This window comes from Paenibacillus jiangxiensis, assembly GCF_046098255.1.
GTDB lineage: Bacteria > Bacillota > Bacilli > Paenibacillales > Paenibacillaceae > Paenibacillus > Paenibacillus jiagnxiensis.
This window is the reverse complement of sequence record NZ_JBJURI010000044.1, coordinates 1-43,266: the sequence shown is the minus strand read 5'-3', so window position 1 is coordinate 43,266 and position 43,266 is coordinate 1. Positions and strand designations below refer to the sequence as shown.

The window sequence follows — 43,266 nt, the reverse complement described above, 5'->3', positions numbered from 1 at the left end:
AACATCGTAGCGTGATGGACCGAATACCGTAGGGAGGGTTTGCCCCGAACGGGATGCGTGCCGCATCGAACGCTTGTAGAGATCCAGTCAGACCTTTCCTACAGAAAGGCAGCGATCGTCGAAACAAGAAGCCCCCCGCCTCTTCAGGCGGTGGGAACATTCACCAAATGTAGACAATATCCCACAACAGCAGCCTCCTAAAAAAACAATGAATGCATAATGCCATAACTTCATGATAATCCTCCTTTGTTGAACGCAAAAAAACCACACAAATGACCAGTAAGGCCTTTGTGTGGCGAAAAATAGAGACCAGTCTCCAGAAAAGTCCACATCATCCAAATAGGTTTTAGATATTCCGTTTCGGTAACAAGTATAGAAGCACACTTTGATCGTTGTCAATCACGATTTCACAATGCGTGAAGTGGAGGAAAATCAAAAAAGAACCTGGACAACTTTACCAGGTTCTTTGTATTTGCACATGAACAAATGCGATGATATAATCAGATCACGACTGCGCACGATCGAACAGACATAAAAGTCGTATCTTACACTTTAATGTTACCACGCCGGCAAACTCATGTCAAATGTTTTTTTCTCATTTTAATGGTTAGGAGAGATGTTGAATGAGTTCTTTGGTTCTCGGTTTTCAGGAAATGGAAAAAACACAGCTTATGCTTGTTGGCGGAAAAGGGTTAAATTTAGGGGAATTATCAAAAATTCAAGGAATACAAGTACCAGAAGGATTTTGTGTTACAACCGTGGGATATCAAAAAGCCATCGCACAAAACAAAACGTTTCATGCTTTGCTGGATCAACTAACCATGCTGAAAGTAGAGGACCGAGATCAAATTGGTGAAATCAGCAGGCAGATTCGACAAATCCTTATGGAAGCAGAAATTCCTTCCGATGTGGTGAAAGCAGTTACTCAGTATCTCTCCCGGTTTGGCGATAAACACGCTTATGCAGTGCGTTCCAGTGCGACTGCTGAAGATTTACCGCATGCCTCTTTTGCCGGTCAACAAGACACCTATTTAAATATCATTGGCGTCGATGCCATCTTGCAGCATATCCGCAAATGTTGGGCCTCCCTGTTTACGGATCGCGCGGTCATCTACCGCATGCAAAATGGATTTGACCACAGTCAAGTTCATTTATCCGTTATCGTGCAAAGGATGGTTTTCCCACAGGCTTCAGGGATTTTATTTACCGCTGATCCGATGACTTCCAACCGGAAGATGCTGTCCATCGATGCCGGTTTTGGGCTTGGAGAAGCACTGGTCTCCGGCTTGGTATCTGCCGATGGTTATAAAGTACGGGAAGGGGAAATCGTCGAGAAGAGGATTGCAGCCAAAAAATTGGCGATCTATGGACGAAAAGAAGGCGGAACAGAGACTCAGCAGATCGCTCCTGAGCAGCAAAACACTCAAACCATTACGGATGAGCAAATTTTACAGCTGGCACACATCGGCAGACAGATCGAAGCTTATTTCGGCCAGCCGCAAGATATCGAATGGTGTTTGGCTGATGATACCTTTTATATTGTCCAGAGCCGGCCCATCACGACTTTATACCCGATCCCTGAAGAGAATGATCAAGAAAATCACGTCTATTTATCTGTTGGTCATCAACAAATGATGACAGACCCCATGAAACCGTTGGGATTGTCTGTTTGGCTGTTAACGACTCCTGTACCCATGCGTACAGCCGGTGGAAGGTTGTTTGTTGATGTTGCACCTAGGTTGGCTACACCAGTCGGCCGGGAAACTTTATTAAATACCGTGGGATCCGATCCGCTCTTCAAAGACGCACTTATGACCATAATCGAGCGGGATTTCATCAAATTGTTACCAAATGATGAAAAAGAACCAGCTAAAAGCAATAAAGCTATGCCGTCTGCAGGTGCTCGAACACAAATCGAAAACGATCCTGCCATCGTTTCTAATTTGATTAAGAGAAGCCAAACATCGATCGAAGAGTTAAAACAAAATATCCAAACAAAATCCGGATCAGATTTATTCGATTTTATCCTGGAAGATATTCAGCAGCAATTAAAGAAGATCTTATTTGACCCACAAAGTACGGCTGTGTTTATGGCCGCTATGGATGCTTCAGCATGGATCAATGAAAACATGAACAAGTGGTTGGGTGAAAAAAACGCAGCAGATACGCTTTCTCAATCTGTACCCAACAATATTACATCGGAAATGGGTCTGGCGCTATTGGATGTCGCGGATGTGATTCGTCCTTATCCGGAAGTCGTTGCATATTTGCAGCAGGTAAAAGATGATTACTTTATGGATGAGTTGCTTAAGCTTGAGGGCGGGCAGGAAGCCCATGATGCGATCAATGATTATCTCAGCAAATACGGAATGCGATGTGCCGGAGAAATCGATATTACGAGAACTCGTTGGAGTGAAAAACCAATTACACTTGTCCCGTTGATTCTGGGGAATGTCAAAAACTTTGCGCCTAATGCCAGCCAGCGGAAATTTGAGCAAGGGCGGCAGGAAGCTTTGGCCAAAGAACAAGAGCTATTGGAGCGATTAAAGCAACTACCGGATGGTGAACAAAAGGCTAAAGAAACAAAACGAATGATCGACCTGGTCCGGAATTTCATAGGCTATCGGGAATATCCAAAATACGGAATGGTTAACCGCTATTTTATTTATAAGCAAGCTTTGCTGAAAGACGCACAACAGCTCGTACAAGCGGGCGTTATTCATGAAAAAGAAGATATATACTATCTCTCTTTTGAAGAACTTCACAAAGTCGTACGCACCAATAAACTGGATTACCAGATCATCAGCAATCGAAAAGACGAGTACAAATTATACGAAAAACTAACTCCACCACGTGTGCTCACGTCTGATGGTGAGATCATAACAGGTGAATACAAACGAGAAAATCTCCCCGCCGAAGCGATTGCAGGTCTGCCTGTTTCTTCCGGAGTGATAGAGGGACGAGCACGTGTCATCTTAAAAATGGAAGATGCTGACCTGGAAGATGGAGATATATTGGTCACAGCTTTTACGGACCCTAGCTGGACACCCTTGTTTGTATCCATCAAAGGCCTGGTCACCGAAGTTGGCGGACTGATGACCCATGGAGCAGTGATCGCTCGGGAATATGGCTTACCGGCCGTTGTCGGAGTGGAGAATGCTACCAAACTGATCAAAGACGGGCAACGAATTCGCGTGCATGGGACAGAAGGGTACATTGAAATATTGTAATTGGAACAACAGATTTCTTTTGAGTAATACTTAACTTATAATGGGATAAAAGGTTAGTTCCGCCGAGCTTGATCATAGTACATGGGGTACAGGAATATTGGATTGTCGATCCAGGAAACCGGACAGTTCATGTATATTCTCTGCAGAATGGCAGCTACCAAATACGTAATCTGTATACGGAGCAAGAGATAATCCACTCTATCGTTTTTAAAGATCTGCAAGTACCCATGAATAGACTGTTTAGTCTGGAATAGTTGAAACAATAAACCGATAAGATTGCGACTCGACGATGCTTCAGGACCGGTCGCCTCCTGTTTGACATATCGAATAGGAGATGTATAGCACCTGGGGCTAAAATTTAGAAGTAAAGGGGCTGTCCCAAAAGTGTTCGCATGACATGGGGACAACCCCTCTATTTCCCTGCTTAAACTTTTTTCAGGCTGCTGCCCATCGTAATCGAGCGGTCCTGGAAATTGTCGACGGAAGAACTTTTCTCGTAGAAGTGCGGCACGTTTTGCTGAATGCCTTTGCGTGTATAGAACGGATCATCGGCTGTAAGCGGGAATTGTACCTTATTCTCGGTGCTGGCAGATTTGTAGATTCCGAGGATCAGCTCCAGCGTTGCCCGACCGCTCTGCCCGTCGATGAGCAGGGGGGCTCCATTCTCGATGGCGGAAAACACATTATCAATCTGACCGGCATGCCCTTCATAGGCAACCTCCGGCAGGTTGTCGTAATAGGCTTGAATCTCCGCGGAGAGCGTTGGATTCGGAGTCGGAAATCCGTTATCCATAGAACTGGAAGCGACCAGCTCCCATGGAGCGGAAATCCGGGCCTCTTTTCCTTGGAAAATAAGCTGCTGCTTTTCACCGTGATGGACAACGGAGCTCGTAATTTGGCCAAGGCTGCCGTCGGCGAATTTCAGAATCGCAATCGACAAATCCTCTACTTCCGCATTATCGTGTGAAGTATTGCTCATGAATGCCTGAAGTTCGGTTGGCCTGCCCATCATCCACAGCAGCGCGTCGATATGATGGACGGCATGGTTCAGTGTGCAGCCGCCGCCTTCCTTTTCCCAGGTTCCACGCCACCACAGATCATAGTAGCAATGGCCGCGCCACCAGAAGGAATCCACCTGCGAGTGCACGACAGGGCCTATCAGCCCGCTATCGAGTACAGACTTCAGCTTCATCATGGGTGTACGGAAGCGGTTCTGGGCGACTACCGACAGAAGCTTGCCGCTTTCGTCCGCCGCTTGAATCATTGCATCACATTCTTCCAGAGAAGAGGCCATTGGTTTTTCAACCAGAACATGCTTGCCTGCCCTCAGAAAGTTGACAGTAACTTCAGCATGAGTGTAAGGGGGAGTGCAAACCGAGACCAGATCGATATCCTGGCCGAGCAGTTCATTGTAATCGCTGTAAGCTTTTGCTTCGTTAAGCTGATACTGAGCAATACGGCTCTCGGCCTTGTCCTTATAAATATCCGAGACAGCAACGATTGTGCATCTCTCCGGAAACGCCAGATAAGCTTCGATATGGGTTCTGCTGATTGCTCCGGCTCCAATAATGGCTATTTTCAACAATGTATCATCATCTCCTATTCCATTCGGATTGCAAGGTTTTGGGCTAATACACTCAGCTCGGCAACTTTGAAGGCATGCTCCTGTGTCATCGCATTCTCCGTACGGTGGATACAGTCAAGGATCAACTGTCCAAAGAACGGAAATCCAACCTGGCCTCTTACGGAAAAATGAAATTCTCCCTCGTGATTGGCCATGTACACCTGATCCCCCTCCGTATTGAGGGCAAGATCGACATTTTTGCGGACTTCGATATATCCATCCGTTCCAAGAATAAGTACCCGGCCGTCTCCCCAAGCGCTTAGTCCGTCCGGTGTCAGCCAGTCTACGCGGAAATAGGCAGCAGCACCATTATCGCCCGTCAGCGTAACATCCCCGAAATCCTCTAACTCCGGATATTCTTTATTATGGTAGTTGGCAATACGGGACCGTTCCACGGTCGCATCCTTGGCCCCTGCAAAAGCTAAAAACTGGTCAATTTGATGACTTCCGATATCGCAGAGAATACCGCCGTATTTCTCCCGTTTAAAGAACCATTCCGGTCTAGTTTTCGCATTGAGGCGGTGAGGACCCCAGCCCATGACTTGAACGACCCGGCCGATCGCCCCTTGCCCGATGAGTTGGCCTGCGAATATTGCTCCTTCGCAATGGAGTCTTTCTCCGTAATAAACCATATACTTGCGTCCTGTTTCCGCGGCAACCCGCTTGGCATCTTCAAGCTGCTCCATGGTCGTCAGCGGCGCTTTATCAACAAAATAATCTTTACCTGCCCGCATCACCCGCAGACCAAGCGCGCAACGTTCAGAAGTAATGTTTGCCGAAGCAACCAGCTGAATATGGGGATCCACGAAAATCTCCTCTTCAGAATTGGCTGCTTTTACATGAGGGTAACGCTGAAGAAACCGGGCGACCTTCTCCGGATCGGGATCGTACACATAGACAAGCTCCCCGCCTGCTTCGATAAGTCCATTGCACATGCCATAGACATGCCCGTGATCCAGCCCGATTGCTGCAAATTGAAACTCCCCGGGTGCCACAACCGGATTTGGTTTGCCTTGCGGCGCATAATTCATGCCATCTGATTGATTCAAGCGAATGACATCTCCTTTAGTGGAATTGTTACTAGAATATATGGAAAAAGAGAATTTTTATCGCTCTATTTTGCGGTAAAATGTTTATATCTTGCGATTATCTTGAAAGGGCGGGAGAACGGATGGTTCAGTCTAATTGGTTTCAATACGAGTATCGCAGAACATCAACGGACTATTTCCGCGAGGTGTTTCATGCCCATTCTCAAATGGAGCTTACTTATGTGCATGAGGGCAGAGGGCTGCTTATTATCGACGGAAAATCGTATTCGATCGAGCCAAGTACGCTGCTTGTATTCCCGCCATTCCGGATGCACCGGATTCAGATTCAGGTGACGGAGGAGGAGCCTTTTATACGGAGTGTGCTGGCATTTGAGCCGGCTGTGCTGCATGGCTATTTGCACGAATTCCCGAGCCTGAAGAGCTTCTTCCAGCGATTAACGCTGCAGCAGGCGAATGTTCATCCGGTGATCGCCATGGCGGAGACCGAGCCGTTTGTAACACTGCTTAAGCAATTCAGTTCAAAGATGGGCGGCATAAGAGAGGTGGAATTCGAGGAAAATGTGGGCGTCTTTCTGCTCAGTCTTGTGCATCAGCTTAAGCAAAGTCCTGACGGTGAATCGGCTTTTTTGAAAAAACACCATCATCATGTAGAAGATATCATCGGGTGGATTGAGAAACATTATATGGAGCCTTTCCGGTTGGAGGATCTGGCGGGCGAGCTTCATTTGTCGTCTTACCATGTGGCTCATTTGTTCAAGGAATCGACAGGCACGACCATTGTTGCTTATACCCGGGCGACCCGAATCCGGCATGCCTGCTCATTGCTGCGCAAGTCAACCTTGCCTTTATCGGAAATCGGCTACCGGGTAGGGATTCCGAATCCGTCGTATTTCAGTAAAATTTTCAGCGAGATTATGGGTGTAACCCCCTTAACATATAGGAGGCATCTGATCAAATAACAAGGAACAGGGGAAAAAGTTTGCTGCTGCTCCGTATGCAGGCACAGTTGGGTTATTTCACTGTTCGTTGTTCGTTTTAGGCTCGGGTTTTAGGCAATATTTTACCGTTAGTGTAACTGCCATAAGTCCCGCATAGGTAAAGAATTGACGCTGGCCAATTAAGATTGACACGGTTACTAAGACTATCTTTCGAAGCCCCTGCTGCAAGCAGGGGCTTCGAAAGATAAAGGGCAAAATCTGCTTATTTCTCGGCACCATCCGTGATATTGACTAATACGTCGTTAACGTGAGCCGTGTCGTGATGCTCGTGGTAGACAGCGATTTTATCGCCCCGGAGCTCAAAGAGAAAATGATAATGGTTCTGATAGTGACGCCCACTCTTCAGCTTCATCGTTGAGTAGGCCTCCACTGCCACACGGTCCTCTTGGATGGTCCAACCGGTAGGGACAATCTGAAGTGGACCGTCAGTAATGTCGTCCAGCGGGGCCAGCATCGATCGGAATACATCCTTGGTGATGAACCCGGGGTGTGGAAGTCCGCTCATCCACCACTCGACATCATCGGTAAGCATATCGAGAAGTGCGTTCAACGGTTCTGTGTTCTGAGGGTCACCCCATCGACCTTGCCCATAAAGGCTGAGGAAGTGTTCAATAATCTTCTTCTTGCCTGTGTCGTCCATTTTCGAATTCACGCTCCTTTGTAGAGTTCGAGTTCCCGGCAAGATCACATCCTCCGATAAACTGAGGTTGAATTGTTGTCTGCAGACAGGTACATTATAAATCAGAGTTTTATGTGCAGTAAAATTGATATATCAGAATTAAACGTTCATTAATAATGAACTATTATAGAGTGTTTCAATGTCATTAATTTAAATAAAAAGGTGTGAAACCGTGGAGCTTCGTCATCTCATAACCCTAAAAACGATTGTTGAAAAAGGAGGATTTAAAAAAGCTGCTGAGCATCTAGGTTACGCCCAGTCCTCCGTCACTGCACATATCAAGGAGTTGGAATCCGAGATCGGAAAACCTGTTTTTGATCGTTTGGGTAAAAAAGTCATGCTAACCCATTACGGGGAACAGTTTCTTCCGTATGCTTTAAAAATCATTGAATTATACGATCAAGCTTTATCGACAGACAACGAACCTGCAGGTGATCTTACGCTGGGTGTATCGGAATCACTTATGATTCATCGCGTCCCATCTCTTCTTGTCGAGTATAAAAAATTATATCGGAATGTGAATTTATCTCTCAAAACAATTGATTTCCAAGACATGTTGGCTTGTCTTCAAACAGGAGAAATCGATATTGCATTGGTATTGGAAAGTGATGGATGGAAAATGCCCGAACTCCACAGTGAACAGCTGATAAGAGAAAAAATGGTGACGATCAGCCCGCCTCTTGAAAAGAATCTTGAACTAGGGGCTGTACTTTATCCCGAACGCAGTTGCGGTTATAAGGCAGTTTTTAATGACTATATCCATCACAAGAAAATAAAAGTTAAAGAAAGTCTGGAGTTTCAGAGCATCGAAGCGATTAAACAATGTGTCAGAAGCGGTTTAGGAATATCCATGGTCCCTTATTTTTCGGTACAAGAGGAATTGGAAAGCCATAAATTAGTCGGGGAAGAGGTCGAATCTGATCTTGCTGCAGTTTCAACGTACTTTGCTTACCACAAAGATAAATGGCTTTCACCAGCCATGAAAAGCATGATCTCATTAATAAAAAAGCATGCTAAGGAGTGGATATGAACGGCCCATCGTGCGTTTACCGCGCGATAATCAGGGTCAGGTCAATGGTCATTCCACTAAGGCCGACCGCCCAGCCATGAATAAATCCGTTTTTCAATCCTCTTTTAAACCTTCCGAGACTTCATCTGGCAATACTCAGACCTTGATATCCTCACCCAGCAAGAGCAGCCAATTTGTGATTTCTGAATACTGAGCCGGGCGCATTAAGCAATCAACGCTGCGTTGTCGGTGTTTGGCTTGGATCGTGCGGATATCGATCACTAACGAGCATAAAAATTATTCTTGCAATTTTGAACCGAAAGGTACATAATAGCCTCATACTTAATTATGAACCGAAAGGTTCAAAAGTAAATGAGAGGAGTTTTACATTTGAATACGACAAGCACAATGAATAAACCCTTGGCCGGCAAAAAGGCATTGGTCACCGGAGGAGCTCGCGGTATTGGCGCAGCAATCGTGAAAAGGCTCGCAGAAGACGGTGCGTCGGTTGCTTTTACTTATGTCAGCGCACAAAGCAAGGCAGATGAACTGGTACAAGAAATTAAAAGCGCAGGTGGTCAGGCTTTGGCGATTCGCGCGGACAGCGCCGATGCCGGGGCAGTGAAAGGTGCCGTCGAAGAGGCAATCCAAGCATTTGGCGGTATCGATATTCTGGTAAATAATGCAGGCATTGCAAGCTTGACGCCTTACGACCAGTTTGATCTTGAAGAATTCGATCGAATGGTTGCTGTTAATATGAAGGCAGTATTCGTTGCCGTTCAAGCTGCCGGCCCACAAATGAAACCAGGCGGTCGCGTCATCAATATTGGCAGTGTTGCCGCTGAATTTAATCCATTCACTGGAAACAGCCTGTATGTCTCGACAAAAGCTGCGGTAGCCGGATTGACACGGGCGCTGGCGCGCGATCTGGCGCCTCAAGGCGTTACAGTCAATAACATTCAACCGGGATTGATCGATACGGATATGAATCCTGCGAATGGCCCCTCTGCTTCAGTCGTAAACATGGTTCCGCTGGGAAGATACGGCAGAGCATCCGAAATTGCAAGTTTGGTGGCTTACATCGCCTCACCTGAAGCCAGCTATATTACCGGGGCAACCCTGAATGTCGACGGAGGCGGGAGCGTTTAACCACTAGCGGTTTCCGAAAGTAGGCCGGGTGAACGAGGAATGGGTGATGCAAACATAATGATCCAAACTGCCAGGAGGTCGGATTGCCACCGATCTTACCGGGCAGTTTGGATCTTTTTCATATTTTCCGAAATCATTGCAAATTCCGAGCTGTGTAGTAAAATATCACTTATCTGATTTATGAAAGGTGAGATGGTTATGGCAGCCGGACGTCCGCGGGAATTTGACATCAAACAAGCGCTTGAGCGTGCCGTGGAGATTTTTCGGCAAAAAGGGTATGAAGGAGCTTCGTTGTCCGACCTGACCGAAGCCATGAAGATCAACCGTTCAAGCTTTTATGCGACCTTCGGCAGCAAAGAAAACCTGTTTCACATGGCGCTTGATTTTTATATAAACGAAGAACCGATTCTAGCTACAGCAGCTGCGCTGAACGAACCGACAGCTCGATTAGTCATCGAGAAGCTTCTTCGTGCAACGGCGGATTCGGTGCTCGATCCCAATTATTCTCCAGGCTGTTTAACAATCAAAGGAGCCCTTACGGACAGCAAGGAATCCGATCCGATCAAACAATTATTGACCGATCTACGCATTCAAACCGAAAAAGCGCTAAGTACCCGGTTGGAGCAAGCCAAGAAGGACGGGGATTTGCCCAAGCACGCCGATCCTGTCGCCCTGGCCCGGTATGTCGCGACTCTCGTGTACGGTATGACGGTCCAGGCCGTGAACGGGGCCAGCCGTGAAGATCTCGAAGAAATGATCACTATCGCTCTGTTGGCATTGTCAGCATATGAATGAATTGTCGGAGGACAAGAACTTGCAATTGAAGTTGTACAAGCTGTCGGCGTGATCAGGCATCTTCTCTAACATTTTGATCTGCTATGGATTGATGCCTGGCCGGCACTGCTTATGGGCAGTATGAGTGTAATCTCTTCTGTACACCTTCCAAGACTTCACCTGGCAATTCTCTGACTTTGACATCCCCGCCCAGGAAAAGCAGCCAATTTGTGATTTCGGTTAATTCTTCTGAATGATGAACATTGATAAAAGTCTTTAGAATGGCTGTCGTTTGGTAAGGATTCGTATAGGAAAGTGAAATTTTTAAAGGATGATATTTTTTGAACTGGGCAATCGCCTTTGGACCAAGTTCAAGGACAAGGTTGGTGACTTCTTCCTGCTTGGTTAGTTTTTCTAAAATTTTTTTCTTGCTTACTCTTTTTTTCGTAGGGTATGGTTCTACATCGGTCAGATTGTCGACAGGAATAATCCGCCTCTTTTCTTCCTCTAAGTCAAAACCTTCAATTAACCATAAGCTTTTTTCCCGATAAAGATGCAGGAGAACAATGGGATAAGACTTTATTTCCTTCTCCTCCTGAATGGAAATCAATAAATAGCTGTCCAAAAGAAGGATTTCGATGAGTTTTTCCAACATAGGATGGGGCAGGTCTGACAGATCAAGCAGATCGGGATTATGTGGGTTGGTCCCTTCAAAGAGCAATATTTGATTTAAAAGAACAAGGTCATCCTGCTGGCTTTCCGAGATGAGGCCCAGTAATTTTTCGGCTAAAGACTGGCGGCTCTTCAGATAAGGAAGCTGTTGATTTCTTGTGGCCATAAAGGCAATAAACAGAGCTTTAATTTCATTATCGGTAAAGCGAACCGTGGGCAGGACAGAGTTGTTCATGACAAAATACCCCCCATCCCTGCCAACTTCAGCGACTAGTGGTAACCCCATGGCTTCAATTTCTCGAATATCCCTAAGAGCAGTCGAACGTGAAATGTTAAATTCTTGCATGATTTCAGAAATGGTAAAGTGGGCGCGGTTGTTGACATAACGCATGATGGTATTAATCCGTTCAACTTTTTTCATCTGGCCCCCCTAAACAGGTTCATTTTTTGACATGATTTATGATTATTATAAACTCATCAAGTGAAAAGACAAATCATTTGATTAATCTTAAAAAAAGGACGGTTTTGAATATGGCAAATTATACTCTTGAGGAAAAAGACAGCTTTACCGTTTTAGGCATTGGAATTGAGCTGAAGAGCGATTACACAGACTATGCCGGCATTAACAAGGAAAAGGCAGACTTTTGGCAGGCAGTGAAACAAGATGGAAGGCTTGACACTTTAAAGGACATAGCCGCAAATGACTACATTTTTGCCGTGAACGAAGCGGTGAATAACAAGATGATGCATTATGCTGGTGTCATGACGGAGGCAACGCTGCCAGAAGCAACCAGGGTTATCCAATTTCCTAAAGGGGAATACCTGGTTGTTAAAGGGGAAGGGAAGACGGCTGAAGAGTTGAGTAATACGCTTACCGGCATTGCCTTTGGTCAAGCCTTGGCGGAAGCAAAGGATTATGCCTATGTTGGCGGGCCAAATACAACGGTTGAGATGGGACAGCGAAACGGCTTAGTTTTTGGCGAAATGTGGATTCCTGTTGTTAGGAAGTAACGCTCGCAAAACTTTAAGCGAATGCTTCCGGAGCGAGTTTTGCTCGAAGCTCGATCTAAGAAGCAACGCTTGCAAAACTTTTAGGAGGAATGAAATGTCCTATATCGTTGATTTTAAAAATGTGTCTACGGTTGGCTTGGAGTCTTCACCAGTAGCAGAAGCGCTGGCTGGTTTACGAGCTAATGAAGCCCGTTACTTTATGAACAAATATAAGCATGAATTTACGGTTGTACAAGCTAGTGAAAGCCAGGAGACCCTTGATTATGTGAACCGAATTTTGAAAGAACAACGTGATCTTGAGTTTGCGGCCAAACCTTTAGAAACGTCGAGGTTTCAAGTGGAAAATATCCAATTTGCCTACGTCTTTTATGAGGATGGTCTGGGGCTCAATGTCATGTATACGGTTGATGACCCTAAGAAGCGGGCTGTTGGTTTCAAGCTTTCTGAGGGGATGGAGGTACCAAAGGAGTTAGAAGGGAAGTTTAAGTTTGCCAGGCAGAAGTCTAAATTGGCTGGAACGATTCGGGGTTCGTTTTTTGTAATTAAAGGAGAATATTAAAGAAGTAAAAATTGAAATGGACCGGAGCAGGGAGTGATCCTTGCCCGGTCCCTCCCTTTACAATATTCCGATCGAGGTGTACATAGACAGGCCTGAATTTATTCGTTATCCAGAAAGTTGTTGAGAAAGAGCAAACATGTAGTTTCTAAGTAAAATAGCTGCAAAACTTAACATCAATGATAGGATTCCCACCAATATGACATATTGTATACCCATTCCTGATATAAATAACCCGCCTACAGCTGCACCTAATGTTGTTCCTACGTTACAGGAGGATATAAATAATCCATTGGCAAAATCAGGCGCTTCGGGAGCTGAAGACGCAATCAGATATTGATTAATATTTGCCATTAAACCTCCAGCCAGTATTCCCCAAATGAAAGTTATAACTTCCATGGACACGGCAAATTGTCCTGTAAAGAATAAAATGATGTAAACAGCAGCCAATAACAAAGGAAAAGATACTACAGATTTGGTGGCATTATGAGTAAGAAGCCTTCCTGCGATCATGTTTCCAATCATATTGGCTCCACCAAAGATGAATAACGTTACACTGATGGTATTCGGAGACATATTCGTTACTGCTTTCAGATATTCGGCAAGATAGCTATAAACCCCAAATACAGCTGAATTTAATAAAATGACAGTCACAATGGAAATCCATAAAATTGGTTTTTTTAATACGGAAAATTGTGTGCCGTAAGAAAGCCTTTCCGCAACAGGCATAGATGGTACAAATAATAAAGTAGCAATGAATACAATGGCATTTACAATACCAAAGAATGCCATCGCCATTTCATACGAAAAGGCACTATCAATAAAGCTCGCGATCGGTACGCCTGCTACCATGCCAGCAGATACTCCTATAAAAACTTTGGACACAGCTTTTGGAGCTTCTTCTTTACTTACTGAGGAAGCAGCTGTTGTAAATGCCAAAGAACAATAAATGGGATGAAAAAAGGCCGGAATGATACGGGCAATTAAAAGAATGGCAAAGTTAGATGTAAATAGGGATACAATGTTGCCCAGAACGAAAACTCCTAGTACAAGCAACATAACCTTCTTGCGATCTATTCCTGAAAACAATAAAGGCATGATTGGGCCAGATATGGCGATACCTAAAGCAAAAACGCTCACCAGCAGCCCAGCTTGAGTTACACTGACATTAAAGCGGTCAGCAAGGGATGGCAATAAACCAATAACCCCCATTTCAGTATTTAGAATGCCGAAAACTCCGATGGTCAATATGAATATCAATAAATTAGTTCGTTGAGCCAAAAAAAACAACTCCTATCTCCAATAAAATGCTGTTAAATACCATCCTTTCAAGCTAAATAAAACTACGATTGATGCATTCTCGACATCTGTCTATAATTTAAAGTACAAAAATAATGAAAACAAGGCATTCAAATCGTTAATTTAATCAATTTTATTGTTTAAACAACAAATCAATAAAAATTGTCGACTATCTTTTGAAAGGTATGAGGGTAATAACATGACAAAAGTGGATAGAAGAGTAGTTAGAACTCAGGAAGCAATTAAAAAAGCATTTCTTGAATTGATGTCAGAAAAAAACTTCGATAACATTACCATTCAGGATATTTCCGACAGGGCAAATATTAACCGTGCAACGGTTTATCTTCATTACTTGGATAAATTCGATTTGTTGGATAAGATTATGGAAGAACATATCAATAACATGAGTGATCTTTGTGAGTCAGAAGCCGATATGGATTGGATCGAATCGACTGTGCACTGTATGGAATATCTGGAAAATAACTATTTGTTTTTTTCGACGATGTTGGCGAGTGAAGGTGCTACGTATTTTCGGAGCCGGTTTGTTCAACATAATATCGAAGAGTTCAAAAAAGACGTGGATGTAACCAATGGCAAAAATTTAGGTCAAAGTGAAGATATCGTTGTCGAATTTGTTGTAAATGCTTACGTTGGTGTTGTGGAATGGTGGTTAAAAAATAAAATGCCTTATCCACCGCGGGAAATGGCAGAAAAAGTGGGGGACTTATTAGAGAGGATTTTATAGAATAAAATTAATTGCTCCGTACTGCCTCTCTTTCTAAATGGGTGGTCGTTTAAGAAACAGGTTCTTATCCCGAGCTGAGGACAAGAACCTGTTTTGTATAAAGCTATCCGGCATTTAGAGAATTTTTGGTCTCGTCCAAGAAAGCGGATAATGCCGGTGTAATCAGGGTATCTTTTCGTTTAACAAACATGGTAGTTACTGACGAATACTTGTCCGGTAATGAGTGGCAGGTTACTTTTCCCCGAAATTCATAATCAGCAATAATGGAATAGGGCAGTAAAGTAATGCCCAATCCTGCGCTGACACAAGCAATGATCGTTTCAAGCGTTCCAAATTCCATTAATTTCACAGGCAACAATCCTTCTTCTTGCAGGAATGTGCTAAGCTTGGCGCGATATGAGCATCCTTTAGGGAAAACCAGCATCGTATGATTTTGTATATCATGGCTCGATTGTATTAAAGGATGCTTTGGTGAAGTTACAAGAACAAGCGTCTCTTCGATAATTTTGTCTTTTGTTAGATCAGGGTGTTCAATCGGGCCGGAAACAAAAGCCCCTTGCAATTCATAATGAAGGACTCCCTGAAGCAGCTTTTCAGTGGGACCTGTAGTTAAAGAAAAATCTACATTCGGATATTTTAAATGATATTGTGTCAAAACAGAAGGGAGCCGAACGGCTGCTGTGGTTTCCATGGAACCGATAGCCAGAGGACCGGAAGGGCTGGAACTGCTTCCTACTGCAGCCCTAGCTTCGTTAATCGTATTTAAAATCTTTTCAGCATATGTGACTAGAACTTGTCCGGAAGGAGTAAGCGTAATCCCTTTCTTGTGACGATAAAATAAAGCTGTCTGGAAATCCGCCTCTAACTGTTGAATTTTGTGTGTAACATTGGATTGAGCATAATTTAGTTTTTTTGCTGTTTTGGAAATACTCCCCTCGTGAGCGGCTTGAATAAAAATCTCCAACAAGTGAATATCCAAGGTGACCCTCCCTTTAGAAAACAATCTATCTGAACTATCTGAAATCATGATATATAACATCTGATTTACGAATTATACATGATAGATAAACTGGATGTAAACTTATATAGAATGGAATCTGAATTGATGAGGAGGACACTCAATGTCTATTCAATTAAACACTAAGTTCTGTGAAAGCTTCAATATCCGTTATCCAATCGTTCTCGCGGGGATGGCGGGTATTACAAATATGGTACCACTAGTCACTGCTGTTTCTAATGCAGGTGGGTTGGGTACCCTAGGTGCTGCTTATATGAGCCCCGAAGAACTAAGAGAGGCCGTACGCGAGATCAAAAAACGGACTCATGCACCGTTTGCCGTAAATATTTTTGCTCATGTTGGACCTGATCAATACATAAATTTTGATGCTGTAAACAAAGAGATGGATACTATTCGAGAGTCGCTGGGCGTGAAACACCGTGCTAAAGATGAAATACGTACACCTAATTATTTTGAAGAACAGTTTGGAATTTTATTGGAAGAAAAAGTTCCGATTATCAGCACAACGTTTGGATTACTTTCTGAGCATCATATGCGGAAGGCCAAAGCGTTAGGTATTAAAATTATTGGGAATGCAACAACTGTAGAGGAAGCTATTCAAGCGGAGAAACGCGGATGTGATGTAATAGTTGCACAAGGCAGTGAAGCAGGGGGACATAGAGGAACTTTTGATGTATCATCTCAGCCCGCTGGGGCAAACATCGGCACCATGGCACTCGTCCCGCAAATAGTAGATCATGTCCATATTCCGGTTCTTGCTGCCGGCGGAATTATGGATGGCAGAGGGGTTGTGGCTTCACTTGCTTTAGGGGCACAAGGTGTACAAATGGGAACACGGTTTTTGACATCAGCGGAGTCTGGTGCACATGAGGTATATAAACGTGCATTACTTGATAGCACTGAGGAAAGCACTGTCATTACAAATGCATTTTCCGGACGGCCGGCACGGGGAATAAAGAATGACTTTATAAAACAATGGGAAGCATCCAATATCAAACCTCTGCCTTTCCCTACCCAAAATACATTAACGCGAGAGATCAGAAATGCTTCTGCCCGCCAAAACAATCCGGAATACATGGCTCTTTGGGCAGGGCAAGGAACTAGAATGCTAACATCCAACCAATCTGCAGAGGCTATCATAAATCAGATTGTAGAAGAGGTCCGCAGGATCTGTAGCAGCTTTTGATGTTAAACGGGACCTCTTAGGAGTATTTATCCACCATTGCAAGTAAATAATTTCGAAATTCTTCAACATATGATTTGGGCTCTACGATTTCTAAGTTTGTACCGAAACTTGCTAAAAATCGAAATCCGATACTGTTTTGCGGAACATGGATTGTTGCCAGGAAAAGTTCAGAACTATAGTTTTCAATACTCTTTCGACCATACCTTTCAATGAAATGATCTTTTATGCTGGGCGAAATCAACGCTCTTACAGCCACTAGTTCCGGTTGGTAACTTGCTTCATGTGCTTGTTCTAACGAATAATCTCTAGGGTTAAATGTTTTTTCATCCATATGAAGTTGATCGATCCTGGATAACTTAAACGTTCTATATCTCATACGATGCAAACAGAATCCTTTCAAATACCAACTCGTTTCACTAAAATGAAGCTGGTATGGCTCGACCATTCTATTCGTTCTCATGCCATTTTTATCAATATAATCAAATGAAATGAATCTTCTCGCTAATATGGCTTCTTGACACTTCTTCAAGGTTTGACGAATTTCAGATCGGCCCTCCCAATCATAAAATGACAGTTGGATTGAACCTTTCGGAGACAATGGACTAACCATTGCCTCTATTTTTTTTATCGTCACTTCAACTTCTTCGCTAATTAGAATTTGTTCCAATCCGCTCAGTGCAGTTAATATATTCTCCAAGTCCGAGCTGCTTAAAAGGCGTTTATCAAACTTGTATTCATCCATAATACCGTAACCACCATAAACTCCATTGACAGAATAGATGGGGATGTTGGATAAACTCAGTGTTTCCATGTCACGAAGTATGGTTCTTTTGGAAACGTTAAATAATTGTGCGAATTCTGTTGTTGAAACGACATCCTTTTTCAGCAAGATCATGATGATAGATATTAATCTCTCAACCTTTTCCATATTTGCCCCTCTTTTTCTCTACTTCATGAATAAACAGTGACATACAGCTGTCACCTTTTATGAATTATACTACATGTATAACAATCAAGGAGGTATTGCTTTATGTCAGCTATTATATATTTAAACTTTGATGGAATTGCAGAACAAGCGATTGAATTTTATGCGGAGGCTTTAAGAGCGACTGAAGTAAAAAAAGTTAAATTCAAAGATTTCCCGCAAGATCCAAACTACCCGTTGCCTGAAAATGAGTTAAATATGATCATGGAGTCTTCAATCGAATTCGCGGGCGGGAAAATCATGATGTCGGATCTTCTACCTTCGATGAAGAGTGTAACGGGCGAGCTGGTTAAAGGCAACAATATACTGATCAGTATCGTTAATGATGATCAACAGACACTGGAAAATTACTTTTCCAATTTATCTGTAGGTGGTTATGTTATCATGCCGTTATCCAATACGCCTTGGTCTTCGTGCTTTGGAATGCTGGTTGATAAGTTCGGGGTCACTTGGAAATTTAATAGTGACGCAGATAAGTTCCTTAATCATGTGATTTCAAACAAACAGTAACTTATTCTAAAAAATGGTCTTGCAGCTGCAGACCATTTTTTAATGTCGATTTCATCTTAAAAGGTATATAGGGAGGCACTATTATGAAAAACATTCACTCTTCGTTTATCTTTTTTCTGGCTTTAGGTATATTTGGCATCATTACAACAGAAATGGGCATGATCGGTGTGCTTCCCCAAGTCACTCAAAAATTTCACATAACACCTTCACAGGCAGGGTACCTTGTAAGTGCATTTGCTTTAATTGTTGCCATTTCAGGCCCATTCCTGACATTACTCGCTTCCGGCGTTAATCGCAAAGTTATTTTACTAGCCGCTATCCTTATGTTTGCCATCTCTAATATTGTGTATGCCTATACTACCAAGTTTGAAGTTATGGTGGCTTTCCGGATTATTCCAGCTTTTTTTCACCCTATCTTTTTCTCGATTGCGCTTGCGACCACGGCCAGCCTTGTTTCTCCCGAAAGGAGCGGCAAAGCGATCACTCAAGTTATGACCGGGGTAACAGCCGGATTCGCTTTTGGTGTGCCGATAACATCATATCTGGCCACAAAAATTTCACTGGGGGCAGCTTTCCTGTTTGGAGCTGTTGTGAGCGTGATTGCCTTTATAGGCATACTTGTCTGGCTTCCTTCTATGCCTGTTAAGAAAAGAATGACTTTCGGCAAGCAGCTCGGCATATTGCGCAAATCTCAATTGTGGTTAACGATCTTGATCGTGGTGATGATCTTTACTGCAATGAGTTCAGTTTATAGCTATTTTGCCGAATATCTTGGAGAAGTCACCCGTATGAACGGTACTTGGATTAGTATCATGTTGATGGTCTTTGGTGTCACCATGATTGCAGGGAACTTTTTGTTCGGGTTCTTTGTGAACAAAAGCATGACAAAAACAGTCATCCTGTTTCTACTCGTATATGCGGTAGTTTACTTATTCGCTTATTATTTTGGCTCTTATTTTTGGCCGATGGCGGTTATCGTATTTGTTTGGGGAGCTGTGCATTCCGGGGGACTTATTTTAAGTCAAGCCTTGTTGATGACAGATGCGAAAGAAGCTCCCGAATTCGGGAACAGTTTGTTTGTTTCCTTTTCTAATGTTGGCATTACGATAGGAACATTGATCGGTGGCTGGTTTATTTCTCAATGGGGTACGCATCAGCTCATCTGGAGCGGTATTATACTTTTGCTGCTTGCTTTCTTACTGATGATGATTCGTGAGGTTGCAAAAATAAATTAAGAAAACAGTTGACACCCTTACTACTCGGTAATACAATGTACTTGTAATAAGTATTACTTAATAGCTTGATTTCCCGAAAGTTATTAAGTAAAAATTTCCCTTGGTACTATGTTGTACTGAATATAAGTCAGACTAAATAGGGGAGGGACGAAATAAAGGAGGCTCCGAACATGGAAAATTTAACTGAAATGCTGAAGGGTTCGCTGGAAGGCTGTGTGCTGGAAATCATCAGCCGTCATGAAACCTATGGCTACGAGATTACCCGACGACTGAATGAGCTTGGTTTTACCGAAGTCGTGGAGGGGACGGTCTACACCATCCTCGTGCGGTTAGAAAAGAAAAAACTGGTGAACATCGAAAAGAAACCGTCAGATATGGGGCCACCCCGCAAGTTTTATTCACTTAATGAGGCTGGCCGCCGGGAACTTGAGTTGTTTTGGGAAAAATGGGATTTTGTATCATCGAAAATCAACGTTTTGAAGTCAACCTAGCTTCACAAGATATTCCTCAACACCTAAAAAAGGAGGAAAATAATATGATGGAAATGTTCAAAAAAATGATCAGTGATAAAAAAGAGTATAAGATGATGATGGCACGGGTTGAAGCCCTGCCTGAGGATTACCAGTATGTATTTAAGAAAATCCAAAACTACATGTGGAATTTCGCAACAGGCAGCGGAATGGATATGCTCCACATACAGTATGAATTAATCGAGTTGTTCGAAGCCGGTGCGGCGGAAGGCAGACAAGTGCTGGAAATCACTGGGGAAGACGTGGCGTCCTTCGCCGACGAACTAGTCGCAAACGCTAAAACCTATGTCGCCAAGTATCGTGAAGATTTGAATCAAAGTATCATGAAGCGATTGGGAAAAAAATAAATTCACAAGATAGTACCGACTGTTCAAAAGGTAACACCGACTGATTAGCTGGCTACAAATGTAAATTGCCGCCTTGCTATTCAGTTATATTTTTACCCCGGTACTAAGTAATACGTATTATCAGTCATACTAAATAGTAGATTAAAGGCACTTTTTATAAGGAGGAAAAAATGATGAGCAATACAGCGATTTCTGTAAAAGGGTTGAAAAAATCCTTTAAAGACAAGGAAGTCTTAAAGGGGGTGGATTTTAAGGTACAGCGTGGCGAAATTTTCGCACTCCTGGGCTCAAATGGAGCAGGCAAGACGACGACGGTCAACATCCTCTCGACGCTGATGAAGCCCGATGGCGGAGAAGTGAGTATTTGCGGCTTTGACGTCCAGCGTCAACCGGAGCATGTTCGCCAGAGCATCAGTCTGACAGGGCAGTTCGCAGCTTTAGACGGCATGCTCACCGGACGGGAAAACCTGATGATGATCGCCAAGTTGCGGGGAGTTTCCAATCCTGCTCAAGTTGCCGACAATCTGCTTGCAAGGTTCAGTCTGACCGATGCGGCCAACCGGCGGACAGACAAGTATTCCGGCGGGATGAAGCGCCGGATTGACATCGCCATGAGCCTGATCGGGGCGCCAGCAGTCATTTTTCTCGACGAACCGACAACAGGGCTTGACCCCGAAGCACGGATTGAAGTCTGGGATACTGTCAAGGAGCTTGCCGGCGGCGGCACGACTATCTTGCTGACGACCCAGTACCTGGAGGAAGCCGAACAACTGGCGGACCGTATCGCCATCCTGCATAGCGGAAGAATCATCACGACCGGTACCCTTACCGAACTTAAAGAGATGTTCCCGCCAGCGAAAGTGGAGTACATTGAGAAGCAGCCGACATTGGAGGAAATTTTCCTCGCGATCATCGGCAAAAAGGAGGACATGTAAATGAAAAGCAAGACAGGGGTATTACTAGGGCGTTTAATGCGCAACATCATGCGCAGCCCGGATACGATCATCACCGTGGCAATTACGCCGATTATGATGATGCTGTTATTTGTCTACGTATTTGGCGGCGCCATAGAGACTGGCACGGACAATTACGTCAATTATTTATTGCCGGGAATCTTGCTGATGGCCATCGCATCCGGTGTCGCTTACACTTCCGTGCGGCTGTTTACGGATGTAAAGAGCGGGCTGATGTCGCGTTTCATTACCATGCCCATCAAGCGCTCGTCGGTATTGTGGGCTCACGTGTTGACCTCGCTTGTTTCCAATGCGCTTACTGTTGTGGTAGTTATCCTCGTCGCGCTCTTGATGGGCTTCCGTTCCAGCGCTAATATCCTGGATTGGGTCGCGGTAGCCGGGATACTCGGGCTGTTTACGCTGGCGCTGACATGGCTGGCAGTCATTCCCGGATTGACAGCGGGGTCTATGGAAGGGGCGACAGCCTACTCGTACCCGCTGATTTTCCTGCCGTTTATCAGTTCGGCCTTTGTTCCCACGGAAACCATGCCTAAGATTGTCCGTGCGTTCGCTGAGAACCAGCCTGTGACTTCAATCGTAAATGCGATTCGTGCCTTCTTGTACGGAGGATCTGTTGGCAGCGATATCTGGATTGCGCTTATCTGGTGTATCGGGATCATGATCATCGCTTACTTTTTCGCCAGTAAAGCTTTTAAACGCCAGTTAGGGTAAGCACACCCCATTGAGATTTTGCATATCCAACAGCTTCAAAGGAAGATCAACATTCCTAATGTGCATGGAGGACAGTTAAAATGTATCCCTGGAGAGTGGGCCTACCCCACTCCTTTCTTTTTGGGCAGGGATTATAATCCATCTCGACAGTGAAAAGTTTTAATGGAAGGGGGCTTGATCGTCAGAAAATGGGGTTGCTTTTTTTCGCAAAAATGTTAGCGCTTTCTTCGAACCGCAAGCAAGGATACAATTGGGCGAACGGAGTTGCACTGCCTTATTATCGGCGGGCAGATGAAAAATCTTGAGGAGGTATTTTATGCATACCATTACAAGAAAAGCAGTTAGTCTGTTGGTAGTGCTTACCGTTATGATCACAGGATTTTTACCCCGAACTGCTGATGCGACCGAGATTGAGAGCTATTCAATTCCTTCAGTGGATATGACGGATACCGCTGATCCGGCAGCTTTGGCACAGACTGCCGCTGCTCCGGCCACGATTCAAAATTACCCGATGCCATCGATCTATACCGCATCCAGTGTATTTTCATTGAAAGCGGATAACAAAGCGATTCCTGTCATCAGCTATCTGGCTGACTATGATTACGCTCAATTTTCTTTTTCCGGCACGGTCAATATCGAGGTTACCGCCAATGAACCGATTACCTCTTTTTCCATCAGTCCACAGGCCAAAAACATCAAGGGTACGGTTAATGGGAACAAGCTGACGTTTTCGCTTTCTTCCTCAACCTATGTGATCGTGAAAATCAATGACTGGAAGAAGAAGATGGTCATCGCCGCAGATCCCCTGGAGACAGATATTCCCCCATCCTCAGGTGCCGGGATCTATAATGTGACAGCGTCGCCATACAACGCAGATAAGACGGGGACATCGATGGCATCAGACGCGATTCAGCAGGCGATCGATGACGCCCATCAAGCTGGCGGCGGGGTTGTATTTGTTCCGGCCGGTGTCTATAAAAGCGGAAACCTGACGTTAAAAAGCAATGTGACCTTTTACCTGGCCGGCGGCGCTGTCATTGTCGGCACAGGCAAGGGGGAAGACTATGTGATTGATTTCCGCAAGGATTCACGAAACGCGGATGGAACATATTTTATTCGTACTGCCGTAGACTCCAGCAATATCACCATACGGGGAAGGGGAACCATTGATGGAAAAGGCATAGCGATGCGAGAGCGAAAGATGCCGGCACCGCATAAAAATGAAGGGTTCCTGAATAACCTGCTCGTTCCGATCGCAACTACAAATTTTACGTTTGATGGGTTAATATTGCGGGATGCCGGTTTCTGGTCGTTTATGGTGGTTCGTTCCGATCATGTGACCATAAAAAACCTCAAGGGATTCCAGGATTTATACAAAATCGAGAATGACGTTATCGATATCAATGAAAGTCAGGACGTGCTTGTTCAACATGCCATTGGCATATCGGATGATGACACTTTTTCCACCAAAACCTGGCTGCAGACGGGTATGTCCAAAGGGTGGCCGGGAGCGCTTGAACACTTGGAAAATGTCGTCTTTGATGACGCTTTTGCCTGGACCAGATGTGCGGCTTTCAAGATTGGTATGGGAGTAGCCCAGCCGCAGATTGGCGTAACCATCCGGAATTCGTATGTGTATCAAAGCGCACGGGCATTGCTGGTTGATCATGGTTACCAATATAATACGCTTCCGGAGGAAGGTTACGCCCAAGATATTACTTTTGAAAATATCGATATCGAGCGCGTCGGCATCAATCAATTCGGGAACTACTGGCTTGGGGTTTCTACCAGTACTTCCGGTGATGTAAGCAATGTTATCGTCAAGAACATCAATGTTCGCGAGACGGGATCTCAGAAATCCAGGCTGTCCGGGAATGCCACCAAAGGCGGAAAGATTAATGGTGTCACGTTCACAGATGTTTATGTTGGAGGCAAGCTCGCCACAAGCTTGAGCGACTTGAATGCTACCGCCAATAATAATGTGACTGGTATCATCTTTGCCAATTCCAAGCCGACGCTGTTCAGCGACAATTTCGAAGACGGAAATACGGCAGGATGGACGTCTGTTACCGGCGGCTGGACCGTACCAACAGACGGCACGAATAAAGTGCTGTCCAGCGGGAACCAAACAACCACATCCCTGATTACCGCCGATGCCGGTGGCTTATGGACGGATTACACGTATGAAGCCAGAATGAAAATGCCCATCACCGATGCAAATGCAGGCATGGTCTTCAGGGTGCAGGATGCAAAGAATTATTATATGTATCGAATCAATTCATCGAATAAAAAGCTGGAGTTGTACAAATCCGTGAATGGACAACTGAAGTCTGTAACCAGTACTCCGTTCACAGCCAAGGAGAAGCAGTGGTATACGCTTAAGGCGGTTATACAAGGGAACACGATTACCTGTTATGTGGATGGAGAATTAAAAATGGAATGGACCAATCCTGTAACAGAATTGACAGCAGGAGGGATCGGATTCCGGACCACCTCGGCAGGTGTCCATTTCGACGATGCTTTGGTTCTGGCTCCTGCCCCGATTTAGTAAGTACAGCATTCCGTACCGGTCAAAAAAGAGTCGATCTACAGGTCGGTCAGCGTAAATGGGATCATACGAAGGAGCTGCCCCTAAAGCCATAAAATGGCTGCTTGGGACAGCTTCGTTTTTTTACATTGTCGATCAGGGGGCTGCAGTGACATAATCGAAGGATAGAGATTTCTAACGGAAGGCGTGAGAAGCTTGGACTACCTTCGCAGGCAATCGTTCCGTAACAAACTCAAAGTCGCATTCCTGGCCGTCATCCTGATCTCCGTGCTGATGACCGGAGGGCTGTCTTATTATATTTCGGCTGCCACCCTGGAAAAGAACGCGCTGAAGCTCACGCAGGACACGGTGGTCAGGTCCGCGCAGATCGTGGATGAGAAACTGAACAAGCTGATGCTGATTATGATGACGTTCATGATCAGCCAGCCTTTTTACGACATGCTGAAGGATGCCGCCTCCGGGGACACCAGCGGGTATTACACACATCTGAACGATCTTGACAACGTTTTCTCACAGGCGCGAATCGCCGAGCCGCTGATACAGTCCATCTACGTTACTACGCCGATTGGCGAGTTCTATCCTTCCTCCATGAACCGCAACAGGCTCACCGCGTTCAAGGATACCTTTCTGTATGACCGCATCGAACAGGAGAAAAAGAACCTCTGGGTGGAGGGCCATGAGGATATGCTCTTCTCCGGCAGGGACCGCGTCATCTCGCTGATTCTGGAGCCGATCTTTGACATTCCGGTCAGCGATGTCTATATTGTCGTGAATATCCGCGAGGACGGCTTCCGCAAACTGGTGCAGGGAGACACCGGGTCAGGAGCGTCTAGCTTTTTGCTGAACGCTGAAGGCGAGACGGTCTACCCTATGAAGGAGCCGCTGGTCCGGCAGGCGGTGGACTCAGGAAATCTGAGGCATATGATGAACCGCCCGGAAGGCAGCCAATCCTTTGAACTGGACGGCAAAGCGTATTTGCTCAATTATGCCCGGCTTGGCATTGCGGATTGGACGATGACCACCATCCAGTCTCAGGCCGGCGTGCTGAAGGACATGGTATATGTGAAATGGCTGATCGCCGGGGTTGCTCTGGCGGCTTTCGCCGTAACAACGCTGATTTCCGGCGCGTTTACGCGCTATCTGCTGAAGCCGCTGCAAGGGCTGCTGAATGTGATGAAGCGGGTGGAGAACAATGATTTGTCCGCCCGTTTTGAGAGCGGCAGCGGAGATGAGCTGGCACAGGTGGGCTTCCGGTTCAACCGGATGCTGGAGCAGATTGTGGTGTTGATTGAAGAAGTCACGGAGGCGCAGGCGCATAAGCGGTCTGCGGAGATCAAGGCGCTGTCGGGGCAGATGGATCCGCATTTTCTGTACAACACCCTGAACACCATCTACTGGAAGCTGAATTTGCAGCAGGTCGAGCCTTCGCAAAAAATGGTCATGTCGCTCTCCCGGCTGTTCCAGCTCGGGCTGAACAACGGCCAGGAAATTACGACATTGTCGAAAGAACTGGAGCATGTGCGCCAGTATCTGGAGCTGCAGTCAAGCTGCTATGAAGGGTTGTTCTCCTATGAGATTCATGTCCGCGAGCCGGATCTATCCGCGCTGTCGATTCCGCGCATCATTTTGCAGCCGCTGGTGGAGAACAGCATTCTGCACGGTTTTCGCAACCTGGTGGACGGCGGCCGGATCGAGATTGAAATAACCGGAGACGGGGAACGTTGGACGCTTGCCGTACGCGATAACGGCAGCGGTATGGACGAAGACCAGGTGTGCACACTCTTTTGGCGGGAATCGGAGAAGGGCTATGCCGTGTCCAATCTGATCCGGCGGCTTCAGCTCTATTACGGGGTCAGTGCGGGATTTCATGTAGACAGTACGCCGGAGCGCGGAACAGAAATACGGATTTCCTTACCCAAGAAGGGGGAACATTCGGATGAGCAATCATGAGGCGGTCAGTGTCTGCATTATCGATGATATCAAAAGCGTGGTGGACGGGCTGACCGCGATGAACTGGGAAGAACAGGGGATTCGGGTCGCGGGGGTATCAAACAATGGGGAAGAGGGGCTTAAGCTGATCCACGGGTTGCGGCCGGATCTGGTCATTACCGATATACGGATGCCGAGGATGGACGGGCTGAGCTTGCTGCGCGCGGTTCTGGAAGAGAACCGCAGCTGCAAGGTCATTTTGATCAGCGGTTATGCCGACTTCGAATATGCGCAGCAGGCGGTGCAGCTGGGAGCGTTTGATTTTGTAGTGAAGCCCTTTTCAGAGGAAGATATCATGTCAACGGTGCTGCGGGCCAAGGCTGAGATCATGGAAGAGAGATCCAAGCGCTTAAGTCTGAGAGAAATGGAGAATAAGCTCCGCGAGAGCATGCCGGTGCTGCGGCAGGAATACTTTGCGCTGCTTGTGAGCCACCGCACTTCATGGGAAGAGGCTTCGAGGCGGTGGGATTTTCTGAATATTGAGCTGGAGCCTCAGGGCTTCGTGGTGATGCTGATCGAAATTGACCGTTTCCAGGAGCAGGTTGCCGAGCTGTCCATCCGGGAAATGGAGCTGATCCGTTTCTCACTGCTGAATATCATGCAGGAGACACTGACCGACTATGCGCGCAGCGTCGTTTTCCGCGCCCGTCATGACCGGTACCTGGCCGTACTGAACGATACAGGTGTTACCAGTCCATTCAGTCCGATCGAAATTGCCGAGCAGTGCTGCCGGAATATTAAGCGGTATACCAAGTTTACGGTTTCGGTCGGGGTCGGCGACAGAGTGGAGGAAATCAGCGAGCTGCCGGATTCCTACCGTCAGGCTCAGCGGGCCCTCTCCCATCACCTGTTCACCGAAGGCAATGCGGCCATTAAGTATAACGATATTCACCAGAGCGGAAGCCAGGAGCCGCTGGTGCTGGAGTACAAGGATGAGTTGCTGCTGGCCCTTCGTTCCGGAAATGCCGGCCGGACGGGCGCCATTCTGTCCGCGATTTCAGAAACGCTGCAGAGCCTGATCTCCCGGCAAAATCCGGATTACCTCCTCAGTCTGTACGATGAGCTGGCCGCTTCAGCCATTCGCACCTTTTACGAGATGGTTCCATATCCGGACATTCAGCCGCTGATCCAGCGATTCAGGGCGGTGCAAGGGACAGCGAGGCTGTCGCTGGCGTCCCTGCAGCGTCAGCTGCTTGCCTTGTGCACGGAGGGAGCCGGACTGGTGCGCCGGAACAGCTTATCCGAAGGGCAGAGGGTGATTTATGAAGCCATGGACTATATCAAGGGCCGCTTGTCCGAGGATATCACCGTCGGTGAATGCGCCGCCCATGTTCATCTCAGCGCCAGCTACTTTTCCAGCCTGTTCAAGAAGGTGACCGGGATGACGGTCACCCAGTATACGACCTCGGAACGCATCCAGAAAGCGAAGCTGCTGTTGGTGGAGGGGGCACAGGTACAAGAGGTGGCTTCGGCTGTAGGCTATGAGGAGCGCCGATATTTCAGCGAGATGTTCAAGAAGATCACCGGCCAGACGCCATCGGAGTTCAGAGCGGGCTATCACCCGGACCGACCGGAGGTGTGAGGCGCGTGCAGTGCAGACCATAGAATTCTGTCCCTGGAGAGTGAATTTGCCTCACTCCTTTTCCGAGGGCGAGGACCTATAATAAAAGGCGAGCTCACAATACAAATGCTAATCAAAGGGGTAGAACGAATGCGAAAAAAATGGTTAGGTCTCAGCCTGAGTCTCATGCTGGCCGCCGGAATCGCAGGCTGCGGCGGGAACGGCAACAACAACGCTAATGGCGGTGCGGCGAATGGAGCGCCCGGCGGCGGCACAGCGGCTCCTGCAGCCGAAACGGGCACACCCGTACAGTTGAAATATTGGACTGACGACCGTCACGACCAAGAGTATATCAAGGAATTGATCAACAAGTTTAATGAGACGAACGGCGACAATATTCAGGTGGAATTGACGGTGATGTCCGAGAACTACACGCAAAGCGTCGACATTGCCTTTTCCAGCAACCAGGCGCCGGATGTGCTGCGTTTAAAAAGCGCCAATACATCCGAGTTCGTCAAAAAAGGGTATCTGGCGCCGATTGACGCTTATCTTACCGATGACATGAAAACGAAATTCGGCAGCCTGTTGATCGACAATGTCAACCGTTTTGACGGCAAGGTATACTCTCTGGCTAACACCGGCCTCACCATGCGTCTGGTCTACAACAAGGATCTCTTTGCCAAAGCGGGCATCGAGAATCCTCCGGGATCGCTGCAGGAAATGGTGGACGATGCCAGGAAAATCACCGAAGTCGGCAAGTCCGAAGGCATCTACGGCTTCGCGCTGAACTTCAAAAATCCCAAGCAGGCATTTGACCGTTCCATCCGGGAGATTCTCTCCTTGAGCGGCTATCAAGGACTTGGCTTTGATCCGAAAACAGGCCAATTCGATTTCGCGCCTTACTCGCAGGTCATCGAATATTTCAAGCAGATGTATAAAGACGGAAGCATTCTGCCCGGCGCGGAAACACTGGATATTGACCCGCTTCGCGCCCAATTCGCGGCAGGCAAAATCGGCATGTATCTTTCCTTCTCGACGGAGCCGGGCGTGTACAAGGATCAATTCCCGACGGAAATCAACTGGGCGGGCGCCCTGGCCCCAACGCTGAACGGACAGATCAAGGGAACTTCCGAAATCGTGTCCGCCGGAACCTGGCTGGGCATCAGCGCCAAATCGGCCCATCAGGACGCAGCCTGGAAATTCGTGCAGTATATGTACGGCGACGAGGTTTTGAAGACCTATCATGAAAAAGGCTTTGGGATTGCCATTGTGCCAAGCATTGTGGAACAGGCCAAAAACCCGGAGATGAGCGGGATGGAAGGCTTCCTGGTCGGGGAACACGACTCGCTCTGGCCCGCTGCGCCAAGCGTTACTCCGGAAGGTCCCACCTATGCGGATGCTTTCTTCAAATATATCCTCGACGGGGGAGATTTGAAAGCGATTACAGATGATTTGAACACAAGATACAACGCCGCATTGTCCAAAGCGGTGGAGAAAGGCGAGGTCACTATAACGCCGAACCCTGCCTTTGATCCAACCAAGCCGCAGGGAGAATAACAGGCGAGGATGGGGCTGCCGCGCACTTTTTGGCGGATGCCCTTTTCTTTCCCCGAAGGAGGAACGAATCGTGAGCTTTAAATGGAAACGGCTGGGAGAGAATGCTCTGTTTCTGGCCCCGAGCATCATTTTAACGACGGCCCTGGGCATCTATCCCCTGCTCTGGATGCTGCGCTATATGTTCTATGATTATGCCGGGTACGGCGATGCGCTGTTCATTGGCCTGGACAATTTCCGCCGGTTGATGCGCGACGGGCTGTTCTGGGAATCGGTCGGCAATACCTTTATCTTTGCCGGAGGCAAGCTGCTGCTGACGCTGCCGTTGTCCCTGCTGCTGGCGGTCATCCTGAACGGCAAGCTGCGGGGCGGAAATTTGCTGCGGGGCATTTATTTTATGCCGACGGTTATCAGTACCGCAGTCATATCCGTTGTTTTCTATAATATCTTCAATTCCTATAACGGGATGGTTAACACCGTTCTGATGAAGCTGCACCTGGTTTCGCAGCCGATCGACTGGCTCGGACCTAAGCATGCGATGCTCACAGTCATTCTTGTGGCGGTATGGGGGGCGGTCGGCAATTATATGCTGCTGTTCCTGGCCGGGCTGCAAAGTATTCCGCAGGATTTGTACGAGAGCGCGGCCATTGACGGCGCGAACGCCGGAAGACGGTTCTGGAGCATTACGCTTCCGATGCTGGCCCCGGTTGCTCAGATGGTCATCATGCTGGCGATTATCGCTTCCCTGAAAGGCTATGAGAGCATTATGGTCATCACGGAAGGCGGACCGATCGGCAAAACCGAGGTCATGTATCTCTATCTGTACAAACTGCTGTTCCCGGTATCTACGGGTTCGCCCGTAACGCAGCAGCTTGGATACGGCAGTGCCGTAGGCTTCGCAAGCGCTGTTATCGTCGGAGCGATCACCGGCTTGTACTTCTTATTAAGCCGTAAAATGAACAAAGTGTATTAGTATTAGCATTAGCGTACAGGAGGAGCAGCAAATGAACGAACAGGCGTTATCCCCACAGCCGGACGGTCGCGGGAAAATCACAGCCCGCCCGATTTCCGGCCATGCAGGCAGATTTGTCGCCCGCACGGTCATGTGGCTGTTTTTATTAGCAACGGCGATGCTGACTTTGTTTCCCCTGCTTATGACATTATCCGGTTCTCTCAAGACCGGCGCTGAAATGATGACCGGCGGCAGCCTGCTGCCGGCCAAGCTGCAGTTCGCCAATTATGCGGAAGCCTGGAAACAGGCAAATTTCGCCCGCTATACCTGGAACAGTGCTTTTGTCAGTATTATGGTTACAGCAGGCACCCTGCTGGTAGCTTCCATGGCAGCTTATGTGGTGGACCGCCGTGATTTTCCCGGCAAATCCCTGTATGTAACGGTGCAGGCATCGATGATGTTTATATCCGTCGGCGCCATTGTGCTGCGCCCGCAGTTTGATCTGATGGTGGCCCTGCACCTGAATACCACGCTCTGGGGAGTCATCCTCATTCTGATCAGCGCCCATTCCAGCACGTTTTTTATGCTGCAGGGTTTCTTCAAAGCTATTCCCCGCGAGCTTGATGAAGCGGCAATGGTGGATGGCTCCGGGTTCATCCGCACCTTCTTCCTGATTATCCTGCCGCTCTTGACACCGGGGCTGGGCGTGGCCGGGCTGTTCGCCTTCCGCCATGCCTGGAACGAATACATTCTGCCGCTGGTGTTCACGATGACGAATCCACAGTTGCAGACGCTCACCGTCGGGCTGGCGAATCTCCGCTACGGCTCTTCCGCGGCCATGCAGATTCATCTGATGATGGCGGGAGCATGTCTGTCGATCCTGCCGATGCTGCTCGCTTATATTCTGGCAAACAAGACGTTTATCCAGGTTACGGCGGGTTCGGTCAAAGGCTAAATTCAAATTCTTATACAAAGGAGCATGATGCAGATGAGTGATTTTACAGTAGGACCTTTGGTTTCCAGCCCGGTGATTGCCCGGCATTCAGCGAATCCGATTCTGTCGCCGGGCGATGTGCCCTACGGTCCGGCGATGGTCTTTAATGCCGGAGTTACCAAATTTAAAGGCAAATATGTGATGGTTTTCCGCAATGACTACGGCGATGAACATAAAGGGATTGTTGCCCCTCATCATACTACCAATCTTGGATTGGCCTTCAGCGATGACGGCATAAAGTGGGATGTGCAGCCGGAACCGTGCTGGTCCTGGCATGATGAAGAGGTCATCCGTGTGTATGATCCGCGTCTAACGGTAATCGGCGAACAATGCTATATGTGCTTTGCGGTCGATACCAGGCATGGGCTGCGCGGCGGCATCGCCGTAACCGAGGATTTCAGCTCCTTCGAGGTGCTGAGCCTATCGCTGCCGGACAACCGCAACATGGTATTGTTCCCGGAGCGGATCGGGGGCAAGTATGTCCGGCTGGAGCGTCCAATGCCTGTATATAGCCGGGGCGGCAGGGACCGCTTTGACATGTGGATGAGCGACTCGCCTGACCTGAAATACTGGGGCAACTCCAAGCTGCTGCTGGCGGTTGAAGATGTAGCCTATGCCAATGACAAGGTAGGCCCGGGCGCTCCGCCTGTCAAAACGGACAAAGGCTGGCTGACCCTGTTCCATGCCGTGGACATCGACCGCAGCCGGGGCAAGAACGGCTGGGAGGACAGTTGGAAGAAACGCTATACCGCAGGCATTATGCTGCTGGATCTTGCCGATCCCAGCCGGATCATCGGCAGGGCGGAGGCGCCGCTGCTTGCGCCGGAAGCCGCTTATGAGACCGATGGGGGCTTCCGCAATCATGTTATTTTTCCGGGGGGCATGATTCTGGAAGATTCCGGGGAAGTCAAAATCTACTATGGCGCCGCCGATACCGTAGAATGCCTGGCTACTGCGCATGTGGATGATCTGCTGCGTCTTTGTCTTGAAGGTACGGTCAAATAAGCTGAATAGGATAGTTTAAACCTAACTTATACAGAATTGGAGGAGATTTCTATGAATTATGGACATATTACGTTGCCTTCCGCCAGCATTCCGGTTGCCCGCGAGGTAGATGTGCTGGTCATCGGCGGAGGAGCTTCCGGAATCGCTGCGGCCATTGCCGCTGCGAAAGGGGGAGCGCAAACGATGCTGGTGGAGCAGCGAGGCTTCCTTGGCGGCATGGGCACGGTTTCGCTCGTTCCGGCATTCTGTCCCTTTACGGATAAGCGGAAGCCGATTATCCGCGGTCTCGGCCTTCATCTGATGGAGCGGATGAAACAGGCATGCGATCCTGAGTACCGCGAGGAATATCGAGAGCTGCTGGATTGGGTGCCGATCGATCCCGAGGTGCTGAAACGGGTCTATGACGATGCCATTTTGGAAAGCGGCGTTACGCCGCTTTATCACACCTTTGTTTACGATGTTGTACTGTCTGAGGACCGCAGGACGGTTGAAGGTGTCGTTGTCGTCAACAAAACGGGACGTTCTTTCATCCCCTGCCGGTATATTATAGATTGCTCTGGAGATGGGGATATTGCCGCTCTGGCGGGAGTTCCTTTTCAGAAGGGCGGGGAAGCGGGTGAACTTCAGCCCGGCAGCATGTGCTATCTGCTTGCGAATGTGGACCGTCCGAAGTTCAACCGGTTTCTGGAGGAGAGCGGGGACACAGGCCAGCTGCACAAGACGGTGGAACAGGCGATCGCCGACGGTGCGCTGCCGGAGGGCCGCAAGTCGATCTCCGGCCTTGCTTGGATCAGCGACTATCTGGTGGGCGTCAACTTCGGCCATGTATTCGGCGTTGACGGCACCCTTGCCGAGGATTTGACGCGGGGGGCGATTGAAGGACGCCGCATGGCGAAACGCCAGCTGCAGTTCTTCCGCCGCTATGTGCCGGGCTTTGAGCGCGCCCATATGGTGGCGAGCGGTGAGCAGCTCGGCATCCGGGAAACTCGTCGTATCGAAGGGGACTATATCCTGACGGTCGATGATTTCCTTGCTGCGCGCTCCTTCCCCGATGACATTGCCCGCAACGCATACTACATCGATATTCATCTCGCCAACAGCAAAAGCGAAATGACCTTCAACCACTTGCCTCCGGGAGTTTCACACGGCGTACCGTACCGGATCCTGCTGCCGGTCGGCATCGACAACCTTTGGGTTGCCGGGCGCTGCGTATCCTCGGATCGAGCGGTGCAAGGCTCCCTGCGGGTGATGCCGAACTGCTTCTCCATGGGCCAGGCCGCAGGGACGGCGGCTGCATTGGCGCTGCGTGATGGTGCCGGCTCGCGCGGCATTTCCGTAACCGAGCTTCAGCAGCGGTTGCTGGAGCAGGATGTATGGCTGGGAGAGGATTTCATACCGGCTGAGAAGCAGAAGGAAGGGAATGCGCCGTGAAGCAGCTGCCCTTAACGGATGAGTGGTTTCACGGCGCCGTGTCGTTGGAACGCCGGGAGGAAGGAATCAAGCCGTGGCGCATTCCTTACATGGATTACGAACTGTATCCGCCTGCGGGAATCGAGGGCAAAGCCGAGATTTGTGCCGGTGTTCGCCTGCGGCTGCGCACGGACTCCAAAGAGGCGGCAGTATCTTTCGCACCGCTTGCGGATGCCGCCGCCATGGATTGCGTGGCAGGAGGAGAATTACGCCAGACGCTCAGCCTGCCCGCCGGAGCGACAGAAGCCTTGTTCAGCGAACTTCAAGGAGGAATCAAGGATCTGGAGATTTGGCTCCCGCAAAATATTGGAATGACCGTCACCAGCCTGCGGATTGACGCCCAAGCTGTCGGAGTCCCGCTGCCGGACACCCGGCCCCGCTGGATTACTTACGGCAGCTCCATTACCCAGTGCGTCGCGGCTTCCAGCCCCTCGCGCACCTGGCCCGCCATTGCCGCCGAAGCCTGCGGTTTCAGCTTGACCAATCTCGGGTTCTCCGGCAACTGCCATATGGAGCCGATGATCGGGCGGCTGATTCGCGACTTGCCGGCCGATTTCATCTCCATATGCGCGGGCGTGAACATCTATGGCGCAGGCACCTTAAGCCCGCGCATGTTCAAGCCGCTGCTGATTGGACTGCTGGAGACGATACGCGACAAGCACAGGGAGACTCCGCTGCTTGTCATTTCCCCGATTTATGGCACCGTCCGCGAAACGGCGGCCAATTTGCTGGGCTTCACTCTGCCCATGATGCGTGAAGCTATCCGCGAGACTGTGGAGCTGCTCAGGGAGCGGGGCGATCGCCAGTTATACTACCAGGATGGCTTGAACTGGCTCGGCCCGGAGGATGAAACCTTTCTAACGGACGGCCTGCACCCTGGAGCCGAGGGGTATGAGTTGTTAGGCCGGCGTTTCCGCGACCTTCATGAATTTGCGTTCCGGGCTGTATACAGATTTGCGGAGTGATGAAGATTGGTTCGTTATGCAGTTTAGCCTTTGATGACTCAGCCTAGTACACGATGGCGTTAATATTTGAACAAATGGTGTAGACGAACACTCACAATTCCGTTATGTTGGTAGATATGAACAAAATGGGATAAATCGGGGTTATTAAATGCATTGATAGCGACACTTATTGGCATAGTTATCTCAGCTTCTCTGATCAGATCGGCCAGACCTTTACAAATTCAGAATACTTCACTTCAAGATGGGAGAGAACTCGATATATAATATGAAAACTGAAAAACAAAAAATGATAGCTGGCGAACTATATATGGCTTGGGACCCAGAACTGACACGTGAGCGGGCTTATGCCAGAAAGATGACTCGCTTATACAATCAAACTACCGAAATGGATGATGAATTGCGAGTTAAAATGCTTAAAGAGCTGCTCGGATCGACTGGAAATAACCTCGGTATGGAACCCAATATTCGGTTTGATTATGGCTACAATATTCATGTTGGTGATAACTTCTATACGAATTTTGATTGTACCATTCTTGATGTGTGTGAGGTACGAATAGGCTCTAACTGTCTGTTCGGACCCGGTGTTCACGTATATACAGCAACTCACCCAGTGGATCCATATGAAAGAAATAAGGGACTAGAATACGGCAAGCCGGTGACGATTGGCAACAATGTATGGGTCGCCGGACGAGCTGTTATTAACCCAGGTGTAACTGTTGGAAATAATGTCGTTATCGCATCAGGAGCAGTGGTGACTAAGGATGTTCCTGACAACATGATTGTTGGTGGTAATCCAGCGAAAGTGATTAAAGAAGTTAACGTATAAATTTGTTTTGCCTTTAAATCTAGTGGAACAAGAACATTGAGCACAAGGAGCATTCCTGTTAGACGCACAGATATGATTTAACGTTTAAACCGTTCCGTAGTCGATTTCCATAAACTGTACAACTTCCTTCTCCCAACGGTCGGACACAAAACCAACATGCTGAGGATGTATGTTGTAGGCTTCGTAATCTTCTTTAGAATTAAAGACCATGGAGAAACCAAAATCATAGTTATTTTTAGGGCTGATTTCACGAAATACCTGAAAATTATTCACCGTTGGGATATTACTAAGCGCTGCTTTTCCATCACTTAAAAACTTTGCTTCTTCTGCGGAGCCTTTCTCGTGTTTGAGTGAAAATACTACAGAATGAATAATTTGCTTTCTTTCCATCTTTATCGCCTCCTTTAGTCAATCAATCTAGTCTATTTTACTATACGAAACGAACCAAATACCACCATGATATTACCCTAAAATGTTCTTCCGAATGGCTTTTACCTTTTTATCTGTAAAGACTCCGGATTCCACTAAGTCTAGTATGGAAAGTACACCGCCTCGAGAGCCCCAACTTCCATCTTCTATTACTTGAAAACTTACCCACCAGTTTGGGGAGGGTTCCTGAACTTCAAGAATGCTAATAAGACTATTGTATACATTTGTAATCACGATGTTACGGATCTCCTTTGGCCAGTCTCCATCCATTACGATAATGTTGACCGTGATAACATCGCGTTCAGGCTGTTCAGATAATAACTTTCCTCCAATCGCCATGTAATCTTTAGGACGGCTTATAATCTTTTACTGCATAATTCCAGACATGATTAGATTCCAAACAACGTCAAATTCCTGTTGAATGGACGGCAAGAGCCACTCTCGACTGTGAAAAGGGTGATGAAATCGAATTGTTGACATATAGATTCCACGTGCAACTTCTTCTGCGATTCCTTCTTGTTTCTTCGATTGGCACTTTGGATGCCACGGACAATATTGTGATTGAGCGTTTTTGGCGCAGTCTAAAATATAACGAGATCTATCTCAACGACTATGACAGTCCGAGAGAAACCGGCAGGGCGTGAGTAGATACATCCAACTGCATAACTATGAACTGCCTCACCAGTCCCTGCAACTCACACGCCAGCTACGGTGTATAACCAGGAGGTTCAACTGATATCCAGAAGCGAATAACGGAGGGAGCTTCGTTCCCCTCCCGCGCCTTCGCTTGGGCTTTGCCCTCTATCTGTAAAGCCCACCGTTGCTACCTTGTTATCTTGTTCACACCTAAACTATATCTAAATTCCTGTCTTGACATTGTGTAGCACTATACTCCGTAACATTTTTCTTGATCTTCTCTTTGCGTAATAAAAGTGCCTTTGCCCGGGATATACACCAAATATCCTTCAGAGGTGAGTGAATCAAGAGTGGCGCGGACCGTGACCCGGCTGACATTGTTGGTTTCGCTTAATTCCAGTTCCGTAGGGAGTTTGTGGTATTATCCATAGAATTATTCACGAAAGCGACTCAGCTTTTTGACAGAATCATGAGAATTGGTTGAGAAATGAGCACATAAACGATGCGATGTGGTAATCTATAGTAGTGAAATTACTTAGAGGGAGTATTACCGTCATGAAAATGCAAAGTAATATGAATACTATTGAACGAATTCCGACCTCCGTAACGAAGGTGCTCTTCGAAACGATAAAGATTGGCATCATTAAGTCGAATCTCATTTCGATGATTGCCGGGCTTAGCATGGCGTTGTTCGTTCATCACTTATCATTCTTCGATAAAATCGGCAACGTTGCGCTGGCTTTTATCGGGACTGCCTTGGTGATTGGAGCCGCCGGCGTATTTAATAATTTATATGACCGCGATATCGACGGCATTATGGAACGGACGAAAAATAGGCCAACTGTGTCCGGAATTGTTGACGTCAGAAGCGGGCTGATTATTGGAACCTGGATCGCGGTTGGCGGTCTTGTCGCGCTGTATATTGCTTCTCCGCTTTCGGCTTTTTGCGGCTTTCTGGGGTTGTTTCTTTATGTCGTGCCTTATACCATGTGGACGAAACGCAAAACCATCTATAATACGGAGGTTGGAAGCCTGTCAGGTGCAATGCCTCCGCTGATCGGTTGGGCCGCGATCTCACCTGACATTTTGCATCCCGGTGCCATTGCATTGTTCCTGTTAATGGTGATTTGGCAGATGCCGCATTTTTATGCGATCGGGATTCGACGAATGGAGGAATACCGGGCAGCTAACGTACCGATGCTGCCAGTCGTCAAGGGTATTCGGAGAACGTACGTGCAGATGAACGTATATCTAGTTGCGTTGTTCCTATGCGGTTTCTTGTTCTGGTCCTTTAATCCGTACATCGCTGTGGCGAATGCGCTCCTAAGCTTGGGCTGGTTGATTCTGAGCATTTACGGATATCGTAGGAAGCAGGAAGACAAGTGGGCCCGCTCAATGTTCATTTTCTCGTTGAACCACATCACGGTACTGCTGCTGATGATTGTTGGCTACTCCTTAGGTGCTCCCTTGTTATAATTGAATGTCATAATCAAACTATAGGATGGCGTTAATGTCCATATGAGCCGAATGAAAGGCCAAGTTTCTAAGCCGCTGACTAACCTCAGGCGGCTTTTTAATTTGAAGGAAACGGGGGACAAATACTTTCAATCGCTTGCTTGTTGGGGTGTAACTCAGGAGCCCGTGTTGTTCGTACCGTACCGATATTTCATAACCTGGTATAATAAAATGGACCTTGTTCTCAAGGAGGTAAAACATGGATTACACTTCACCGATTGAAGCGGCGTCAAAGGTGAAATGGTGGCCTAAAGATAGCATTGCGGCAGGTCGTCGTCATACCGTTGTTCTTAAATCAGACGGGGCGGTGACGGCTGTGGGTGATAGTAAATATGGTCAATGTGATGTAAGCGGCTGGCGTGATATGGCGGCGGTTGCGGCTGGCAATGTTCATATGGCAACGAACACGGGTAATGCACATACAGTCGGACTTACATCTGACGGCACGGTGGTTGCTGTAGGTTGGAATAATCATGGACAATGCGATGTCAACGACTGGCGTGATATTGTAGCGGTATCGGCGGGTTGGCGACGTACCATCGGGCTTAAATCGGATGGCACGGTGGTCGCTGCGGGTCGAAATAATGAAGGACAGTGCAATGTAAGCGGCTGGCGTGATATAGTGGCGGTAGCAGCGGGTGACTGGCATACCATTGGCCTTAAATCTGATGGCACGGTGGCAGCTGTGGGTAATAATCGGTATGGCCAATGCAATGTAAGCAGTTGGCGCGACATAGTGGCCGTAGCGGCGGGTTACCTTCATACCGTCGGGCTTATATCGGACGGCACGGTGACGGCTGTGGGGTGGAATAAGCATGACCAATGCGATGTAAGCGGCTGGGGCGGTATTGTGGCGATAGCGGCGGGTAGTTATCATACCATCGGCCTTAAATCTGACGGTACTGTGGTGGCTGTGGGGTGGAATGAGCATGGTCAATGCAATGTAAGTGACTGGTGCGATATTGTAGCTGTTGCGGCGGGCTGCGCACATACCATCGGCCTTAAATCGGACGGCACAGTGGTGGCTGTGGGTGATAATGAATATGGTCAATGCGATGTAAGCGGCTGTCGCGGTATTCAACTGCCCGGCAATTAGTTTGTGGTATCCGTCCAACACAGTTACGAAGGCCAATAAAAGAGGATCAATCCTTGTTAAACGAAGGGGGCAAATACTAAAGGGTTATGAATAAAAATGTATGCACTATTTTTTAAAATGGGTAATAACATATCGTTGGAACATAAGAAAGTGGTGGATCGTTGGTATACTGAGCAGATAGTATATCCAGACCCGTAGGGTCAAGGTCGAAAGGAGCGATCATATTGAAGAATTTGCATCCCTATTGGATAAGCATTTCGATTATCGTCTTGGTTTTCATGATTTCCGCTTGTGCAGGAGAAACAAAACCTTCCGCTAATCCAGAAACAGCAGCCCCAGAAGCTGAATCGGTTTCGCCTCCTTCATCCGGGCAGGAACCATCCGCAGAAGCAACTCGCCCAGAGACCGAGCGTTTTGAGCTGATGACGGCTGAGGGAAATCAGTCACTGGAGGCGGTCCTGCATCAGGGTGAAGGGTTCTCCTTGTATGTCTTTGAGAAATTTGCATTTGATGCAGCTGCGGGCCGCTTATCATTAAGCAGCAATTCGGATTATTATGTGGACATTGAACCGCTGCCTGCTGATTATGATTTGACTCAGCTTGAAACTGCGGGCAAGGAAGAGTTGAGTCAAGTCGGAGAGGTGTCCGATTATAGCGGCGAGTTGGTTGAACATCCGCTTGGTTCCGCGGAACTCTACCTTCAAGCATCTGGAGAGGAAAGCATAAGCGATTATATCGTGTGGACATCAGAAGCAGGGGCCGCTTTTCTGTTCCGCCTTCATAACCCGAAAGGGGAGGATGCTTCCGATTTCGCCGGACCCGTTCTTGTTTCCTTATCTACCGTACAAAGCGATACGACTAAAACAACTGATTCTTAGTTGTTTTTTTATTTTTAATGAAAACAAAATGATGGTTACGCATTGAATTCTGAACTTGCTTTAAGTTCACGTCTAAGAGCCTATCGGATCCTATAGTTTTCTTGCTTTAATTACAAAAGTTACAGGAAGCATCTTTGCTTTTTTTGCAAAATCGCTGTTATCGTCCCGCGATTGCATAATTTCATCATCAGATTGCTCAATCATTTGCTCAATGACAAATCCCGCTTTTGCCAACGCATTCACATAGGTTGATAGTTTGCGGTCCGATAATGTTAGCGTACTCTCATCAAGAGATACCGAATACCAGGATTCATCGAAATAACATTTTTTAAAAACAAGCATATTATTTTCTGCAACAACACATTTGTGTATGGGGTGAGACCAACTGAAAATAAATACGCCGTCTTTTTTAAGGTAAGAAGCGATTCGGCAAAAAGTGCCCTCAAGGTCGGTCGTCCAGCCTATGGCATAAATCGAATAAACAAAGTCGAAATAATCCATGGGTATGCCACATTCTTCTTCCATGGGGGAGCAGATAAATTTTGCTGACAGGCCGCATGCCGTCAGATGTCGCTTTGCCTTTTCGATTTGTTTTTCTGATAGATCCACAGCCCATAGTTCAGATGCTTTGCGTTCCCCCTGATATTGCAAGGAATGACCGGTTCCACAGCCGATCTCCAGCATCTTTTTACCTGAGACATCGCCAAAAAGCTGGCATTTTTCTTCTGAGACAAATGCTCCATAGAAAGGAAGCGCGGTTGCTCCCAAGATGTCATTTCCTTTTGTGTCCCAAAAGATGCTGTTCGTTTTATGAATAGAGTTCTTATCCATGTCGACCGAGATGGCGCTGCCAACCTCGCCAGCTCCTATAATGTTTGTCCTATAAACAGATTTCTTGTCCATGCCGACGCCCTCCCCAAAAATAAATAATATGAGCCAAAAGGTATATCCCGACTTGTGCGTTATCCCAATAACATATCGAACACGAACACTCTGCGCTATTAACCCCCAAATAATATACCATTTTTATGATTAACTCCATCTAATAACGCTTAGGACACATCATCTCCATAACCTCCGTATTCTTTTCCAAAAACCTCCATCATATCTAACACAGGAATTAATCTTTCTCCTTTTTCTGTAAGGGAATACTCTACTTTTGGAGGAACTACTGGATACACTTCACGTTGGATGATACCATCGTTCTCTAATTCTCTAAGCTGCTTAGAGAGGGAGCCTTGTGATAGGTCTCCTAGAAACGTTTTGATGTCGGAATAACGACGTGTGCTCCCTTTTAAATACCAAAGAATGAAATATTTCCAACGTCCTGATAAAATATTTTGTGTAAATGCTATTGCGTACATATCTCCTTTTTCTTCTATAAACTCTCTTTGAAATCCATCTTTACAAACCTTCATCTTTATTCGCTCCCGTCCTAATGTACAAAAACATGTACTATGTTCATTTATATTGCCCTCTTTGCAAATGAACATAATGACTTTATGATTGTGTCAACAAAGCGGTCCATTACAAGTTAGTTTATTTAAGAGGCGGTGACTAATGCATAATGTTCTCAATATTCCGCCCATATATTTAGCAGGCTAAATAAAATTATAACATAGAAAGGAGGTTTTGATTAGTGAACACAGGAAATTCGAGACTACAACGAACGATGGGGTTACAAATGAATTCATATTGGACCTGGCATGATCCCGCACTATCTAAGCATGTTTGAAGGCGTATCTAATTAGCCAATTACAGTCGGTCCCATTTGCGGAAAGCAGATCTTTATCCTATGAAAAAAGAGTTTCTAGAGATTGTTGAGGGCCTCTGGGATTCGTACGAAGACGATGCGTTCATACGTGATAAGAAAAGTGGGGTATTTTATGACCCGAGTAAGATGCATCCAATAAATTATACGAGGAATTACTTTTCAGTGGAGGGACCACTAAATGTTAGTCGATCTCGACAAGGCAGACCAGTTATCTTTCAAGCCGGTACATCCTTGGAATTTATGGAGATAGCTGCACAGCATGCTGAAGTCATCATGGCGCTTGGAGATCATTTTGAATATCTTAAGGGATTCACTGCTGAACTCAAAAGAAAAGCGAAAAATCAAGGGCGCTCACCAAGTGACCTGCTGATTATGCCCTCTCATAGCCCTATAGTTGGTGAAACCGAAAAAGAAGTCATAGAAAAGCTAAGGGGAATCGAATCATTGATGCCCAGAAGTTATCGATTGCCCAAACCTCAATTGATGGGATCTGCAGAGAATATAGCAGAAAAAATAGAACAATGGTACAAAGCAGGCGTCATGGATATCTTGCTGATCAGACAGGATTATCCAGCAGGTTTAGAGGATTTTATTAAGTTGGTTGTACCCATATTGCAAGATAAAGGCATATTCCGCAAGGAATACGAGAACAACACACTTCGGGGGAATTTAGGGCTGCCTTACCCTGAAAATAAGCATAAGAAAGGAGAGGATTCATTTTGAATAATACCCTTGAATTACTTCATAATCATACGTCCGTTCGTTCTTATACAAATCAACCCT

At 47.0% G+C, this 43,266-nt stretch carries 42 protein-coding genes and 1 pseudogene; 30 read left to right on the top strand and 13 right to left on the bottom strand.

Features of this window, described 5'->3' with window-relative positions:
• The first annotated feature begins 623 nt into the window (after nt 1–623).
• Nucleotides 624–3,230, top strand: a complete 2,607-nt coding sequence (gene ppsA, locus ACI1P2_RS28955; RefSeq protein WP_355323776.1) for a phosphoenolpyruvate synthase — start codon at nt 624–626, stop codon at nt 3,228–3,230.
• 68 nt (nt 3,231–3,298) lie between these two features.
• Nucleotides 3,299–3,484, top strand: coding sequence for a Uma2 family endonuclease (locus tag ACI1P2_RS28950; RefSeq protein ID WP_355323773.1), 186 nt, complete (start codon nt 3,299–3,301; stop codon nt 3,482–3,484).
• A 170-nt stretch (nt 3,485–3,654) separates the two neighbouring features.
• Here the strand turns inward: ACI1P2_RS28950 and ACI1P2_RS28945 are convergent, their stop codons facing one another.
• Both ACI1P2_RS28945 and ACI1P2_RS28940 read right to left on the bottom strand, forming a co-directional pair.
• Nucleotides 3,655–4,815, bottom strand: a complete 1,161-nt coding sequence (locus ACI1P2_RS28945; RefSeq protein WP_355323770.1) for a Gfo/Idh/MocA family protein — start codon at nt 4,813–4,815, stop codon at nt 3,655–3,657.
• Between the two features lie 14 nt (nt 4,816–4,829).
• Nucleotides 4,830–5,903: a Gfo/Idh/MocA family protein gene (locus ACI1P2_RS28940; protein ID WP_355323767.1), complete on the bottom strand. Its 1,074-nt coding sequence runs from the start codon at nt 5,901–5,903 to the stop codon at nt 4,830–4,832.
• Between the two features lie 122 nt (nt 5,904–6,025).
• On the opposite strand from ACI1P2_RS28940, the gene ACI1P2_RS28935 reads away from it, so the two are divergent.
• Nucleotides 6,026–6,862, top strand: a complete 837-nt coding sequence (locus ACI1P2_RS28935) for an AraC family transcriptional regulator (RefSeq protein WP_355323764.1) — start codon at nt 6,026–6,028, stop codon at nt 6,860–6,862.
• 241 nt (nt 6,863–7,103) lie between these two features.
• Here the strand turns inward: ACI1P2_RS28935 and ACI1P2_RS28930 are convergent, their stop codons facing one another.
• On the bottom strand, nt 7,104–7,451 hold the full coding sequence (locus ACI1P2_RS28930; RefSeq protein WP_355323761.1) for a nuclear transport factor 2 family protein: 348 nt from the start codon (nt 7,449–7,451) through the stop codon (nt 7,104–7,106).
• A gap of 301 nt (nt 7,452–7,752) precedes the next feature.
• Here ACI1P2_RS28930 and ACI1P2_RS28925 point away from each other — a divergent pair, with 301 nt between their 5' ends.
• Complete coding sequence (locus ACI1P2_RS28925; protein ID WP_355323758.1) at nt 7,753–8,610, top strand: LysR family transcriptional regulator; 858 nt, start codon at nt 7,753–7,755, stop codon at nt 8,608–8,610.
• 22 nt (nt 8,611–8,632) lie between these two features.
• Here the strand turns inward: ACI1P2_RS28925 and ACI1P2_RS28920 are convergent.
• Nucleotides 8,633–8,707: pseudogene (locus ACI1P2_RS28920) on the bottom strand (lysine transporter LysE); the annotation flags it as partial.
• A 272-nt stretch (nt 8,708–8,979) separates the two neighbouring features.
• Here ACI1P2_RS28920 and ACI1P2_RS28915 point away from each other — a divergent pair.
• Both ACI1P2_RS28915 and ACI1P2_RS28910 read left to right on the top strand, forming a co-directional pair.
• Nucleotides 8,980–9,738: a 3-oxoacyl-ACP reductase family protein gene (locus ACI1P2_RS28915; protein WP_355323755.1), complete on the top strand. Its 759-nt coding sequence runs from the start codon at nt 8,980–8,982 to the stop codon at nt 9,736–9,738.
• Nucleotides 9,739–9,936: 198 nt separating this feature from the next.
• Nucleotides 9,937–10,533 (top strand): TetR/AcrR family transcriptional regulator, encoded by a 597-nt coding sequence (locus ACI1P2_RS28910; protein WP_355323752.1) that lies wholly within the window; start codon nt 9,937–9,939, stop codon nt 10,531–10,533.
• A gap of 109 nt (nt 10,534–10,642) precedes the next feature.
• On the opposite strand, the gene ACI1P2_RS28905 is transcribed toward ACI1P2_RS28910, so the two are convergent.
• Nucleotides 10,643–11,605, bottom strand: coding sequence for a helix-turn-helix transcriptional regulator (locus tag ACI1P2_RS28905; protein ID WP_355323749.1), 963 nt, complete (start codon nt 11,603–11,605; stop codon nt 10,643–10,645).
• A 110-nt stretch (nt 11,606–11,715) separates the two neighbouring features.
• On the opposite strand from ACI1P2_RS28905, the gene ACI1P2_RS28900 reads away from it, so the two are divergent.
• A complete protein-coding gene (locus tag ACI1P2_RS28900; protein ID WP_355323785.1) occupies nt 11,716–12,195 on the top strand; it encodes a GyrI-like domain-containing protein in 480 nt (159 codons plus the stop codon).
• 94 nt (nt 12,196–12,289) lie between these two features.
• Nucleotides 12,290–12,754, top strand: a complete 465-nt coding sequence (locus tag ACI1P2_RS28895) for a phage tail protein (protein ID WP_355323746.1) — start codon at nt 12,290–12,292, stop codon at nt 12,752–12,754.
• A gap of 105 nt (nt 12,755–12,859) precedes the next feature.
• Here the strand turns inward: ACI1P2_RS28895 and ACI1P2_RS28890 are convergent, their stop codons facing one another.
• Nucleotides 12,860–14,032 (bottom strand): MFS transporter, encoded by a 1,173-nt coding sequence (locus tag ACI1P2_RS28890; RefSeq protein WP_355323744.1) that lies wholly within the window; start codon nt 14,030–14,032, stop codon nt 12,860–12,862.
• A 217-nt stretch (nt 14,033–14,249) separates the two neighbouring features.
• Between ACI1P2_RS28890 and ACI1P2_RS28885 the strand changes: the two genes are divergently transcribed.
• Nucleotides 14,250–14,795: a TetR/AcrR family transcriptional regulator gene (locus ACI1P2_RS28885; RefSeq protein ID WP_355323741.1), complete on the top strand. Its 546-nt coding sequence runs from the start codon at nt 14,250–14,252 to the stop codon at nt 14,793–14,795.
• Between the two features lie 103 nt (nt 14,796–14,898).
• On the opposite strand, the gene ACI1P2_RS28880 is transcribed toward ACI1P2_RS28885, so the two are convergent.
• On the bottom strand, nt 14,899–15,774 hold the full coding sequence (locus ACI1P2_RS28880; RefSeq protein ID WP_355323738.1) for a LysR family transcriptional regulator: 876 nt from the start codon (nt 15,772–15,774) through the stop codon (nt 14,899–14,901).
• 142 nt (nt 15,775–15,916) lie between these two features.
• On the opposite strand from ACI1P2_RS28880, the gene ACI1P2_RS28875 reads away from it, so the two are divergent.
• On the top strand, nt 15,917–16,999 hold the full coding sequence (locus tag ACI1P2_RS28875; RefSeq protein ID WP_355323735.1) for an NAD(P)H-dependent flavin oxidoreductase: 1,083 nt from the start codon (nt 15,917–15,919) through the stop codon (nt 16,997–16,999).
• Nucleotides 17,000–17,015: 16 nt separating this feature from the next.
• Here the strand turns inward: ACI1P2_RS28875 and ACI1P2_RS28870 are convergent, their stop codons facing one another.
• Entirely contained in the window at nt 17,016–17,927 is a 912-nt protein-coding gene (locus tag ACI1P2_RS28870; RefSeq protein WP_355323732.1) for a helix-turn-helix transcriptional regulator, read from the bottom strand.
• Between the two features lie 102 nt (nt 17,928–18,029).
• Here ACI1P2_RS28870 and ACI1P2_RS28865 point away from each other — a divergent pair, with 102 nt between their 5' ends.
• The 16 genes from ACI1P2_RS28865 (at nt 18,030) to ACI1P2_RS28790 (ending at nt 36,155) form a co-directional block, all read left to right on the top strand.
• On the top strand, nt 18,030–18,494 hold the full coding sequence (locus tag ACI1P2_RS28865) for a VOC family protein (protein WP_355323729.1): 465 nt from the start codon (nt 18,030–18,032) through the stop codon (nt 18,492–18,494).
• Nucleotides 18,495–18,577: 83 nt separating this feature from the next.
• Nucleotides 18,578–19,729, top strand: coding sequence for an MFS transporter (locus ACI1P2_RS28860; RefSeq protein ID WP_355323727.1), 1,152 nt, complete (start codon nt 18,578–18,580; stop codon nt 19,727–19,729).
• 170 nt (nt 19,730–19,899) lie between these two features.
• Nucleotides 19,900–20,220, top strand: a complete 321-nt coding sequence (locus ACI1P2_RS28855; protein WP_355323724.1) for a PadR family transcriptional regulator — start codon at nt 19,900–19,902, stop codon at nt 20,218–20,220.
• A 44-nt stretch (nt 20,221–20,264) separates the two neighbouring features.
• Nucleotides 20,265–20,606 carry a DUF1048 domain-containing protein gene (locus tag ACI1P2_RS28850; RefSeq protein ID WP_355323721.1) on the top strand — a complete coding sequence of 114 codons (342 nt, stop codon included), beginning with the start codon at nt 20,265–20,267 and terminating at the stop codon, nt 20,604–20,606.
• A gap of 173 nt (nt 20,607–20,779) precedes the next feature.
• A complete protein-coding gene (locus tag ACI1P2_RS28845; protein ID WP_355323718.1) occupies nt 20,780–21,541 on the top strand; it encodes an ABC transporter ATP-binding protein in 762 nt (253 codons plus the stop codon).
• The gene (locus tag ACI1P2_RS28840) at nt 21,542–22,291 is read left to right on the top strand and encodes an ABC transporter permease (RefSeq protein ID WP_355323715.1); all 750 of its coding nucleotides are present in this window, start codon (nt 21,542–21,544) and stop codon (nt 22,289–22,291) included. It begins immediately after the preceding gene.
• A 316-nt stretch (nt 22,292–22,607) separates the two neighbouring features.
• The gene (locus tag ACI1P2_RS28835; protein WP_355323712.1) at nt 22,608–24,839 is read left to right on the top strand and encodes a family 16 glycoside hydrolase; all 2,232 of its coding nucleotides are present in this window, start codon (nt 22,608–22,610) and stop codon (nt 24,837–24,839) included.
• Between the two features lie 195 nt (nt 24,840–25,034).
• Entirely contained in the window at nt 25,035–26,789 is a 1,755-nt protein-coding gene (locus ACI1P2_RS28830; RefSeq protein ID WP_408976373.1) for a cache domain-containing sensor histidine kinase, read from the top strand.
• Nucleotides 26,776–28,410 carry a response regulator gene (locus tag ACI1P2_RS28825; RefSeq protein ID WP_355323706.1) on the top strand — a complete coding sequence of 545 codons (1,635 nt, stop codon included), beginning with the start codon at nt 26,776–26,778 and terminating at the stop codon, nt 28,408–28,410. Before ACI1P2_RS28830 ends, ACI1P2_RS28825 begins: the two co-directional genes overlap by 14 nt.
• A gap of 129 nt (nt 28,411–28,539) precedes the next feature.
• A complete protein-coding gene (locus ACI1P2_RS28820; RefSeq protein ID WP_355323703.1) occupies nt 28,540–29,946 on the top strand; it encodes an ABC transporter substrate-binding protein in 1,407 nt (468 codons plus the stop codon).
• Nucleotides 29,947–30,016: 70 nt separating this feature from the next.
• On the top strand, nt 30,017–30,916 hold the full coding sequence (locus tag ACI1P2_RS28815; RefSeq protein WP_355323700.1) for a carbohydrate ABC transporter permease: 900 nt from the start codon (nt 30,017–30,019) through the stop codon (nt 30,914–30,916).
• Nucleotides 30,917–30,947: 31 nt separating this feature from the next.
• Complete coding sequence (locus ACI1P2_RS28810; RefSeq protein WP_355323697.1) at nt 30,948–31,850, top strand: carbohydrate ABC transporter permease; 903 nt, start codon at nt 30,948–30,950, stop codon at nt 31,848–31,850.
• Nucleotides 31,851–31,883: 33 nt separating this feature from the next.
• On the top strand, nt 31,884–32,894 hold the full coding sequence (locus ACI1P2_RS28805; RefSeq protein WP_355323695.1) for a glycoside hydrolase family 130 protein: 1,011 nt from the start codon (nt 31,884–31,886) through the stop codon (nt 32,892–32,894).
• A 51-nt stretch (nt 32,895–32,945) separates the two neighbouring features.
• Entirely contained in the window at nt 32,946–34,325 is a 1,380-nt protein-coding gene (locus tag ACI1P2_RS28800) for an FAD-dependent oxidoreductase (RefSeq protein WP_355323692.1), read from the top strand.
• Entirely contained in the window at nt 34,322–35,329 is a 1,008-nt protein-coding gene (locus tag ACI1P2_RS28795; protein WP_355323689.1) for an SGNH/GDSL hydrolase family protein, read from the top strand. Before ACI1P2_RS28800 ends, ACI1P2_RS28795 begins: the two co-directional genes overlap by 4 nt.
• A gap of 265 nt (nt 35,330–35,594) precedes the next feature.
• Complete coding sequence (locus ACI1P2_RS28790) at nt 35,595–36,155, top strand: sugar O-acetyltransferase (RefSeq protein WP_355323686.1); 561 nt, start codon at nt 35,595–35,597, stop codon at nt 36,153–36,155.
• 84 nt (nt 36,156–36,239) lie between these two features.
• Here ACI1P2_RS28790 and ACI1P2_RS28785 read toward each other — a convergent pair whose 3' ends face one another.
• The 3 genes from ACI1P2_RS28785 to ACI1P2_RS28775 form a co-directional block, all read right to left on the bottom strand.
• On the bottom strand, nt 36,240–36,545 hold the full coding sequence (locus ACI1P2_RS28785) for a Dabb family protein (protein WP_355323683.1): 306 nt from the start codon (nt 36,543–36,545) through the stop codon (nt 36,240–36,242).
• 72 nt (nt 36,546–36,617) lie between these two features.
• Nucleotides 36,618–36,923, bottom strand: a complete 306-nt coding sequence (locus ACI1P2_RS28780) for a hypothetical protein (RefSeq protein ID WP_355323680.1) — start codon at nt 36,921–36,923, stop codon at nt 36,618–36,620.
• A gap of 547 nt (nt 36,924–37,470) precedes the next feature.
• Nucleotides 37,471–37,620 (bottom strand): GntR family transcriptional regulator, encoded by a 150-nt coding sequence (locus tag ACI1P2_RS28775; RefSeq protein ID WP_355323782.1) that lies wholly within the window; start codon nt 37,618–37,620, stop codon nt 37,471–37,473.
• Nucleotides 37,621–37,775: 155 nt separating this feature from the next.
• Between ACI1P2_RS28775 and cyoE the strand changes: the two genes are divergently transcribed.
• From cyoE to ACI1P2_RS28760, 3 genes are all read left to right on the top strand, one after another.
• Nucleotides 37,776–38,696 carry a heme o synthase gene (gene cyoE, locus ACI1P2_RS28770; protein WP_355323677.1) on the top strand — a complete coding sequence of 307 codons (921 nt, stop codon included), beginning with the start codon at nt 37,776–37,778 and terminating at the stop codon, nt 38,694–38,696.
• Between the two features lie 238 nt (nt 38,697–38,934).
• The gene (locus ACI1P2_RS28765; protein ID WP_355323674.1) at nt 38,935–39,831 is read left to right on the top strand and encodes an RCC1 domain-containing protein; all 897 of its coding nucleotides are present in this window, start codon (nt 38,935–38,937) and stop codon (nt 39,829–39,831) included.
• Between the two features lie 224 nt (nt 39,832–40,055).
• Nucleotides 40,056–40,709, top strand: a complete 654-nt coding sequence (locus ACI1P2_RS28760; protein WP_355323671.1) for a hypothetical protein — start codon at nt 40,056–40,058, stop codon at nt 40,707–40,709.
• 90 nt (nt 40,710–40,799) lie between these two features.
• Here ACI1P2_RS28760 and ACI1P2_RS28755 read toward each other — a convergent pair whose 3' ends face one another.
• Nucleotides 40,800–41,612: a class I SAM-dependent methyltransferase gene (locus ACI1P2_RS28755; protein ID WP_355323668.1), complete on the bottom strand. Its 813-nt coding sequence runs from the start codon at nt 41,610–41,612 to the stop codon at nt 40,800–40,802.
• Nucleotides 41,613–41,761: 149 nt separating this feature from the next.
• Nucleotides 41,762–42,127 (bottom strand): winged helix-turn-helix transcriptional regulator, encoded by a 366-nt coding sequence (locus tag ACI1P2_RS28750; protein WP_355323665.1) that lies wholly within the window; start codon nt 42,125–42,127, stop codon nt 41,762–41,764.
• Between the two features lie 377 nt (nt 42,128–42,504).
• Between ACI1P2_RS28750 and ACI1P2_RS28745 the strand changes: the two genes are divergently transcribed.
• Entirely contained in the window at nt 42,505–43,206 is a 702-nt protein-coding gene (locus ACI1P2_RS28745; RefSeq protein WP_355323662.1) for an LLM class flavin-dependent oxidoreductase, read from the top strand.
• The last annotated feature ends 60 nt before the right edge of the window (nt 43,207–43,266 follow it).

Coding starts and splice junctions, on each gene's coding strand:
- ppsA (WP_355323776.1), top strand. CDS start 624: ATGAGTTCTTTGGTTCTCGGTTTTCAGGAAATGGAAAAAACACAGCTT.
- ACI1P2_RS28935 (WP_355323764.1), top strand. CDS start 6,026: ATGGTTCAGTCTAATTGGTTTCAATACGAGTATCGCAGAACATCAACG.
- ACI1P2_RS28910 (WP_355323752.1), top strand. CDS start 9,937: ATGGCAGCCGGACGTCCGCGGGAATTTGACATCAAACAAGCGCTTGAG.
- ACI1P2_RS28905 (WP_355323749.1), bottom strand. CDS start 11,605: ATGAAAAAAGTTGAACGGATTAATACCATCATGCGTTATGTCAACAAC.
- ACI1P2_RS28900 (WP_355323785.1), top strand. CDS start 11,716: ATGGCAAATTATACTCTTGAGGAAAAAGACAGCTTTACCGTTTTAGGC.
- ACI1P2_RS28895 (WP_355323746.1), top strand. CDS start 12,290: ATGTCCTATATCGTTGATTTTAAAAATGTGTCTACGGTTGGCTTGGAG.
- ACI1P2_RS28885 (WP_355323741.1), top strand. CDS start 14,250: ATGACAAAAGTGGATAGAAGAGTAGTTAGAACTCAGGAAGCAATTAAA.
- ACI1P2_RS28875 (WP_355323735.1), top strand. CDS start 15,917: ATGTCTATTCAATTAAACACTAAGTTCTGTGAAAGCTTCAATATCCGT.
- ACI1P2_RS28870 (WP_355323732.1), bottom strand. CDS start 17,927: ATGGAAAAGGTTGAGAGATTAATATCTATCATCATGATCTTGCTGAAA.
- ACI1P2_RS28865 (WP_355323729.1), top strand. CDS start 18,030: ATGTCAGCTATTATATATTTAAACTTTGATGGAATTGCAGAACAAGCG.
- ACI1P2_RS28860 (WP_355323727.1), top strand. CDS start 18,578: ATGAAAAACATTCACTCTTCGTTTATCTTTTTTCTGGCTTTAGGTATA.
- ACI1P2_RS28855 (WP_355323724.1), top strand. CDS start 19,900: ATGGAAAATTTAACTGAAATGCTGAAGGGTTCGCTGGAAGGCTGTGTG.
- ACI1P2_RS28850 (WP_355323721.1), top strand. CDS start 20,265: ATGATGGAAATGTTCAAAAAAATGATCAGTGATAAAAAAGAGTATAAG.
- ACI1P2_RS28845 (WP_355323718.1), top strand. CDS start 20,780: ATGAGCAATACAGCGATTTCTGTAAAAGGGTTGAAAAAATCCTTTAAA.
- ACI1P2_RS28840 (WP_355323715.1), top strand. CDS start 21,542: ATGAAAAGCAAGACAGGGGTATTACTAGGGCGTTTAATGCGCAACATC.
- ACI1P2_RS28835 (WP_355323712.1), top strand. CDS start 22,608: ATGCATACCATTACAAGAAAAGCAGTTAGTCTGTTGGTAGTGCTTACC.
- ACI1P2_RS28825 (WP_355323706.1), top strand. CDS start 26,776: ATGAGCAATCATGAGGCGGTCAGTGTCTGCATTATCGATGATATCAAA.
- ACI1P2_RS28820 (WP_355323703.1), top strand. CDS start 28,540: ATGCGAAAAAAATGGTTAGGTCTCAGCCTGAGTCTCATGCTGGCCGCC.
- ACI1P2_RS28810 (WP_355323697.1), top strand. CDS start 30,948: ATGAACGAACAGGCGTTATCCCCACAGCCGGACGGTCGCGGGAAAATC.
- ACI1P2_RS28805 (WP_355323695.1), top strand. CDS start 31,884: ATGAGTGATTTTACAGTAGGACCTTTGGTTTCCAGCCCGGTGATTGCC.
- ACI1P2_RS28800 (WP_355323692.1), top strand. CDS start 32,946: ATGAATTATGGACATATTACGTTGCCTTCCGCCAGCATTCCGGTTGCC.
- ACI1P2_RS28790 (WP_355323686.1), top strand. CDS start 35,595: ATGAAAACTGAAAAACAAAAAATGATAGCTGGCGAACTATATATGGCT.
- ACI1P2_RS28785 (WP_355323683.1), bottom strand. CDS start 36,545: ATGGAAAGAAAGCAAATTATTCATTCTGTAGTATTTTCACTCAAACAC.
- ACI1P2_RS28780 (WP_355323680.1), bottom strand. CDS start 36,923: ATGGCGATTGGAGGAAAGTTATTATCTGAACAGCCTGAACGCGATGTT.
- cyoE (WP_355323677.1), top strand. CDS start 37,776: ATGAAAATGCAAAGTAATATGAATACTATTGAACGAATTCCGACCTCC.
- ACI1P2_RS28765 (WP_355323674.1), top strand. CDS start 38,935: ATGGATTACACTTCACCGATTGAAGCGGCGTCAAAGGTGAAATGGTGG.
- ACI1P2_RS28755 (WP_355323668.1), bottom strand. CDS start 41,612: ATGGACAAGAAATCTGTTTATAGGACAAACATTATAGGAGCTGGCGAG.
- ACI1P2_RS28750 (WP_355323665.1), bottom strand. CDS start 42,127: ATGAAGGTTTGTAAAGATGGATTTCAAAGAGAGTTTATAGAAGAAAAA.
- ACI1P2_RS28745 (WP_355323662.1), top strand. CDS start 42,505: ATGAAAAAAGAGTTTCTAGAGATTGTTGAGGGCCTCTGGGATTCGTAC.